Raw genomic sequence first — 57,671 nt, 5'->3', positions numbered from 1 at the left:
AAACACGGTTGGCCCCGCCGCCTGGTGCCAAAGCTCCGGCACCCCGCCGATTCCCAGATGCGTGCGATACCACTCTGACAACGCGGCCGGATCGCGCGCCCGGAAGAAAAAGCCACCTATCCCTGTAACCGCCATTGCGGTCCCTCCATCGCCACTGATGTCCGCAGCTTCGATCATCATAGAGAATGGAAAGGGGCCGGTACAGGTCCGTGATCTCAACTGCTCCTCGGCCCTTCCATCGGAGCATCCGCCATCATGTCCGTCGAAACGATCGTTCCCGTCGTTCGGCCGATGCGGAAATTGCCTGACGGCAGACCATCTGCGTATTTTTCGAACATCCCGAAGATCAGCGCGAACCGCGCCTGCGCGGAGCCGGCATCGCTCCAATCGCCATTCGCAAACAACTGCCCAACCCCCCGGTACAGCGCCACCCGCCCCGGCGGGATCCAGTCGAACGCCAGTTCGCTGCCCATCCGCAGCCGGTACCAGTCGGCCAGAAACGCCATCGCGGAGATGCCCGCGAGCCCTGCACTATCAAGCCCGGCGTCCGTAAGCCGCTGCTGCAATCCCGGATCGTTGCGGGCGGCGGCGATTGCAGCCATCGCGTCCGCAGCGGCCACCGGTTCTTCGATCAGCGCCAGCCCCGCCAGATCGGCAAGATCAAGAGCGCGGATCATCGCCGCGATATCTTTCGGCCATTCCCGCTTGAGGTAACGCCGTCCGACCAGATGGCCGAGATGCTCGAACAGAAAACCGCCGTAGTCATCAACCTCGAGCATGCCGCCTGCTTCCAGGCGCGACGGCACGGCTTCCAGCCGATACGCCTGCCGCAAATCGTCGTCGATCGGCATCACCTCGATCCCGACCGTCTCGATATCGATCCGCTCATCACCGATCGTCAGCACCTTGTAGGCGCCGGGAAAGGCAACCAGCGACGGCATGGCGACATTGGTCACAAAACGGTCGCCGCTGCGGTACTGCGCCGTGTCGTTGACATGCAGGTGCCCGCTGAAATGGATATCGATGCCCGCAGAGATCAGCGCCTCGGCAACATCGGCCTGCGGAATGCGCTCCGCCATGCCTGTCCGGCCAAGCAGCGCCACCTCGTCCTCGACCGTGGCATCGAGCGGATCGAGAACGGGATAGTGCGAAAACGCCAGCAGGCATTTGCCTTCTAGCCGCGCGCGCCGGGAAACATCCGCCATCCAGTCGAGAACGAACCGCTTGTGAACCAGCATCGCGTTCCAACCGGCACTGGTGCTGTCGGCAAGATCGCCCTCTACGCCGGGTGTCACCCCATCGTTGGGAACGAAAACATTGGCGTCGATCATCAGCAGCCAGACGCCGGGAAAGGGTTCAACCAGATAGGACGCGTCCATCAGCCGGCGCGTGGTTTTTCCATCCGGCGAATGAACCTCATAGAGCCGCGCTGCCGGATCGCCATCGGTGCCAAACGGCGTTTCCCAGTGGAGGTCGCCGGCGCGCGGATAAAATCCGAAATCCGCCATGGCATCCAGCCCGTCCGGATAACCCTGGCAATACATCCGATCACTGGCGATGACGGCATGGGCGCCACGGTCGCGCATATGCGGATCGCTGCTGAGGATGCTGTAGCCACCATGCTCGTTGAGGAAGCGCTTGGCGCGGTGGCGGCCGCCGGCCCCGAAAATATCGTGATTGCCGACGGTGGCATAAAACCGCATGCCGAACCGGGCCGCGTATTGGTCAAGCACCCGCTTCACACCCTTGACGGTTTCCACCTGTCCGTCATCGGAATAATCGCCAAGCAGCACCACATGACGGATGCCGCTTTCGGCGATATCATCGAGCGCGTGGTGGAATGCGAAATAGCTTTCGTTGAAGACGCGGGTGGATCGCGCGGTATCGGCCAGCAGCCTGAACGTCAGCCGGCGATCGCCCTGCAGGATGCCGGAAAAGCCATAATCGGCGTATAGATCGTGGAAATGCGCATCGGCGATAACGGCAATGCGCGGATGCTCTAGAGGCGGCATTTCTTTCAGTATTTTCCGTCTGCGCGTTCAAACCGGATTCGTTTCCTGTCGTCTCTGGCACATATGGAAAGAAAAAGCGAATTGATGTCTCGCTTAACCCAGGCAGTTTGGCTAACATGGCGGAAATGAGGCTTGGTTAATCAGCCCCGGTAAAAAGACGACCTTAAGAATTAAATGGGACAGTTGCAGACGGAAAGGCAAAATAGCTTTTCGTGACTGAGGCGAGAGAGTGAACGAAAACGTGTTTCGGGTGCGGTTATGGGGAGTGCGCGGCAGCCTCCCGGTCTCGGGTGCCGAATTCCAGAGCTATGGCGGCAACACCATCTGCATCGAGATGCAATGCGGTCCTCATAGGCTATTGTTTGACGCGGGCTCTGGATTGATGCCCGCCGGCCAGGCATTGAAATCCGAGGGTGTCTCCGATTTCAATCTGTTCTTCACCCACTGCCACTACGACCATATTGTCGGCCTGCCCTATCTGCCGGCCCTGTTTGATCCGCATGCATCGGTGACCCTGTGGTCCGGGCACTTGGCCGGACGCATGTCCACCCGCCAGATGATCGGCGAGTTCATGCGCCCGCCGTGGTTCCCTGTCGAACCGGATATCTGCCGCGCCTGCATCAACTGTCGTGACTTCCGCTCCGGCGACGTGCTGGTCCCCTATCCCGGCGTCACGATCAGGACCGGCAGCCTCAACCATCCGGGTGGCGCGATCGGTTACCGCGTCGAATGGGGTGGCCGGGCTGTAGCGCTCGTCACTGATACTGAACATAAGCCCGGCACGCTCGATCCCGCCGTGCTGGACCTGATCGATGGCGCCGATCTCTTCCTCTACGATTGCATGTATACCGACGATGAAATGCATCGCCATGTCGGCTATGGCCATTCCTCCTGGCAGCAGGCCATCCGGCTTGCCAAGACGGCAAAGGCCAAGCGGGTCGCCTTCATCCATCATTCGCCGCTGCGCACCGACAGCGAACTCGACGAAATCCAGAGGCTCGCCGAACAGGATTTCGCCGGCGCCATCACCGCCCGCGACGGTCAGGTGATCGATCTCTGAGACGACTTTACAAGATTGACGTTTGCTATTTTCGCAGGATATCCGCAACCGGGGTCCAGCGGCAGGCGGGATGATCCGCCGTCACCGTAAACAGCGCCGCCATGAAATCCCAGACGGCTTCGTCATGAACCAGATGATGGGTCAAAAGCCCCATCGCCCCGCCATGATCGAACATGAACCTCAAGCGCGCGGCGATCTCGACGGCCAGCGCCTGCGGATCACGGCCGCCCCGCGTTCCATGCCAGTCCATCACGTCCACATGCGCATTGACCAGCGGCAACGCAGCCGGTTTTTCGGGGCCATAGACCGAGAGCGCCCGATAGCCGAGCCCGTCGAGCTGCGGAATAAGGGAAGCGTCGATCCGGTTCCACGGCGGCACCAGCATCGGCACGAACCGTTCGCCGTGCAGTTCGGCAAGATGATCGAAGCCCCGCTTCAACTCATCGAGAACCTCAGCCGCCGGGCGATGCCGGCCAAGCTCCTGCTTCTTATCATCAGGGCCTGCATAATTCCGGTGCGACCAGCCATGCACGGCGACGGAACATAATGACTCCCGCCGCAGCCTTTCGACCAGCGCTGCGCCCGTACGCACCGGAACAACCGCCAAAGTCAGCGGCACGGAAAAAGCTGCTGATACATCCAGCAACCGGTCGAGGGCCGCGGTCGGCTCGATAGCGTCATCATCCCGCAGCCAGAATTGCGCGACCTTGCCCGTCTGCTGCCAGCGGTCCAACTCCACGATAATCGTTGCTTTGAATTCATCCCTCATGTCGTGCCTACCGTATGTATTCGTTGAGAATCGCACTTAACCGCACTGCCGCCGGGTCGAGCGAGCGCTCCTCACCCACAAAGGACCTTGCCGCACGGGCAAGCGTCATCCGGTCGGCACCATCCGTCAAGAGCCGTTCGATCGCCTGTGCGTAGGCATCGACATCTCCCGGCGGCGTCAAAAGGCCGGTCTGTCCATGCATCACCACCTCCGGCACCCCGGCGATCTCTTGCGCGACGACGGGCAGACCGGCGGCCTGCGCCTCGAGATAGGCAAGCCCATAGGCCTCGCCGCAGCCCGGCCAGACATAGAGCGCAGAGCGCGACAGAAGCCCGGCGATCTCGGTTCCCGGCTGTTCGCCATGCCAGATGATCCGGTCCTCCTCGAACCCGGCAAACAAGGCACGAACATCGTCAGCACGCGGGCCATCACCGACCACCGACAATTGCCACGGCAGATGTATCAGCCGCGACAGGGCAGCGGCCAGCATGACATAGCTGTCCATCTTGTCGCCGGACCGCATCATCGCCACGGTGATCAGTCGCCCGGGTTCAGGCCGCGGCTCTCTTTCGAGAAACAAGGCCGGTTCGATGAAAGGTGGCAGCAAGGCCAGGTGCGCCTCGGGCGCCGCCGCCGCAAGCCCGTCAAAATCCCGGCGCGTCAGGCAAATATTCACCCAAGCCTGCTGCACGGCATCCAGCACATGCTGCTGCATGTCCGCCCAAAGCCCTTTGTTGCGCCGTGCTGAATAGGACGCTTCCGCCGTGACATAGCCCAAGCCAAATTCGCTAGCGAGCGCCGGGCCAAGCAGATCGGGCGCCTTGTAATAGGGATGGTAGCAAAACCACAGATCCGGCACGCCGCGCTCTCGCCACAGCGCCGAAATCCGCGCCCGCTCCGCGTCCATCGCCGCAGCCCGTACCGCGATCGCATCCGCCGAGGCATCCGGCAGGAAAGCCCGCAACTCTGAAGCGATCTCCACCTGATGCCCCGCCCGCACAAGCGCCGCCATCAGCAGACGCGCCATCAGCCGGTCGCCGGAGGGAACGGGATGGTTGGGGGATTTGAGCGGGCTATAGAAAGCGATCTTCATCAGATGCGTTTCTAGAACATAGCACCGTCCTTGGGAACCAGCCCCGCAGCGTCGATTTTTCAACCGGGCCAGAGTTTTGCACGGCCCATCGCCCGAGCCCTCCCTTCCCACAAATGCCAAGCCGCCTATCACTGTGCATTGCACAATAAAAACGTTTTTATTTCCATTGAAAACGTTTTTATTGTTTGATACGAGTCCCTCACAAGGTCATCAAGCTGGGAGGCAGGCATGGCAGAAACTGAAGCATCAGTGCGCCGCACGCCACCGACCATCAAGACGCTGGCCGATCTCACCGGCTATTCCATCGCCACCATCTCCAAAGCCCTCAGGGACTCTCCGGTCGTCGCCCAGGCGACAAAAGACGCGATCTTCAAGGCGGCACAGGACATCGGCTACCAGGCCAATGCCCGCGGCATGGCGCTGAGAACCGGCAAGACCTATCAGGCGGCTGTGTTGATGCCGGTCACGGCGGTGCGCGATTACGAATGGGACGGCGTCGAATACACCCAGATTCTGAGCGGCATCAGCCAGGCTCTGGAAGGTTCCGACTACCGCATATCCGTGCATGTCATTCGCGACACCCAGGATGGCTGCGACGTGGCGCGCCGGATCATGGACCAGGGCCTTGCCGACGGCATCATCTTTTCGGGCATCCTGGCCGACGATCCGCGCATTGATCTGCTGGTCGAAAGCGGCTTTCCCTTCGTCTCGCTCGGCCGCTGCCGCAAGCCGCTGGTCTATGCGCACGTCGATATCGACAACGAATGGGCAGCCTTTGCCGCAACGGAGCGGCTGATTGCCGGCGGCCATCGCCGCATTGCGCTGGTCAACCCGCAACGCCCCCTCTCCTACGCCATGGACAGGATCGACGGTTTTACCCGCGCGTTCGGGGACGCCGGGCTTGAGACGCCCATCGATCTGATTGCCGAGGGTGACCTCTCCACCCGCTTTGGCCGCGAAAGTGCCCTTGAACTGTTGCAGCGGGCAGAACCGCCAACTGCCTTCATCTGCATCAACGAATCCACGACGCTCGGCGTCCTGTCGGGGCTTGGCAGCCTCGGGCGGCAGGTGGGAACCGATATCGATGTCATCGCCTATGACGATATCAATGTCAGTGCCTATTTCACCCCGCCGATCACCACTTTCTACCAACCCATCGAAGTCCTCGGGAGGACGCTCGGAGAATTCCTGTTGCAGCGCATGGCGGGAGGAGATCCGCAGGCGCTGAAGCAGGTTTTCAGGCCAACGCTGATCGAAAGGCAGCCCGACAATCTCGGCGCGCGCCCGGCCTGAAACCCATTCAAAAACGGAGGAGAACGAACGTGAAGACATTTTTGATTACCCTTGCCATGGCTGCGCTTGCAACCGGCGCATCGCACGCTGCCGATCTCGGCGGCAAGCTGTTGAAGGTCGGCTCCGACACCACCTCGCCGCCGATGGAAAGCGTCGATCCGGCCAGCGGCCAGATCGTCGGCTTCGATGTCGATGTGGTCAACGCCATCTGCGCCAAGATCAACTGCCAGGCTGAATTCGTCACCACCGGCTGGGACGGCATCTTCGCCGCCCTCGACCAGGGCAGCTTCGACCTCGTCGCTTCCGGCGTCTCGATCACCGACGAGCGCAAGAAGGCGATGGACTTCTCCAATCCTTATATCGTCAACAGCCAGGCCGTGCTGATGCGCGTTGCCGACCAGGGCATTTCGCTTGATGACTTCAAGTCGCAGGGCAAGAAGCTCTCGGCACAGGCCAATACGACGGATGCCCAGGTTGCCGAAGGCATCGTCGGCAAGGAAAACGTCAGCGCCTATGACAGCTTCTCGGCTTCTGTCATCGCGCTGAAGAACAAGGATGTCGATGGCGTCGTCATCAACGGCGCCAATGCGGCTGCCTATGAGCGCGAATTCGCCGGCGAGCTGGTCGTTGCCATCAAGGATCTGCAATCTGATCCGCTCGGCCTCGTCTTCCGCAAGGACGACGCCAACATCGCCGCCTTCAACGAAGGTCTGAAGGCGATCAAGGACGACGGCACGCTCGACCAGCTGATCGGCAAATACTGGGGCCTCAAGTAGGCCTGACGATGCCCCCGGAGCGCTCCAGCGCTCCGGGAACCGCTTTCCAAATGTTCCCACTCCTGCGGAGGAATGAATGTCATTCCTGAAACGCGTGCGGCCCAGCAATCTCATCATTCTGACCGCGCTGCCCTTCATCATCTATCTGTTCACGTCCTCGGCAGACTACCAGCGCTCGCTCCGCGCCATCCTCGGCGTCGAAAACGGCTCGTCCGCCTTCGTGCCCGGCTTTCTGGCACTGGCAATCGCCTTTTCCTCCGGCATCGCCCTGCTGGTCTTCTCGCGCGCCAAGGCAAACCGGCCACAACTGGCGCTGTCAGCCGCTGCCCTCAATCTGGCGGCCGCCATGACGATCGTCACCAGCGGTGCCGTCCACCCCTTCGCTGCATCGATCGTCGCCAATGGTGTGGATTCCTTCACCTCTACCCTCGTTGCCAAGGGCATCACGCCCCGGCAGCTGACGGAGGCTGCCGATCTCATGGTGCGCGGCGTCGAAGCCGTGCTCTATCCCGCCTATCTCGGACTGACACTCATCGGCCTTGGCATCTTTCTCGCCACGCTTCGGGCCGCTCCAGACAACCGCCTGCGCCGCGCCGGCCGCTGGATCCTTGGCCTGACCAACGGCGCGGGCGCCCTCTTCGTCTTCTTCTTTGCCCATATCGCCTTTGCCGCAGGTGTTGCCACCACCATCCGCGCGGCACTTGCGGCTTATGTCCTGGCTGCCATCATGGGGCTGATCTGGGTCGGGTTGCTGCAGCTGCATTATGCAAAGCGCACCGGCCTGTATTTCGCGACAGCGACGCTTCTCCTGGCCATCGCATCGGGCTGGTTCCTGCTGCAGCCGCGCGATAGCTACGTGCTGACCGGCACGCTCAGCGGCAAGGTGGCGATCATCAGCAACACACCGTCGTCTCTGATCGGCGCTGTCCGCTATGGCCAATATCCGGGCGGGCCGACGACAGAAACGCCGGTCAGAACCTTCCTTGGCCCGGCGGAGGCGATCGCCGCCCTTGAAAAGAAGGAGGATGTCAGCGCCGCCCTGATGCCTGCAGCATCGGTTCCGGCAGGCTGGCCAGTTCTTTGGCAGATCGAGACACTGAACGACCGTGACCGCTCGGCCGGCATCACCATGGCTGTGCTGGCGATCATCCTCGGGCTGCTCACCTTCGGCGGTTATCTGCACCGCCGGCATCCGCTGGCGATCGGCTCGGAGTTCATCGTCGATACCATTCGCGGCATCCCGATGCTGGTGATCGTGCTCTATGTCGGCCTGCCGCTCAGCGGCGCGCTGAAGGATGCGACGCAGGGCGTCATCGACCCGCCAAACCTGGTGCGCGGTATCTTCGCCATGGCGGTTGCCTATTCGGCCTATCTCGCCGAAATCTTCCGCTCCGGCATCAACGCCATTCCGGCAGGCCAGGTCGAAGCCGCCTACAGCATCGGCCTCACCCGCTGGCAGGCGGCCCGCCTTGTCGTCCTTCCGCAGGCCTTCCGGATCATCATCCCGCCGCTCGGCAACGAGCTGATCGCCATTCTCAAGGACACCTCGCTCCTGTCCATCCTGTCGATCCGCGATATCACCCAGCGCATGCGCGAGTTCCAGTCGGCAAGCTTCCTGCCGTTCGCTCCCTACAACTCCGCTGCCATCTTCTACATCGTCCTGACGCTTGCCGCGGCGAGCCTCGTCAACACTATCGAGAGAAAATATGACGTCAAACATCGATAACACCCGCAAAGTCCTCGAAGCCCGCGCCAGTGGCCTGGTCTTCCCGAAAGGCTTCGTCTTCGGTGCCGCCACCTCCGCCTACCAGATCGAGGGTGCACCGGCAGCCGACGGCAAGGGTGAGAGCATCTGGGACCGGTTCTGCAAGGTGCCCGGCGTCATCACCGACGCCACGAGCGGCGATATCGCCTGCGATCACTACCATCGCTGGGGCGAAGACATCGCTGTGCTGAAGGCCATGGGGCTCGGTGCCTACCGGTTTTCCTTTGCCTGGGCGCGGCTGATCCCTGACGGAACCGGCGCAGCCAACCAGAAGGGCATCGCCTTCTACGACCGCCTGATCGACGATCTGCTCACAGCTGGTATCGAGCCCTATGCAACGCTCTATCACTGGGACCTGCCCCAAGTGCTGCAGGAGCGCGGCGGCTGGTACAACCGCGAGACGGCGCAACATTTCGCCGAATATGCCGCTGTGGCCACCCGCGCTTTCGGCGACCGCGTCAAGAAATGGACGACGCTCAACGAGCCCTGGACATTCTGCTGGTCAGGCCATGCAAGCGGCGAAGACGCGCCGGGCCTCAATGACGGCACCAAGGGCGGCGTCACCGCCAGCCATCATGCCCTTCTGGCGCATGGCCTCGCCGTTCCGGTCATCCGCACCGAGGTGCCGGATGCCGCCGTCGGCATCGTCTTCGATCTCAACGTGACAGAGCCCGCAACCGCCGATCCACGCGACGTCGCAGCGGCTAAACGCTTCGATGGCGCCCAAAACCGCTGGTTCCTCGATGCCGTCTTCAAAGGCAGTTATCCGCAGGACATGCTCGACCTCTACGGCGACCTCTTGCCGCCGATCCACCCGCAAGACAACGCCATCATCGCGGCACCAGTCGATTATCTCGGCGTCAACATCTACCGCCGCTCGGTGATGGCCGAAGGTACGGAACTCGCCCCGCTGAATTTCCAGCGTATCCAGCCGGAAGGCACCTATTCCGAGGTGAATTACGAGATCTGGCCGCGCTGCATCTACGATATCCTGCACTATGTGCATGAAAACTATGCGCCGAAGGAGATCTACATTTCCGAAAACGGCGTTGCCACTGCCCCCGAAACCGTCTCGGCGGACGGCCATGTCTGGGACGACCTGCGCGCCATCTATTATGTCGATCATCTCGAACAGGTCGCCAAGGCCGCCGGCGAAGGTGTTCCGGTCAAGGGCTATTTTGCCTGGACGCTGACCGACAATTTCGAATGGGCCTATGGCTACACGACGCCATTCGGCATCACCCATATCGATTTTGAAACGCAGGTACGGACGATCAAGTATTCCGGCAAAATCTACGGCCAGATTGCGTCGCAGAGCCATTCCGAACCGGCAAGGAGCGCTGGCCTTGGCCGCTGAAGGCATTCAGTCAACGGTGCTGATCACCGGTGCATCGCGTGGCCTCGGCCGCGCGATGGCACAGCAATATGCAGCGGACGGCTGGCGCGTGATCGCCTGCGGCCGCGCCGGTACACCGGCGGCTGAAGACGGTACCGTGGTGGAAACGCTCGACGTTGCCCACCCGATCTCCATCCTGGATCTGGCGCGCCGCCTGAACGGCGTGGCGATCGACGTGCTGATCAACAATGCCGGTATCCGCGGCGATACCGGCGGGCTGCAGATGCTGGCCACGGACGATTTTCTCGATGTCATGCGCATCAACACACTCGGCCCATTGCTCGTGACGCGCGCGTTGCTGTCCAATCTTTTGTCCGGCAGCCAAAAAATCGTTGCCAATATCAGCAGCCGCGCCGGTTCGATCGCCGAGGGCACGCTGGATGACGACGATGGGGACTATGCCTATCGCTGCTCGAAGGCGGCCCTGAACATGGCGACCGCCAAGCTCGCCCAGGACCTGCGCGCCGATGGCATCGCCGTGCTGTCACTGCATCCGGGATGGGTGAAAACCGACATGGGCGGCGATGAGGCGGTGGTGCCCGTCGCAGAAAGCGCTGCCGGATTGCGTAGAATCATCGATAGTGCCACCTTGGCCGATAGCGGCAGCTTCCGCGCTTTCGATGGGCGAACCGTTTCCTGGTGAGGCTTGGCGCTGCCCGGTAGTCCCGCTCAGCCGAGTGCCAGTTCGGTCTGCGCGTCGAACAGATGCAAGGCATCGTCGTCAAAGCCGAAAGCCTGTTTCATACCGACCGTCAGCTTGGGGCGCGGTGGCAGGCAGGCGGTCACCCGCTGTCCGCTGACCCGGCCTGTTACCACCAGTTCCGGGCCGGTCAGTTCGACAACCTCGATCTCGACCTCAAGCACCGGAGTTTGGGTCGCGGTCCCCGTGAGCTGAAGCGCTTCCGGGCGCACACCGAGCTTGACCCGCCGTCCCGCTGGTGCTGCATTTTTGAGCCGCGCCGGCAAGGCGATGATGGCACCTGATCCGTCGAGTTGCACGCCTTCGCCTGTGACCACACCATCCAGCACGTTCATCGGCGGTGAGCCGACGAAACCTGCAACGTAGAGCGTCGCCGGATGGTCATAGACCTCCTCCGGCGTGCCAAGCTGTTCGATCCGGCCGTTGCGCATCACCGCGATCCGTGTCGCCAGCGTCATCGCCTCGATCTGGTCATGGGTGACGTAAACAATCGTGGTGCCGAGCATCTGGTGCAGCCGCTTCAGCTCGGTGCGGGTTTCCATGCGCAGCTTGGCGTCGAGGTTCGAAAGCGGTTCGTCGAACAGGAAGACCTGCGGCTTGCGCACCAGCGCCCGGCCGATTGCCACGCGCTGGCGCTGGCCGCCGGAAAGCTGGCCGGGCTTGCGATCCAGCAGATTTTCTATCTGCAGCAGCTTGGCCGTTTCCTGCACCGCCTTTTCCCGCTCAGCCACTGGGACCTTGCGCATCTCCAGCCCGAAACCGATATTGCGATGGACCGAGAGGTTCGGGTAGAGCGCATAGGACTGGAACACCATGGCGATGTCGCGGTCCTTCGGATGCACACCGAGGATCGAACGGCCGCCGATCCGGATATCGCCGCCCGATGCCTCGGCCAGACCGGCGATAATGTTGAGCAAGGTCGACTTGCCACAACCCGATGACCCGAGCAGCACCAGAAACTCGCCGCTTTCCAGCGAGATATCGATGCCCTTCAGGGTTTCCAGCGCGCCATAGGTCTTGCGGATATTCTCGATTTCGAGCGCGCTCATGATGCGGTCTCTCCGGTAGCAGTCGCCAAAGGGCCACCATAGTTGCGGGGAAGCGTGGAAATAGCGCGCGAGGCGACAGCAGTTCCGGCCTGCAAACAGTCCTGCAGCGGCTGGCCTTCGGCAAGCGCGACCAAGAAAGCCGCATTGAAGACATCGCCGGCCCCAATGGTATCGACAACCTCAACGCTCGGCGCCGCAGCGGACACCAGCGCGCCATCGGCGCCGATCGCCAAGGCACCGTCCGGGCCGCGCTTGACCACGACGATGGCATCCTTCGGCATATGACGCCTGAGTTCGCGGGCGGCCTCCGTGGGGTCGGCAAGGCCGGACAACGTCGTCGATTCCACCTCATTCAACAGCGCGCAGCCGCAGCGCGAAAGCCAGCCGCGCGTTGCCTGCCGGTTTGCCTCCGTCCAGCCATCGAGCGGCCAGCCGGTATCGAGTGCCAGCGTAATTTTATGCGTGTCGGCCCAGTCGAACAGAGAGGGGTAATCCGCGGTCAGATCGTCGGTGAGGAATGAGCCGCAGAGCAGCGCGTAGCCGCCGGATAGCCGGGCGCCGTCGAGGGCCGCCAAGACGCAATCGAGCGAAAATCGCGGCAGGTGTCCGCGCGTCGTGAAGAATGTCCGCTCGCCGTCGGGATGGGTGATGCCGACCGAAAGCGTCGTCCCCTCCGGCCGGATCAGCCACTTTTCCGCCTGACGGCCAAAGGCCTCGCGCAGCCAGCGGCCGAACTCGTCTGTGCCGGTGTTGGCAGCGATATCGAAATCGACCCCGAGCGCCTTCCAGGCCAGTGCTGCATTGCCAGCCGAGCCGCCGACCCGCAATTCGTCATGATCGACGATGATCTCGGTGCCCGCCTTTGGCCAGGGCTCCGCCGGCCCGAGGATCAGGTCGACATTGACGTTTCCGATCACGGCAAGCGGACGCATGTCATTCACTCCGGGTGATCTTGGTGGAACGCACCGGCGTTCCAGCGTTGTCGACGCGGGCTTCGGCAAAGGCAATCATAAAACGCTGGGCTACCGGCAGCATCGAAAAGATGGCTGCAAGCCCCGTTGCCGGCGCAAAGCTGAGCGTTGTCGTCCCCTCCACCGGCTGTTGACCGGACGCATCGAACACGATGACCGGAGCCCCGGTCTCCACCGCCGAGACGGCCATAGCCGTCACCAGATCGGCGGTCGCGTCTTCACCGCGAAACAGTACGACACCAACCTTCGGACCCAGCATTTCCATCGGGCCATGCCGAAGCTGCCCACCCTCCAGCGAAAAGCAGGGATAGCGCGAAAGCTCGGTCAACCCCAATGCCAGCGCTTCCGCCAGCCCCTGCAGACGGCGGCCGGAAGTCACCACGGTCGCGACGGTTTCAAACGCGGCAAGTGCTGCGGTAATATCATTGGTCGCAAGCGCCGAGAGCACGGCCAGCGCCGGTGCCGGATCCTCGCCAAGCGCCGAGAGCACCGCCAGATGCAGCGCGAAACTCACCGTCAGGCTGCGCGTCGCGGCAAAGGCGAGTTCGGTGCCGCCGCTTCCGACAAGGCAAGGCGTTGCCTTGGCCAGAAAAGATGTCCCCTCCAGCGTCAGGCCGAACGTATCCTCGGACCCGCCGGTTTCCGAAAACCAGCGCAAAACCTCGGCACTCTCGCCAGATTGCGAGGTAATCAAAACGGTGCGGCCTTCGATCGCAAGCGGCATGCCGAGCTGCTCGGACAACGTCACGGCGATCGCCTCTATCCCAAGCGCCCGATAAAGCGGCTCGACAGCGCGATTGACCGCATGCGACCCGCCCATGCCGAGCAAAAGCAAGCCACCGGTTTCCCGCAACGATGCGGCGATCGCCTTGGCTCTCTCGCCCGCGCTCTCAAAGGAAGCAATCGCATCGGCATTCTGCCTTGCCATTTCGCGGTCGATCGCTTGAAGCCCGGACGGACGATTATCGTTTGAGGTCATGGTCATCCCTTGACGCCACCGCTGGTGAGCCCGGAAATCAGGGCGCGTTGCATGACAAGACCAATCACCACGGGCGGCAGGGCGGCAAGCACGCCCGCGGTTGCGATCAGTCCGTAATCGGAAACGCGGCCACCGGCGAGATCGGCGATGGCAACGGTCAGTGTCTTGGCGCGCAGGTCAGAGGTGAACAGCAGCGCGTAGAAGAATTCGTCCCAGGCCAGCAGGAAGGCAAACAGCGCCGACGTTGCCATCACAGGGGCTGCGAGCGGCAAGGTGATGATCCGCAGGGTGGCAAACAGCCCTGCCCCATCCATCATCGCCGCCGCCTCGATCTCCTTCGGAATGGCATCGAAGCCGGATTTCATCAGCCAGGTGGTAAATGGCGCAAGGATGGTCAGATAGACCAGCGCCAGCCCGAAGACGCTATTGAGCAGGCCGAGATGCGCAAGCCCGAAATAGAGCGGCACCGCCAGCGCCACCGGCGGCAGCATGTAGGTGGCAATCACCATGTAGAGCGACCAGCCGACGGACGGCGTGCGCGACACGGCCCAGGCGGCCGGAATGGCAAGCACCAGGGCGGCGATAGTCGCCATGCCGGCAACGAGGATGCTGTTCACCAGCGATGCGACAAAGGCCGCACCAGCACTGTTTTCGACGCTGGAAAGCAAAATGCCATAGCGTGAGAAATCGACCGTCTGCGGCCACCAGACCAGCGGCTTGGCCGTCAGGTCGGCAGCCGGCGAGATGCTCATGATGAACAGCCAGGCAACCGGCGCAAGGATGATGACCGCGAGCAGAAGCGCGCAGGCATGGATGAAGAAGGAAAACAGAAAACTCTTGCGTTCCATTATGCCGTGCTCCCCGCCGTCCGCCGCACCAACACGGCATAGGCCGCCGCCAAAACGGCCACCAGAAGCGTGACGATCAGCGCCAGCGACGCCCCCGATCCGGCTCGCTGGAAGGAAAACGCTTCCTGATAAACGAGGACCGATAGCGTGCGGGTGCTATTGGCCGGGCCGCCGCGTGTCATCACCCAGATGATGTCAAACACCTTGAACGCCTCAATGGTTCGAAGCACCAGCGCCACGATCAGCGGACCGGCAAGATAGGGCAGGATGACGAAGCGGAAGCGGGCAAAGGGTCCGGCACCATCGACCAGCGATGCGGCGGTGATATCGCGCGGTACGGCCTGCAGTGCAGCCAGCGCAATCAGCGCCACCAGCGGAAAATTCTTCCAGCAGTCGGCGATGATCAGCGACGCCAGCGCCGTGCCCGGTTCACCGAGCCAGGAACGATAGGCATCAAGCATGCCGATCTGGGTCAGCGCTGCGTTCAGCGCGCCATATTCCGGATTATAGATCAGCCGCCAGAGCGTGGCGTTGACCACGGTCGGCAATGCCCAGGGCAGGATCATCAGCCCGCGCAGCACGGTGCGGCCGTAAAATTGCTGGTTGAGCAGAAGGGCCGCCAGAACGCCCAGAACCATTTCAGCAAAGACGGAGATGACGGCAAAGATCGTCGTCGTCGTCAGCGTGCGCTGGAAATTCGAACTCGTCAGCGTCTTCACGTAATTGTCGATGCCGACAAAATTACCGGCCGTGCCGACCAGCTTGGCATCGGTGAAGGAAAGCCCGACGGTATCGGCGAGCGGCCAGCCGATGACGGCGATCATGACGGCGAGCAGCGGTAGCATCAGCAGCCATGCACGTGTGGTCATCGATGTCCCGGACATGGGGCAACTCTTCCTGAAAATACTATGGGATGCAAGGGGGGATGCGAGGGTCCGGGCGGCAGGGAGGGTGCCGCCCGGAGATCGGTGGATACGAGACGGGGGAGCGGACCCCGGCGTCTTAGAGACCGCTATTCTCGGCGGCGGTCTTCAGGGCATCCTCCGGACTTGTCTGGCCAAGCAGAGCTTCCTGAATGGCCTGCTGCAGCGCGACGGACAGTTCCTGATATTTCGGCGTCGTCGGCCGCGGATACATGGCAGCCAGCGACAGCTTGGCAGCGGCGATCAGCTCTTCCTGATCCTTGCTGACGGCCGCATCCTCATAGGACGACGCCCAGATCGGCAGGCTGAGCTTGGCATACTGGTTCTGCACGGCCTGCGAGGTCATGAATGTGATGTATTTCCAGGCCTCGTCGGGATGTTTGCTGGTTGCGGTAATGCCGAGGCCCATCGAGCCGTTGACGGCCGAAACCTCGCTCTTGCCTGCAACACCCGGCGCCGGAACGACGCCGACCTTGCCGGCCACCTTGCTGTCCTTGCCGGTATTGGCGAGGTTGTACATATAGGTCCAGTTCAGCGCGAAAGCGGCTTCACCGTTTTCAAACACCTTGCGGACGTCCTCCTCCAGGAATTCCTTGGAGTTCGGGTTGGAGATGCCCGACGAATAGCTCGACACCATGTATTTCAGCGCATCGAGGCCGCCACCGGTCTGGAAGTTCGGCTTTCCATCCTTCAGGAAGTCACCGCCATAGGCACTGACCAGCGTGGTGTAGTCGCAAACCGCCGCTTCCGCCTGCGACCAGCTCCAGGCGATCGGGGTGGCCAGAAGGCCCTTGTCCTTGATGGCCTTGGCCTGCTCGGCAAGCTCATCCCAGGTCTTCGGCGGCGTCTTGATGCCGGCCTTTTCGAGGATTTCCTTGTTGTAGAACAGGTATTTCGTATCGAGGATCCACGGCATGCCGTAATAGGCGCCGTCATACTGCACCGTCGTCCATGCACCCGGCAGCACGTTCTTCTTCATGTCGTCGGTGACGCGCGAGGACACGTCGACCAGAACCTTGTTGCTGGCATATTCGGCTGGCCAGATCACGTCGAACAGCACGACATCGTAGCCGCCGCCGGACCCTTGCGCCAAAACGGTCTTGTCGTGCAGGCCTTCGTAAGGCACGAATTCCAGATTGACCTTGACGTCCGGATTGGCCTTGGCAAAGGCATCGGTCATGGCCCGGACATCGGCTTCGCTGTAGGCGGCCTGCGCCATGAACAGCGCATTGAGCGTCGTTTCGGCATAGGCGTTGGTTGCAAAAAAGGCGCCGACCAGGGCAGCCCCCATCAGCGCATTGCGTTTGGATTTCAGCATGTCTTTTCCCTCCAGTGATAACAACAGTCGTCTCGTCGGCCCGCTAAAACACGTGCCTTTCCGTGAAACCGCTTAAAAGCGGCGTCCGGCATGCCTTGTCGAAGTGTTGTGCGGCCACTAGGACTGATCCCGTGATGCCGTTTGTTCCCTAAAAGCTCTGCGGCTCTTTTTATTAAGTCAATTGCTTTGACTTAATTCTTGTTCAATATTCTAATGGTGTCAAGAGGATTTCGCGGGATGAACGAGATGCGACCGATCCGGGCCAAGAGCGGCACCAATCAGGAGGGCACCAGCGCCCATAACCGCCGCGTCATGATCGATGCGCTGCGGCTGAACGGGCAATTGTCGCGCGCCGATCTCGCCCGCGCAACGAAGCTCACCAAGCAGACCGTATCCAACATTATCGAGGATCTGGAGCGGGACGGACTGGTGGTATCGCTGACCGCCGTACGCAACGGCCGCGGCCAGCCCTCGACGCCCTACCGGCTGGTGCCGGACGGCGCCTTTGCCATCGGCCTGCAGATCGACCGGCATGTCACAAGGGCGATCGCGGTGGATCTCGTCGGCACCGTTCTGGTGCGCGCCCAGGCAAACCTGCCGCCGGGCGGCCCGGCCACTGGCGCGAAAGTCATTCTCGACCTGATCGAACAGGTCCGCACGGAACTTGCCGGCAGCGCCGAACAGGCCGAAAAGCGGCTCGTCGGCCTCGGCGTCGCTATGCCGGGTCCGTTCGGCCTTGCAACCGACAATGACGATCAGTGGATGATGGCCGCCTGGCAAAATTTTCCGCTGCTGGAAACGCTGGCCGCCGGTACCGGACTGGAAGTGGCGCTACAGAACGACGCTGCCGCCTGCGCCACCGCCGAACGCATGGTCGGCGCTGCCCACGGCATCGACCACGCCGTCTGCCTCTATGTCGGTTTCGGTATCGGCGCGGGCCTCATTCTGAACGGCGAACTCTATGCCGGCACCAACGGCAATGCCGGTGAAATCGGCATGGTACTTCTGCCCCCCACCCTGCGGCGCCCGGACCAGACGTCGCTCGAACACCGTGCGTCGCTTGCCTCACTCTACCAGCATCTCGGCGCCGACCCGTCCGATCCCGGACTGCCGGAGCGGCTGAACATGCTGGTCAATACCGGCGATCCGGCCATGGCATCATGGATCGATGCTGCTGCCGAGGAATTGCGCTGGGGCGTGCAGATCATCGAGACGATCTTCGATCCGCAGACCGTCATCCTGTGCTCCACCGGTCCGGAGGCGCTGACCCGCAAGCTTCTGCAGGCCATCCATCCCCTGCTTCCATCCAACGCCAACCGTCCGGGCCGATCGATACCGCGCCTGCAGCTGGGCATGACCGATCCCTGGTCGGTGGCGCTGGGTGCAGCCGCCGAACCGATCAGCCGCGCCTTCGACCCGCGTTTCTCAGCCATCCTGAAGACACGGGCGAATGCACTGGGCTGACGCTCAGGCCGCGCGAAAAGCCATGACGAAGCAGCCCAATGCACCGATCGACGACAGTGTCCGCACATGGTTCCACCAGACCCAATCAACGAGAGTGGTCGATGACCACAGGCGGGCGGCTTCTTCGCTGCCCGCCTGCAATGCTTCGAGCGCGTTGTTCATCGGCACGTTGACGATCATCGTCACCAGAATCACGCCACCGAGAAAGAGCAGCCCACCGGCGATCAGATAGAAACGCGCCGGCCCGCCATAGATGAAACCGCCGGCGGCGAGGACAAGCGCCAGAACCGCCGTTCCCATAAAGGCCAGCAGGAACCAGGGATTGAGGATCACCACATTGATCGCCTGCATGGCGGCAATGCCCTGCTCGGCCGGCAAACGCGCAAGCGCGGCCATAATGCAGACCGAGAAGATGAAGAACAGGCCCGCATTGAGCCCGGCCCCGATCGCGGCCGAAAAGATCAGCCAGGGGAAAAGTGCGGCAATCATTTCGGCCCCTCCCAGACACCGGTCGCCGCCGCGGCACGGACAAAATCGGTAAAGTCGCGCGGCTGGCGGCCGAGCGCCTGGGCAACGCCATTCGTCATGCTCTCGTTGCGGCCATCCAGAACGCTGGTGAAGAGGTAGCGTATCAGCCAGATGTAGTCAGCCGGAATCTGCGCCTCTTCCAGCAGGGCCACATAGTCGCCGATATCGACCGTGGTGAAGCGGATATCGCGTGCCGTCTGCCGGGCGATGTCCGCCACCGCCTCGCCGAATGTTATCAGGCGCGGGCCGGTCACCTCATAGGTCTTGCCCATATGTCCCGGCTCCGTCAAAGCGGCAACGGCAACATCGGCGATATCATCGGCATCGATGAACGGTTCCTTGACCTCGCCGACCGGCAGGATCAGTTCGCCTGCCTGAATGCCGTCGAGCAGGAAAGCCTCGCTGAAATTCTGGAAGAACCAGCTGGCGCTGATGATGGTGTAGCCAACGCCGCACTGCTTCAAAGCCTCTTCTGCCGCCTGCGCTTCATCTTCTCCGCGCCCTGACAGGAGGACCAAGTGCTTCACGCCCTTTTCGGCTGCCAACCGGCAGAGCGTGCCAATTGCTTCGACGGCACCTGGCACAGCAAGGTCCGGCTGATAGCTGACATAGGCGGCATCGACACCGTCAAGCGCGGCGGCCCAGCCCGATGAATCCGTCCAGTCGAACGCCGGAACGGTCGATCGCGACGCAAGCCGCACGTCTTTTCCCTTTGCCATCAGGCGTTCCGCCACCCGGCGCCCGGTCTTGCCACTGCCGCCCAGGATCAAAATCGTTTCGCTGCCCATCATCTCGCTCCCGTTGATACTCAAAACATGAGCTATCCTCACATTTGCTAAATGTGATAAACCCTCGTATTTTGATCGTCAAGCGAAATATCGAAAGGACATAGCTTGACCGTGGACCAGACAGCCCCCTCGCCGGTACCGGAAGAAGACGGGGCGATGCGCAAATCACCGACGCAGAAGCGCAGCCGTGAACGGGTCGAGCATATTCTGGCAAGCGCCTCCCGGTTGATTGCCGAGCGCGGCAGCGACACGATGCGGATGAGCGAAGTCGCCGAGTTGAGCGGCATTTCGATCGGCTCGCTCTACCAGTATTTTCCCGACAAGGCGGCGATCATCCGGACGCTGGCCGAGCGCTACAATGCCATCTCGCGCACCTGCATCACCGATGGCCTCACTGACGTGAAGACGATCGAAGACCTGCAGCAGGCCTTCTCGGCTCTGATCGACGAATATTACGGGATATTCCTGGCAGAGCCGGTGATCCGCGACATCTGGTCGGCGATGCAGGCGGACAAGGCCCTGCGGGAGATCGAGCTTGAGGCAAGCCGGCAGAATGCCATCCTTCTCACTGCCGCGCTGAAGCGCGCGTTGCCGGAAGAGGACTTGGGCAAGCTTCAGGCGTCGGCCTTGCTGGTGATGTATTTCTGCGAATGCGTCATGCGGCTGGCGATCTCGACCGGAGAAACGGAAGGGCGCGTCCTCATCGAGGCCTACAAGCGCATGGCCTATCGAAGCTTCGATGACGCTCCCGCTCCGCGCAGCCCTTGACTCCGGAATATCCACCACCATATAACTGAGCATGTACTCACTCATTGGAATGATCCCTTGGCCCGCCCCTTAAGCGAAGACAAGCGCAACGCCATCCTCGATGCTGCCACGCAAGCCGTGGCAGCACTCGGCATTGGTGCGTCGACCGCCAGGATCGCTAAAGGCGCCGGTGTCGCTGAAGGATCGCTGTTTACCTATTTCAGCAACAAGGACGATCTGCTGAACCAGCTGTACCTTCATCTGAAGTCTGAGTTCAGGGCCATGTTGATCACCGACTATCCCGCCAATGCCAGCGTCAAGGATCGCTGCCGGCACCTGTGGGATCGGTCCATCGACTGGGGCGCGATCAGCCCGGCAAAACGCAAGGCGATGCGCCAACTAAGCGTTTCCGACAAGATCACCGAGGCGACCCGCAAAGCCGGCGCTGAAGGCTTCCGCGACATGGAAGCGATGCTCCACGAGGGTTTTGCCACCGGCGTTCTGCGCCCTCAGCCGATCGCCTTTGTCGGCGGCATCATCGAATCCCTTGCCGAAATGGTCCTCGAATTCATCGCCCGCGACCCGGCCAATATAAAAATCCACAAGAGTGCCGGTTTCGACGCTTTTTGGGGGGCCATCTCGGCCCGATAACATCCTTATTTTTCACCTAAATAATGAGTGAGTAATCATTCATTATTTCATCAACGAAGGAAAATGACATGTCTAAAGTATGGTTGATCACCGGTAGCGCCAGCGGTCTTGGCCGCAACATCGCCGAAGCAGTCCTGAGCCGCGGCGACCGCCTCGTCGCCACCGCCCGGGACCCGCAACGCCTTTCCGCCCTGAAGGACCACTATGGCGATCAGGTCCTGACCGCACCACTTGATGTCACCGATGCTGCGGCGGCCGAAGCGGCGGTGCAACTCGCCGTCGATACATTCGGCAGGCTCGACGTGCTGGTCAACAATGCCGGCTACGGCAATGTCGCACCGTTCGAGCAGACCACGGCCGAAGCCTTCAAGGCGCAGATCGACACCAATTTCTACGGTGTCGTCAATCTCGCCCGCGCCGCCCTGCCGGTCATGCGCAAGCAGCGCTCCGGCCATATCATCAATATCTCCTCGGTCGGCGGCCGCATCGCAACGCCGGGCCTCAGCGCCTACCAATCGGCGAAATGGGCGGTCGGCGGCTTTACCGAAGTCCTGGCGATAGAAGCGGCAGCCTTTGGGGTCAAGGTCATCGCGCTTGAGCCGGGCGGCATGCGCACCAACTGGGGTCACGTGGCGCGCGGCAACGTTCCCACGATCATGCCGGACTATGAACCGAGCGTCGGGGCGATAACGGCCCTGCTCGCAGCCTATGTCGGCAAGGAATTCGGCGATCCCGAAAAAATCGCCCAGGTGATCATCGACCTCGCCGGCCGCACCGATCTTCCCGCCCACCTGCTGCTCGGCAGCGATGCCCTCTACATGTACAAGCAGACCGAAGCCGCGCGCAGCAAAGCCGCCGAGGATTGGGCAGCCGTCAGCGCCTCGACGGATTTCGAGGGCAGCGATTTCTCGGTTTTCGCTGAACACATCTAAGGCTGAACATTCGGGCAGGCGATGGTTCGGATGAAAGTCCGCGCCGCCAGATAAGCTGATAAAGCTATCTGGCAGATCATTGGGGTGTAGAGACGGCACCCCCGAAGTCAGTGGCTGAACGACGGAGCTTTTCAACGATCTCCCTCTTCTCCCCAGCGGGGAGAAGGTGGCGCGTAGCGCCGGATGAGGGGGGCCGAAGGCCACCTCTGTCTGGCTCCGGCTTCGCCGAAGCCCCCTCATCGCCTCGCATCCGCTCGGCACTTCTCCCCGCTGGGGAGAAGAGAAGCCTGCCCTAAGCCCCCGACAAAATACTCTCCGCCGCCTTCTCCGCAATCATGATCACCGGTGAGTTCGTATTGCCCGAAACGATGGTCGGCATGATCGAGGCATCGACCACCCGCAGTTTCGCCAAGCCATGCACCCGCAACTGCGGATCGACCACCGCCATCGTGTCGCTGCCCATCTTGCAGGTGCCGACCGGATGGAAAATCGTCGTGGCGATATCGCCGACGCGACGGATCAGCTCCTCGTCGCTCTGGTATTCCGTGCCCGGCAGCATTTCCTGCGGCCGGTATTTGGCGATGGCACCGGCCTCCATCAGACGGCGCGCGTGACGGATCGAGTTGGTCGCAACGATCCGGTCCCCGGCGGTCGACAGATAGTTTGGGCGGATCTCCGGGGCGACGGAAAGCTCCGGTCCGGCGACGTGCACCGTCCCCCGGCTTTCCGGCCGCAGGTTGCAGACGGACACGGTTACGGCAGGATATTTGTGCAGCGGCTCACCGAGCCGGTCGGTGCTTAGGGGCTGGACATGATATTCGAGATCGGCGGTGGCCACCGCCGGATCGCTCTTGGCAAAGATGCCCAGCTGGCTCGGCGCCATCGACAGGGGACCGGACCGCCGCAGCATATATTCGAGCCCCATGCCTGCCCGGGTGAACAGGTTATGATAGAGCTGGTTCAGCGTCTTGGCGCCCTCGATGCGAAACACCGTGCGGATCTGCAGATGGTCCTGCAGATTTTCGCCGACACCCGCAAGTTCATGGGTTGGTTCGATTCCGGCACGGGACAGCACATCCGGACGGCCGACCCCGGAAAGCTCCAGGATTTTCGGCGAGTTGATTGCTCCTGCCGACAGCACGACCTCGCGGCTAGCGTGGGCGACATGGGTCTGTCCGTTTAGCCGGAACCGCACGCCGGTCACCATCTTGCCGTCGAATTCCAGCCGCTCGGTTTCGGCCCCGGTCAGCACGCGCAGATTGGCCCGCTTCATCGCCGGGCGCAGGAAGGCCTTGGTGGTGTTCCAGCGCAGGCCGCCGCGCTGGTTGACCTCGAAATAGCCCGAGCCTTCATTGTCGCCATCGTTGAAATCGTCGGTTTTCGGAATACCGAGTTCTTCGGCGGCATCGCGAAAGGCATCGAGGATCGGCCAGGACAGCCGCTGCTTTTCCACCCGCCATTCGCCGCCTGCCCCGTGCATCCCCGACTTGCCGCGATAATTGTCCTCGGATTTCAGGAAATAGGGCAGCACGTCGTCCCAGCCCCAGCCGGAATTGCCTGCCTGCCGCCAGCCGTCATAATCCGCCGCCTGGCCGCGCATATAGATCATGCCATTGATCGACGAGCAGCCGCCGAGCACCTTTCCACGCGGATAGGGCAAGGACCGGCCGTTCAACCCGGCTTCTGCCGCCGTCTTCATCATCCAGTCGGTGCGCGGATTGCCCATGCAGTAGAGGTAACCGATCGGCACATGCACCCAGTGATACCGGTCGCTGCCGCCGGCCTCGAGCAACAGGACGCGGTTGTTCGGATCGACTGAAAGCCGGTTGGCGAGAACGCATCCCGCCGATCCAGCACCGACGACGATGAAGTCGTAGCTTCCCGCATCAATCGCTGCATCATTCACACGCATGGTCACGCCGCCACTCCAGCAACAACAGGCTGCACCGCCGTCAGACGCCGCCAGAGCGGTGCCATGGCTTCGGCTATATCGTTATAGAGAGCGTAGCGCCGGGTATAATGCGCCTCAAGCGAGACGTTCGGACGATAATGCCGCTCGGCCTGCACCATGGCCGCCGCACCGGCTTCAAAATCCGCAAAGATACCGACGCCGGTTCCGGCCGCAATCGCTGCCCCCAGCGCACCGGTTTCGCGCGAGCGGGCAACCGTGACGGGGACGCCGAGCACATCGGCAAAGATCTGCGGCCAGATCAGGCTGCGAGCCCCGCCGCCGGAAAGCACCGCTTCGTTAAACACAGCCCCGGCCTTGCGGATCGTCTCGATATGCGCCCGGTGGCCGAACGCGACACCTTCGAGCAGCGCGCGCACCAGATGCCCCTTGGTGTGCCAGCCGGCAATGCCGTAGAAGCCGGCGCGTGCATGGCCGTCCTGCTGGGCGCCGTAGAGATAGGGATGGTAGAGTGGGTCGTCCGCCGCGGTTTCGACAGCCCCGGCCAGTGCGCAGCAGGCATCAAACGGCGAAACACCTTCCGCATGCTCGCCTTCGAAGAACTCCTTGACCAGCCATTCGAGATTGGCTGCCGAGGTGGCGCTGTTTTCCATCGCCATATAGCGGCTGCGATCGAAGGTCGAGGACATGAACACCGGTCCGTCGAGGTCTGGACCGTCGATGATCACCTGGTTGATGCTCCAGGTACCGGCGATGATCGAGGCACTGCCGGTGCGCGTCACACCCGAGCCGAGCGCCGAGGCGACGACATCGAACAGTCCGCCGACTACAGGCGTGCCGGCAGCAAGACCGGTTTGCTTGGCGACCTCTGCCGTCACCGTGCCGGCGATATCGGCGCTTTCGATCAACGGCGGCAGCAGATCCAAACAATCGCCAAGGCCATAGGCCTCCATCAGCGCCTTGTCGTAATGGCGCGCAGCAAGGTCGAGCAGCCCGGCACCCGACATGTCGGAAACTTCGCTGACCCGCTCGCCGGTCAGGCGGTTTACGATGAAATCCTTGGAGAAGAACACCGTGCCGATCCGGCTGAACTGCTCCGGCCGGTGACGCTTCAGCCAGGCGAGCAAGGTCGGCGTCTGCGATGGCCATGGACGCTGGCGGGCAATCGGATAGGTCCGCTCACCGACGCCCGATCCTCGCCATTCATCGACCAGACCGGCCGCCCGCGTATCCAGCGACTGGATGCCAAGCAGCGGAGCGCCATCGCGATCGAGCGCATAGAGACCGTTGCCATGCCCGGCGCAACCGATCGCCGCAATTTCCTCCGGGCGAATCTTGGCCTTTTCGATGCAGGCGCGAATAACCTGCCGTGCATTTGTCCAAAGCTCGTCCAGACCACGCTCGACATGCCCTGGGCTCGGCATGCGGCTATGCCCCTCTTCAGCCGCAGCCGCGATTTCGTTGCCCGCCCGGTCGAAAATCACCGCCTTGATAACGGTGTTTCCGGCGTCGAGCCCCAAAAGATATTGTTTCATTCTGAACCCCTCCCAAGGCTCTGACAGTTTTGCGCGGTTCGTCCAGAAAGCCCAGCGCCGATCCCTCTTCTCCCCAGCGGGGAGAAGGTGGCCCGCAGGGCCGGATGAGGGGGCGACAGGCTCTGAATTAGCCGCCCCTCATCGCCTCGCATACGCTCGGCACTTCTCCCCGGTGGGGAGAAGTGAATTCACCACTTACCCCTGCTGATAAACAGCAAAAGCCTCTTCGCCGCTGGCGTTCTCGTGGATGATCGCCATCAGTCCGCGCACCACGGCACTCGGATTGGCGTGCTGATAGATATTGCGCCCATAGACCATGCCCATCGCGCCCTGCCGCATCAAGGCCGCAGATTTGTCGAACACCGCACGCAGATCTTCCTTGCCGCCGCCACGCACCAGAACCGGGCAGCGGGCTGCCTCGACGACGCGGTGGAAATCCTCGGCATTGTCGGTCGGGTCGGCCTTGACGATATCGGCGCCCATTTCGCGCGCAAGCCGCGTCAGCGTAACGATCTTGTCCGCATCGCCATCGACCATGTAGCCGCCCTTTTCGGTGACCGGCTGCATCACCAGCGGCTCGATCATCAGCGGCATGCCATATTTGTCGCAATCCGCTCGCACGCGAGAAATGTTCTGCACGCACTGGCGAAACAGGTCCGGCTCGTCCGGCAGCATGAACAGGTTGACGACGACGCAGGCCGCGTCCATCTCGAGCGCGCCGATCAGCGGCTCGGCCTCGTTCTGCAGCACCGCCCACATGTCGCGGTGGCGGATGCGGTTATAGGGATTGCCCATATCGATGCGCATGACCAGCGCCGGCTTGTCCTTGCCGGGAACGTTCTGCAACAGGTCCGCCTGGCCGTAATTCATCTGGATCGCATCCGGCGCGGCCGAAACAAGCGCCTTGACCACAGCCTGAATGTCCTCCAATCCGTTGAGGAAGGATGGCTCGTTGCAGACGCCGTGATCGATCGCCACGTCGAGGCAGCGGCCGTTGCCAAACAGCCGGTTCATCCGGACTTTGCTGTTGTGTCGCATTCTGTACTCCTTGGTTCGTTCCTTGCGGAAAGCATGTCTTCATCGACGCCGTAACGTTCGGTGAGAAGGGTGAGAAAACGGGTGCGCTCGCTGGCGCGCTGCGCTGATGTCCAGCGCTTTTCCTGCGCCAGAAGATCGAGAACGGCGTCCATCATGTCGAGCGAGAGTTCGCCCGAGACGGCCAGAGTCGTTCGCCGCAAGAGCAGGTCATCGAGATGTTCGACGGCTTCATCGCGGATCATAAACAGCAATTCGCGCACCGAGTAACTCGCATGGGGCAACGCCGTATCCGGGCCTGCGGCGATGAAGCCGGCAACCACCTCAGCACCGGTGCCATAGCGGGAAAACAGCTCAGCCATACGCACGCCGGAAAGGCCCTTGGCGGTCGCCACGCTGGCAAGCCAGACCGGCGCGTTGGCGGGAAATGCCCGCCCGCCGCCGATTGGCCGGTCGGTCGTCACAACACGGCGTTGCTGCCCCAGCCTTTCCAGCGCCATGTCGGCGGCCAATTCGCCGAACGACCGGAATGTCGTCCACTTGCCGCCGATCATGCACAGCACCGGCGGACCACCATCCCTGGGTTCCACGACCGTGCAAAAATGATCGCGCGGAATACGGCCGGTGAAGCTGTCGGTGCTGGCCGGCAATGGCCGCACGCCGGCAAACTGGAAGACGATTTCCTCGGGCTTGATCTTGATATCCGGCAGCACGAAAGCGAGCGATTGCAGGATGTAGTCCCTTTCATCCGCCTCGCAGCGCACCGTTTCCGGATCATCGACGCGAATATCGGTGGAGCCGACCAGAACCTTGCCGAGATAGGGAAAGAGGATACAGATCCGCCCGTCCTCGTTCTCGTAATAGATCATGTGATCGGCGAGCGCATCGCGCAACGCATCATTGTCGATGATCAGATGCGAGCCCTTGGTGCCGCCCATCAGTGGTGCCGGACGTGCCTCTCGTGAAAAAAGGCTTTGGTTGGCGATATCGATCCAGCCGCCGGTGGCGTTGATGATCAGCGCCGGTTCGATGGCCACAGACGCGCCGCCGATCCTGTCCTCCACACGATACTGGCCATTTTCCGTGCGCCACAGCTCCGCATAGTTCAGCGCCGCGGCTCCGAGCTTTGACGAAAGACCGTCCTGCAACAGTTCGATGCCAAGCCGTTCCGGATGGCTGACCCAGGCATCGAAATAGGTGGCTGAACTCTTGATGCCGGGATGAAGTGCCGGCCATTTTTCAAGCGTCGTGCGGCGGCCGCGAAACTGATGGCGCGGCATCATCGCCCGCTTGCGCGTCAGGAAATCATAGATGCTGAGGCCTGCCTTGATGGCGACCGCACCCCGGCGGCTTGGACGGCGGCTGAGGCCCAGGAACCGGACGATGCCATTTCCGAGACCGGAGAAGATATCGAAGACAGGCACCGTCGTCGGCAGCGGCGCGACGTAATGCGGCGCGTTGCGCAACAGCCGGTCGCGCTCGACCAGCGATTCCTGCACCAGCTTGAATTCACCATTTTCCAGGTAGCGCAGCCCGCCATGCACCATGCGCGACAGTGCCGAACTGGCACCCGAGCAATAGTCGTGCTTCTCCACCAGCAGCACGCTGAGCCCTTGCAGCGCCAGCTCCCGAAAGACGCTGATGCCGTTGATGCCGCCGCCGATGACACACACGTCCACCTTCGGGCTTTGGCGCAGCCCGTCCAATATCTCTTGACGTTCCATGATGGCGATCCGCTACCTGTCCATATCAGTCAGTTTCGCCGCTATGGCCGTATCGATGGCGGCAAGGTCGGCCGCCTCCAGCCGGATGGTCCCGGCCCGCGCATTGTCGATTGCCTGAGCCGGATTGCGCGCCCCGCAGAGCGCAAAGGTCACCCCCGGCTGTGCCAGCGTCCACGCAATCACGGTCTGGGCGATGCTGGCGCCATGCTTTTCCGCGACCGGCCGGATGGCATCGGCAAGCGCCGTTGCCTTCTCACGGTTGCCGACCGAAAAGCGCGGATTGTCCTTGCGCTGGTCGTCGCCGGAAAACACGCGGTCCGGGCCGATGGCGCCGGACAATAGCCCCAGCGCCAGCGACGAATAGCTGAGCGTCGCAATGCCATTGGCTTGGGTCAGCGGCAGGAGATCCACCTCGATCTCACGGTCGATCATGCTGAACCGCTCCTGGATCGCATCGAGACCACCAACCGCAATATAAGCGTTGAGATCGTCCTTGCTGACATTGCTCGCCCCGATCGCCCGGATCTTGCCGGATGTCCGCAAGTCCTCCAGCGCCCGCATCGTCTCCTCGACCGGTGTCGTCGGGTCCTGCCAATGGGTGATGTAGAGGTCGATGTAATCGGTGCCGAGCCGCGTCAGGCTTTCCTCGACCTCGTGCAGGATCGCATCGCGGCCGAGATAGCGGTGGACCGGCTTGCCGTCCTGATCGAAGAAATGGCGGCCTTTTTGCGTATGCCAGACAAGGCCGCATTTCGTGGCGATCACAGCCTTGTCGCGGCGGCCGGCCAGTGCCTTGCCGACGATTTCTTCCGAGCGGCCCAGCCCATAGGCCGGCGCCGTATCGATCAGCGTCACGCCGGCATCAAGCGAGGCCTGGATCGCGGCGATGGATTCGTTTTCATCCGTCCCGCCCCACATCCAGCCGCCGATCGCCCAGGTACCCAACCCGACCGCCGAGGCGGAAACGCCGGATTTGCCGATCTCACGTGTCAGCTGTTGTCCGCTCATGCCCATTTTCCTTCGCCATTCGCCAATGCCAGTACCCGCGCACCCGTCGCCTCGTCGGTCACCAGCGTATCCAGATGATTGCCCCTGAGAACGCTGAGGATCGGCCCGGCCTTGTTTGGCCCGCTCGCCACGCCGATCTTGGTCGGGATCGAGGCGAATTCGGGGAGCGTCAGCGAGACCAGCGACCGGTTGAGGCTGTAGTCGCAGACCTGTCCGTGATCATCGAGCAGATGTGCCAGCAATTCGCAGGAAGCACCTGAGCGCTCGATTGCCGCACGATCGGTACTCGATGACGGATGCAGATCGTAATAGCTCGAATCGTCCGACAGGATCGAACCGATACCGACCACGGCGATCTTTGCCTCGCGCGCCCGTTTGAAGACGTCGGCGACGGAACGCATGTTGATCAGCATGCCGCGCTCGGCCGCACTATCGGCAAACAGCGGCGCATGGATCTGATAGGAGCGCCCGCCGAGCCGATCAGCCATCATTGTCGAAACGTGGTTGACGTCGGTGTAATGTTTGCCCTGGACGCAACCGGTTGCCGGGATTACCTCGACATCGAAGCGGCGCTGCGCCTGCAGTCCGGCCACCACGGCGCTGACGCCCTTGCCGCCGGTAATGCAGATCGTATCGCCGTCCGTGATCTCTTCCAAAAGCAACCGGGCCGCCGCCTCGCCAACCGCCTGAAGTGCTGTCTGCGGATTTTCCGATACGGTCGGCACCACCACGGCGCGGCTGATGCCGCCCAATGCCAGAAGCTGTTCTTCCATATCCACCAGCGGCTCGACCGGCGACTTGATCTTGATCTCGACCAGGCCCAGCTGGCGCCCGCGCTTGATCAGCCGGTTGACGGTGGCGTGCGAGAGACCGAGCTGATCGGCGATCTGCGCCTGCGTCAGTCCTTCGAGGAAATGCAGGACCAGGGCTTGGTGCATCTGCCGGGCGATGACGATTTCCTCGCGCGGCGCATTGGCGGGTTTCAGTTTGGCTATCGGCATATCAGGCAGCCTTCCGCTTGTGCAGGAAATGGTCGATCGAGACGGCAGCGAGCAGAATGCAACCTTTGATCATGTCTTGCCAATAGACGGAGACGTCGAGCAGGATCAGCGAACTGGTGACGACCGAGAGCAGGGCAATCCCGAGGATCGCGCCGAGGATCGTACCCGAGCCGCCATTCAACGAGGCGCCGCCGATCACTGCGGCTGCGATGATGTTGAGTTCCATGCCGACACCGAAGGTCGGCGTCGCGGCGCCGAAGCGGGACATATAGATGACGCCGGCAACACCGGACAGCGTGGCGCAGAGCACCGTCACCCAGAACTTTACCTGGTTGGTCTTGATGCCGGAATAGAGCGCCGCCTTTTCGTTGCTGCCGGTATAGAACACCTTGCGAAAGGCCGTTGCCCGGCGCAGCAGGAAATCGAACAGCACGACGACGGCGACAAAGATCAGGATCACATAGGGGATACCATAGAACGTCCCCTGCCCGATCGCCTTGAACGACGGCGGCAGCGTGAACAGCGACAGCGGCGTGCCCTTGGTGATGATCAGGCAGATGCCGCGCACGATCACCATCGCCGCAAGCGAGGTGATGAAGTGGTTGAGCCCCACGACCGTGACGAAGAAGCCCATGACGCAACCGATCAGGCCACTGGCAATGATGCCGATCAGCGACGCGCTCCAAGGATCGAGCCCCATCAGGAATAGCGAGCCCGACAGCACCATCGAGAAGCAGACGACCGAGCCAACCGACAGGTCGATACCGCCAACGATCAACAGGATAGTCATGCCAACGACGACGATGCCTTCGACGGAGAACGACATCAGCATGGCCCGGAAGTTGCCGAGCGTCAGGAAGTGCGGCGAGGCGAAGCTCATGGCGATGCAGAGCGCCAGGATGATCGCGATCAGTCCCGCCTCGCGCATCGTCCCCAGCCGTTTCCAGCCGGGCGCGCGTGCCTGATGTGCCGTTGTCAACGCGTCCGCCATGACCTTGTCTCCTGCCCCTGCTTGTTCTTTATGCGGCATGCTCTGATGCCTTTGAATTGTTATGACCGCCGACGCCCGACGCAAGCCGCATGATCGCCTCTTCCGTCATCGTCTCGCCCTCGACCACGCCTGCAACCGTGCCCTCGCGGATCACCAGCACCCGGTCGCAGAGACCCAGAAGTTCCGGCAGTTCCGACGAAATGACGACGATGCCGATGCCGGAGCGTGCGAGATCGCGTAAGAGCCGGTGGATTTCCGATTTGGCGCCGACATCGATGCCGCGTGTCGGCTCGTCCATCAGGATAACCTTGGGATTGACCGCCAGCTGCTTGGCAATCGCCACCTTCTGCTGGTTGCCGCCCGACAACGACGAGACCGGCATATCGATGCCGCCCATCCGCACCCCGAGCCGCTTCGTCAAATCCCGCGCACGATCCGCTTCGGCCTTCGAATTCAACAGGCCCAGCGGCCCGGTCAGCGACTTCAGGTCGAGAACGGCAATGTTCTGGGCGATGGAAAGCTCCAGAAAGACGCCGGAACCCTTGCGGTCCTCCGAAAGATAGACGACGCCCGCCTGCACGGCCTGCGCATAGGACCGCGCCCGCAGCCGCTGCCCATGCAGTTGCACCTCGCCTTCCCTCGCCGGCCGCAATCCGCAAATGCCCTCGGCAATCTCGGTGCGGCCCGAGCCGATCAGCCCGCCGACGCCAAGAATTTCGCCTTGGCGCAATTCGAAACTGACGTTGTTGAAGCGATCGCCGTCACCAAGATTGCGGACGCTCAAAATGGTCGCGTCCGTCCTTTCCGTCGACGCCTGCTTTTCCGGATAGAGCTGGGTGATCTCGCGGCCGACCATGCGGCGCACGATATCATCCGGTGTCAGGTCCGCGACATTCTCCGTCGAGACATAGCGCCCGTCGCGAAACACGGTGACCCGGTCGCAGAGGCTGAAAATTTCGGCCATGCGATGGCTGATATAGATGATCGAGATGCCCTGCGCCTTCAGATCGCGGATGATCCCGAACAACACCTGGGTTTCCGATTCCGTTAGTGCGGCCGTCGGCTCGTCGAAGATCAGCACGCGGCAGTCGAGCGTCAGCGCCTTGGCGATCTCGACCAGTTGCTGGCTGGAAATTGGTAGCTCAGCCACCTTCTGGCGCACGTCGATCGGTGCCAGGTGGTTCATCACACCTTGAGCCTCCCGCTCCAGCCTGCCATAGTTCATGAAAGGCGATCGGCGGCGGTTGGTGGCGGCCATAAACATGTTTTCCGCCACCGTCGCATCGGGGCAGAGGGCAATTTCCTGGTGCACGAGGCCAAGTCCGAGCGATTGCGCCACGGCGGGCGACGTCACCTTCACCGGCGCACCATCGACGAGCACGTCGCCCTCGGTCGGCTGCAGTACACCGGCAATGATATTCATCAGCGTCGACTTGCCCGCGCCGTTTTCGCCGCAAAGCGCATGAACCTCGCCCTTCTTCAGGCTGAAGCTCACGTCCGTCAACGCCTTCACGGCACCGAAGTGCTTGCTGACATTGCGGATTTCCAAGACCGGCACCGACGCCATGATAGTCTCCTCCTAACGCTTGCGGTGGCTGTCCGGAGCATCATGCCCCGGACAGCCGGCACAAAGAGCTTACTCCTCGATGCCCTTCGTGCCCCGCCGCTTCAGGTACTTGTCCCAGTAGAAGTCGTCGGCATTGTCGGCGGTGACGATCGACAGACCGTTATCGACAAACGGAATGCTCATCGGGTTGAAGCCGACGCGCTTGGCGTCGTTCATCGGGTCGATCAGTTCCGGATGTTTGGCAAGCCACAGCAGCATGAAGCCCATGTAACCCTGCATGCCCTGGTTCGGGTTGATCGAGCCAAACACTTCGCCCGCCTTGATCATGTCGAGAATGTTGGCGTTGACGTCGGCGCACATCACCAGGATCTTGCCGCCGCTTTCCTTGTTGGCCTGCGACGCGCCGATGGCCGAGTTGGCCTCCGGCATGAACACGGCCCCGAGGTTCGGATTGGCCTGGATGAGGCTCGAAAGCGCCTGATAGGCTTTGGTCGGATCCTGGTTGGAGGCAGCTCGGCCGACCAGCTTCATGTCCGGATATTTTTCGGTCATGCGGGCGATGAAGGCGGCGATGCGCTTGTCATGGTTGTCCTGGCCCGGATTTTCCAAAACGGCATATTCGCCCTTGCCACCCATCTTCTCGGCGATCGCGTCGGCGGCGTAGGTGCCTTCGCGGGTATTGTCCGAGGTGATGAACGAGATGCGCTTGGAGAGCGGCGCATCGGCGGCGAAAGTAACGACAGCCGTGCCCTGGTCGATTGCCCGGTTGATCGGCTCGATGAACGGGTCGGAGTTCATCGGATGGACGAGGATACCGGCAGGGTTCTGCGCCAGCGCCTGGTCGAACGTGGCGATTTGCTTGTTGACGTCATATTCCGGCGTGCCGGTATAGGCGGTCTCGCAGCCGAGCTGCTGGCCCGCCTGCTTGAACATTTCATAGACCGGGAACCAGTATTCGACGCCCGAGACCATGACGTTCATGACGTATTTTTCGCCCGGCTTGCAGCGGAACGGATTGTCCGTTTCGGCGCTTGCAGCGCCGGCGAACAGCGTGGATGCAAGGACCGCCAATGCGGTCGTGCTTAGAAATTTGCGCAAGTTTCCTCCTTGAGGCCGAAGCCCCTCCCAAATACCCGGCAGCGCCTGAGCGGCGGCCCGATGATCCAATGAAGACCGGAGTTCCTCCTCGAAGTCCGGTATGGGCAGATAATCGCAACAGCAAAGCTATGTCAATATAATTCATACTATGAAATATATTTCACATCAAGGGCGCGATGCTACGGAACTGTAGCGCAAGCACGCCTTCGATGCTGGGCGCTTAGAACCTGATTACAATCGCAGGGCCTATTCAAAATATTGCACTGCGTTCAGGCTGTTGTCAGCCGCAAGCTGCAGTGTGACCTCGACAAATGAGGTCCCATATCGATGATCATCAGAGTTTTGAAGTGTAGCGCACTAGTCGCCTTTGCGGGTGTATTGGCATTCGGCGCATATTTTCTGGCCATTCAGGCAACCGGCAATTTTTACGCGGTCGTGCCGGGTGAACTCTATCGATCCAACCAGCCAACCTCAGCCCAGGTCGCCGACTATACCAAGCGCTACGGCATAAAAACCATCGTCAATCTGCGTGGCAGCAGCGAAGATGCTGCCTGGTACAAGGACGAAGTCGCGACGGCCGCGTCCCTTAGCGTCAATCATATCGATTTCAGAATGTCGGCCCGCCAGCAGTTGACGCTGGAGGAAACCCAGAAACTCGTCACCCTGCTGCGCGATGCGCCAAAGCCCATCCTGATCCACTGCAAGTCCGGCGCCGATCGTACCGGCCTCGCTTCCGCGATCTACCTGCACCAGATTGCCAATGCGAGCGAGGATACCGCGGAAGGACAGCTATCCGTTCGCTTCGGCCATCTTGGTATCCCCTACCTGTCATCCACCTATGCAATGGATGAAAACTGGGAAAACCTCGAGAAGACATTCGGCCAGCAAGGCTAACCGTCCCGGCCGGAAGCCGCAACAATCGGCTTGGGTTATGCCGCCGATTTCGCAACACCCCGGTTTTTGGCCGGGCGATTTCGTTGAACCCCTCGACATCCGGCGCATGGCCGTGACTCGTCTTGCACATCTTTTCGATCATCCGCGCCAGCCCCTCGATCCCGGATTGCCAGCCAAAGCGCGCCTTCCCATGTTTTACCAACGGCCCGCTTGATTCCATGCGCGGCTCGCCTGCCGCTTTTCCGCCGTGCCGACAGCAGCATGACAGCCGTCTGAATCTCGCCGTGACAAAACCGGTGTTATCCACTAGGTCTCGGGCCAAGAGGGGTGTCTATCGTTGGGAGGAACGTGTGGGCAGAGCGATACTGACTGCAATTCTGACCGTTTGGGCGCTGATCGCGAGCATTCCCATGGGCGCCGTTCAGGCGGAGGATCAGGAAGAGCTGTCCGTCGTCACCTCCTATCCGCCATCCTTCTTCGAGCCGTTCCGCAAAGCCTTTGAGGCAGACAACCCCGGCATCCGCACCACGATCATCCAGCGCAACACCGCAAGCGCCAGCCGCTTCATCCTCGAAAAGCGCGGCACCTCGGCCGACATCTTCTGGGCCTCTTCGCCGGATTCCTTCGAACTCTTGAAGCAGAAACACGAGCTGAGCAAGATCGCTGCACGGCCGACCGGCGCGCCGGAAAAAGTGTTCGGCTATCCGGTCAACGACCCCGAAGGCTATTATCTCGGCTTCGCGCTGTCCGGTTACGGCATCGTCTACAACGCCTCCTATCTGGCGCAGAACAAGCTGCCGGTTCCGAAAAACTGGCAGGATCTGCTGAACCCGGTCTATTCCGGGCATATCGGCATCACTTCGCCCTCCCGCTCCGGCACCACCCACCTGATCATCGAGGCCTTGCTGCAGACCTATGGCTGGGAAAAGGGCTGGGCCATGCTGTCGCAAATGGGCGGCAACCTCTCGACCGTGACAGCGCGCAGCTTCGGCGTGGCCGCAGGTGTCGCGCAGCGGCGCTTTGGCATTGGCATCACCATCGATTTTCTCGCCAAGGCGCCCGATTTTGCCGGTGGCGACAACATCGACAACATCTTCGTGCTGCCGCCGGATTCGGTTTATGTGCCGGCCAGCATCGCCATCCTGTCACGCGCCCGCAATAAGAAGGCGGCGGAACGTTTCGTCGATTTCCTCCTGTCGCCGAAGGGCCAGGCGCTGCTGCTCGATCCCGCCATCGGCCGCATTCCGCTTGCCGCGCATTTGCCAACCGCGGCGGGTGCAGACGGCGAAACCGAGGGCCTGTTCAAGTCCAAGGCCTTCGATCCGCGCCTGTCGGCCGAGCGCTACGGCCTGATCAACCTGATCTTCGACGACTATATCGTCCGGCGGCGCGCAACATTGGCGCGCCTGTGGAAAAGGCTGGCGCAGCTGGAAGCCCTCGACAACCAGCCCGACCGCGCAAGCACGCTGGCCCGCGCCCGCCGTCTTCTCGGAACACCGCCGTTGTCGGCGCGGGAAGCCGAAACACTGGATCGATCGCTGAAGGCAGCCTTGCCGCGCGGCATGGCACGCTCGCCGCGGCAGATGCAGATGGCCCGCGACCTGCGCAACACGATCGAACACAATCTGGCGATGGTCGAAAACCTGCTGCTCACCGCCTCACCGCCGCGTGACGATATCGGTCTCAACAGGTATCCGCGATGATGGACGCCCGTTTACCCGTCAACACGGCAGTCCGAGACTGGCGGCTTGGTATCGGCGCCCGTCTTGTCGCCGCCTTCGTCACCATCGTCGGCCTTGCCGTCGGCGCCTGCTTGGTCGGCTGGCTCTCCTATGAGCGGCTTTCGGGAGAGCTTTCCCGCATCGTCGAAGATCAGATGCCGAAGCTTGCTTTTGCTTCCCGGCTCTCCAAGGCCGGCGCCGATATCGGCTCGGTCACCGCCGTCCTGACCGGCGCGGAAACCCGCGCCGAATACGAGGATATCCGCCGAACCTATGCCGCCCGGCTGAAGGCGCTGGAAAGCCTGCTGGAAACCAACGCGGCACCGACCGCCTCCTCGGCCGACCTTCTGCCGCTCGCCAGCGCCATCCGCGACAACCTGCGGCAGATCGATCTTGCCGCGGGAAAACGCTTCACTCTGATGGAGGCGATGCGCTCCGATGTCGACGAGCTACGCTGGGTCCAGGCCGATCTCCTGGAAGAAGCCGATCCGCTCGTCGACGATATCCGCTTCAACATCGAAACCGAGACGCGCAAGGGCGCCGGTGCTGCAGCCCTTGAGGAGCAGCGCAAGAGCGAGGCGCTGCTGACGGCGCTGTCGCAGGCCAATCTCGCCACCGGCCTGATCGCCCGTCTCGTCAATGCCACGACGCTCGACGAGTTGCAGGAGGCCAATGCCTTTCTCGGCGATAGCGCGGATGAACTGGCAAGCCGGCTCGCCACGCTGGAGACCTGGCCTGACAGCATTACGGTGCGCCAGCTCGCCGGCCGCATCCTGCAGCAATCGAACCCGGCCACGGGCATTCCCAACCGCAAGCGCTCGGAAATGCAGGAGGCCGGCGAACTGGCCGCACTCGCCACCGAAAACAACCGCCTCGTCGGCGATCTCGGCCGCCTGATCGAATCGGAAGTCGTCGCCATCGAGAAAAGCGCCGATGCCGCAGCCGCCCGCGCTGCCGCTGCGATCGAAACCGGCAGAGCCCTCTTGGCGGCAATTGCCGTTCTGTCGGTCATCCTCGCCGTTGCCATCGGCTACCTCTATGTCCACCGCAACCTGCTAACCCGCATCCGGTTGCTCGCTGCTGCAGCCGTTGCCATGAGCGAAGGCAAGCCCGCAACGCAGATTCCCGCGGCCGGGCTGGATGAACTTGGCGATCTCGCCCATGCGTTGATGCTGTTTCGCCAGGCCCGCGACGAGCTGGTGCAATCCGCCAAGCTCGCGGCCCTTGGCCAGATGGCGGCCGGCATTGGTCACGAACTCAACCAGCCGCTCGCCGCGATCAAGGCCCATATCCACAGTGCCAAGACCTTGATCGAACGCGACAGGAGCGAGCAAGCGCTGGTCAATCTCGGCAAGATCCGGGACCTGACCGGCCGGATGGCCGATCAGATCAGCCATATCCGCCGTTTCGCCCGCCGCCCGCAATCCCACTCCCACACCGTCAATCTCGCAGAGGTGGTACACGAAGCGCTGAGCCTTCTCGAACATCGGTTCGAGGAAGAGGGTGTAAAACTGACGCTGACGATTGCGCAAGGCGATAAAATGGAGGTCCTGGCCGAACCGATCCGTCTTGAACAGGTCGCCGTGAACCTAATCAGCAATGCCCTCGATGCGGTCAAGGGCCTGGAAAACCGAACCGTCACCGTCGATGTCAGGCAGACCGGTGAAGGTGCATCACTGATCGTCGGCGATACCGGAAAAGGCATTGCCGCCAAGGACCTTCATGCCGTATTCGATCCGTTCTTCACCACCAAGCCTGCCGGCTCCGGTCTGGGTCTAGGCCTGTCGATCTCCTACAATATCGTCAAGGATTTCGGCGCCAGCATCTCGGTGCTGGACACGGGACCGGACGGCACCCGCTTTATCGTTTCCCTGAAGGGAGTGGAATGACCGCCGCCACAGATATCATCCTGATCGATGACGATCACAGTGTTCTGGATGCTTGCCGCGAGGTTCTCGAGCTGGAGGGTTTTCAGGTATCTCCCCATAGCTCGATGGCATCGGCGATGGCAGAACTGCGCGCCGATACCGGCGCCGTCATTGTCTCAGACGTACGTATGCCCGGCGGCGATGGCTTCGACCTTCTGGCCGCCGTCCGCGCCGTCGATGCAGAAATCCCGATCGTTTTGATGTCCGGCCATGGTGATGTGCCGATGGCGCTGCGCGCCATGCGCGACGGTGCCTGGGACTTTCTTGAAAAACCCGCCGACCCGCTGCACCTGATCGAGACCGTCCGCCGCGCCCGCGATCATCGACGTCTGCTCTTGGAAAACCGGCGGCTGCGGCTGATTGCCGATACCGACGGCTGGGAAACGCGGCTGATCGGCCATTCCGCCCCGATGGTTGCCTTCCGGGAAAAGCTGAAGAGGATCGCCGGCGCATCTACCGACGTGCTGGTCATCGGCCTGACCGGCACCGGCAAGGAAGTCACCGCCCGCGCACTGCACGATTTCAGCGGCCGCAAGGGCCGTTTCGTTGCCGTCAATTGCGGCGCCATCCCCGAAACCATGCTTGAATCCGAGCTGTTCGGCCATGAAGCCGGGTCCTTCACCGGCGCGCGCGAACGGCGGATCGGCAAGATCGAGCATGCCAATGGCGGCACGCTCTTCCTCGACGAAATCGAATCCATGCCGCTGATCGCACAGGTGCGGCTTCTGCGCGTGCTGCAGGAACGGGTGATCGAACGGCTGGGTTCCAATGACGAGTTACCGGTCGATATCCGCGTCGTCGCCGCAACCAAGGCTGACCTGCACGGACTTGCCGCGCAGGACAAGTTCCGCGAGGATCTCGCCTACCGTCTCGACATCGCCCGCGTCGAAATCCCGCCGCTCTCTGCCCGCAAGGGCGATATCAGCCTGCTGTTCCATCACTTCCTCGATCTTGCCGCCAAACGGCAGGGCCGCACGCCGCCGAAGATCGATGTCGCGATCCTGTCCGAACTCGACCGCCGCCCGTGGCCCGGCAATGTCCGGGAACTGCGCAATGTCGCGGAGCGCTTCGTGCTGGGGCTTGAAGAAAGCACAGCACCGGAGGTTACTGCCCGCCCGCTGGCGCTGGAAGAACAGATGGACAGCTTGGAGCGCTCGATCATTCTCGACTGTCTGGCCAGCCAGGACGGCCGGGTCTCAGCAACGGCGGACGTCCTCGGCATATCCCGCAAGACGCTTTATCTGAAAATGCGAAAACACGGCATCGCCGCCAAGGGCGACGAGGAATAATGTTACCGGCGTTACCCATCGGTTGACCCCGATGTTACCCGCATGACCCGTGTCACCTGGCCAAAACCCTTGTTTTCCGGGCTTTTGGCAACTGGCACACCGCTTGCTCCAATCAAGACAGCCGCCGAACAATGGGCGGCTCTATTGGGAGGAGATACCTATGTTGAAGACCATTGCCGCGGCAATGCTGATGTCGGCTGCGTTTATCGTCACCGCATATGCAGAAGGCGGAAAAGTGACCATCGTCACCTCGTTCTCCAAGGACGTGACCGATCCGTTCAAGGCAGGCTTTGAAGCCGGCAATCCGGGCTTCACGCTCGACGTGCAGAACAAGAGCACCAGCTCCGGCGTCAAATATGTCGATGAAACCAAGTCGAACAACCAGGTCGACCTGTTCTGGGCTTCGGCACCGGACGCATTCGACAACCTCAAAGGCCGCAACCTGCTAACCAAGTTCAAGCCCTCCGTTACCGGCCTGCCGGAAAAGGTCGGCTCCTATCCGGTCAACGATCCCGATGGCTTCTATTTCGGCTTTGCAGCCTCCGGCTACGGCATCATGTCGAACGACCGTTATCTGGAAGCCAACAGCCTGCCGAAGCCGGTCGAATGGAGTGATCTCGTCAAGGCGGAATATCACGATCACATCGCCATCGCCGCACCGTCGCGCTCCGGCACCACGCACCTGACCATCGAAACCATCCTGCAAGGCGAAGGCTGGGACAAGGGCTGGGGCACCCTGAAGGGCATCGGCGGCAACCTCCAGCAGGTCACCGAACGTTCTTTCGGCGTTCCGGATGCCGTCAATTCCGGCCAGACTGGCATCGGCATCGTCATCGATTTCTTCGCCTTCTCGGCCCAGGCCAGCGGCTTTCCGGTCAGCTTCTCCTATCCGTCGGTAACGACGGTCGTTCCGGCCAATATCGGCATCATCGCCAACGCTCCGAACCAGCCGGGTGCAGAAGCCTTCGTCAACTACCTCCTGTCTGAAAAGGGCCAGGCCGTTCTGCTCGAACCGGCAATCCGCCGCCTGCCGATCAACCCGGCCCTCTACGAAAAGGCGCCTGAAGGCTTCCCGAACCCCTTCAAGGATCCGCGCTTCCAGTCGATGATCACCTTCGATTCCGATACGTCGAAGAAGCGCACTGACGTGGTCGATACGCTGTTCGACCAGCTGATCTCCTTCCAGCTCGACAATCTGAAGGGTGCCACCAAGGCGATCCACGACGCTGAAAAGGCGCTGGCCAGCAATGACCAGCCGGAAGCCCGCGCTCTGCTGACCGAAGCACATGCCCTGATCGCCGCCATGCCGGTCACGGCGGACGAAGCAGCCAGCCAGCAGATCCGCGACGCCTTCACCGGCGGTGAGCAGAAGACCGCCCGCCAGGCCGAACTTGAGCAGCAGTGGGCCGCCTTCGCGTCCGAGAAATACGCTGCCGCCAAGACCAAGGCCGAGGCAGCCCTGGCTCTCGTCGACTGATAGCGGCGACATGAACCGGCCGCTTGTCTGGTGGCAAGCGGCCACTTTTCACAGCTCATGTATTCGATGACCCTGGCGCGTTCGCGCGCCGGGCTTGCCGATCTCACTTCGGAGTCTGCCCCATGGCTTTCGTTGCCTCCATGCCCACAAGGCGGTTCGCCGCCAGGCCCGGACAGGTCATCGCGGTATCCGTGATCGCCCTGTTCCTGCTGGTCTTCCTGATCATTCCCGCCGGCACGGTGATCTACACCGCCTTTACCGAGAAGGGCACCGGTGCGTTGACCATCGTCAACTTCATCGACTTCTTCAACACCGACCTGTTCCGCCGCTCGTTCTTCAACTCCGTCTACGTCTCGGGAATGTCCGTCGTCTGGGCAACCGTGATCGCGCTGCCGCTCGCCGTGCTCACCACCCGTTTCGATTTCCGCGGCTCGCTGATCATCCAGACGCTGGGCTTCGTGCCGCTGATCATGCCGCCCTTCGTCGGCGCAGTCGCGATGCAGCTGCTGTTTGGCCGCAACGGCACCGTCAACCTGATCCTCAACGACTGGTTCGGCATCCGCCTGCCCTTCATGGAAGGCCTGAACGGTGTCATCTTCGTGCAGTCGCTGCACTATTTCCCGTTCATCCTGATCAACCTGTCCACCAGCCTGCGCAACATCGACCGGTCGATGGAAGAGGCTGCCCAGAACCTCGGCTCCTCCGGCATCCGCCTGTTCCGCCGCATCGTCTTTCCGCTCGCCATGCCGGGCTATCTCGCCGGCGCCTCACTGGTCTTCGTCAAGGTCTTCGACGATCTTGCGACGCCACTGCTTCTCAACGTCAAGGACATGCTGGCGCCACAGGCCTATCTGCGCGTGACCTCGGTCGGCCTCACCGATCCGATGGGCTATGTCATCTCGGTGATCCTCATCGTCGTGTCGATCTTCGCCATGTGGCTCTCGGCCGTCGCCATGCGCGGCAAGGACTATTCGACAACACAGCGCGGCGGTGGCGGCCTTGCCAAGCGCAAGCTCAGCCGCGGTGAAAGCGTCATCGCCTATGGCGTCGTCGCCCTGATCCTGCTCCTGGTTCTGTCGCCGCATATCGGCCTTCTGCTTCTGTCGTTCGCAACGGTCTGGTCGTTCAGCCCGATGCCCGACGATTTCACCGTGGCGCATTACGCCCGCGTCTTCGGCGAAAGCTCGATCTACATCAAGAACACCCTGATCTACGCCAGCCTTGCCGGCCTGATCGACGTCGTCATCGGCGGTGCCATCGCCTATATCGTGCTGCGCACCAAGATCATCGGCCGCCGCTGGCTGGACTGGGCTGCGACCGCTGCGCTCGCCATCCCCGGCGTCGTGCTCGGTATCGGCTATCTACGCACCTTCTACGGCATCACCCTGCCCGACGGCACGCCACTTGCCACCCTCTGGGTCATGGTGGTTCTGGCACTCGCCATCCGCCGCCTGCCCTATGCGCTCCGCGCCTGTTACGCAGCACTCCAGCAGGTCTCGGAATCCCTGGAAGAAGCCGCTGAAAATCTCGGCGCGACGAAACAGCGGACCATCCGCCGCATCGTCCTGCCGCTGATGACGGGCGGCCTTCTCGCTGGCTTCGTCACCAGCTTCTCGACCGCTGCCGTCGAGCTGTCGGCAACGTTGATGCTGATCCAGAGCAATTCCGACGCACCGATCGCCTACGGGCTCTACGTCTTCATGCAGTCGCCCGCCGGCCGCGGACCGGGTGCCGCCCTTGGTGTCATCGCCGTGGTTCTCGTCGCGGTCTGCACCCTGCTTTCGCACTACGTCATCGAGCGTCGCCAGAAGGCGATCGGAATGGGGAAATAATCATGGGAGAGAAAACAGTGAATGTCAGCCTCAAGAAGCCGGCACTTTCCACCGCAGCCAAGGCCATCAGCATCAGCGACGTCAACCTCTATTACGGCGCGCTACACGTCCTGAAAGACATCAACCTGGAAATCAAGCCGGGCGAATTCTTCGCCTTTCTCGGGCCGTCGGGCTGTGGCAAAACCACGCTTTTGCGGCTGATCGCCGGCTTCAACACCGCCCGCAACGGCAAGGTGGTCATTGGCGGACAGGATGTACTCGACATGCCGCCATGGAAGCGCGAAGTCGGCATGGTGTTCCAGTCCTATGCGCTCTGGCCGCATATGACGGTTGCCCGCAACGTCGCCTTCGGTCTTGAAGAGCGCCGCCTGCCACGCGCCGAAATCGACGCCCGCGTTCAGGCGGCGTTAGAACTAGTCGGCCTCGAAAAGCTCGCCGACCGCCGTCCGTCGCAATTGTCCGGCGGCCAGCAGCAGCGCGTGGCGCTGGCGCGCACCATCGCCATCGAGCCGAAGATCCTGTTACTCGACGAGCCGCTGTCCAACCTCGATGCCAAGATGCGTGTGGAGGTGCGCCGCGAACTGCGTGAATTGCAGCAGCGCCTGCAACTAACGACGATCTTCGTCACCCACGACCAGGAAGAGGCGAACACCGTCTGCGACCGCATCGCCGTCTTCAACGAGGGCCGCATCCAGCAGGTCGGCACACCGATGGATCTCTATGAAAAGCCGGCCAATCTGTTCGTCGCCAATTTTCTCGGAACGGCCAACATCCTCGATGGCCGCGTCATCGGCACCGGCGCCGGCCGCACCTTCGAGGTCACCGGTGCGGGCTCCATCCCGATCCCGCCCGGCACCGACGTTCCCGCCGGCGCAAAGCTGGTTTTCCGGCCGCAATACGCCACCATCGGCCATGTCCAGCCGGACTGGGTGTCGCTTTCGGGCACGGTCATGCACTGCGAGTTCCTCGGCGCCACCGTACGCTATGGCATCGGCGTCGGCACGGCGACCGTCATGATCGACGTGCCCTTCCATTCGGGTGCAGGCCTTTTGCCGATCGGGTCGCCAACTGTGCTTGGCCTGCAGCCGTCATCGGCCCTCTGGCTCGCCGAATAGAAAACTCTTTCCCGGAGCAGGCCTCCTGCTCCGGGGATTGTGCAATCAACTGAAAGCCAAATGAATGAAGTCTTCTCACCCCTCGCTCCTGGCTATCCGGCATGGAGAAACGCAATGGAATGTCGCCGGAAGATTGCAAGGGCGGCAGGATACGCCACTGACCGCCAACGGCCTGCGTCAGGTTCTGGCCGTCGGTCTTCGGCTCGCTGAAAAAGTGCATGCGCTCGGCGACGTGCGGTTCTGGGTCAGCCCGCAGCCACGGGCGCGGCAGACGGCCTCAATCCTGTCGGATACCTGGGGTGTGCGGTTTGACCGCTTCATCCCCGAACCCGCCCTCGTCGAGCGCGCCTATGGCGAATGGGAAGGCCTGTCCCTTCCCGAAATCCAGCAGAACCTGCCCGAACAACACGCCGCCAATGCCGGCGATCCCTGGGCCTACGCCATGCCGGGCGGCGAAAGCAGGCGCGACCTCGCGGACCGCCTCGCCGCATGGCTTGAAAGCTTGGAAAAGGATGCCACCCACGTCGTCGTCGCCCACAGCGGTACCTTGCGGGCGCTGCGGGGCTATTATACCGGCGCCTCGCTCGAAACCATGCTGGCCTACCGCGAACCGCAAACGGCCGCCTTCTGGCTTGAAGACGGCAAGGAAACACAGCTCGACGTCCTTCCGTCAATGTTGCGCGCGGTCGGTTGCGAGAGCGAGGGCCGGACGGTCTGGATCTGAGCGGCCTGCTTCGGAAGACACTTTATGTCGCGTGCAGCCCCTAGATTGACCGCCGTTGCCCCGTCGATGCCCGCTCGACCAGATGACACGCGAGTTCGACACGGCGCGGCGGCATCGGCAGGCCGGACAGGCTGTCGCGCAAAAGATCGAGCGCGACGGAGCCGATCTCGCGCATCGGAATGTGCATCGTCGTCAACGGCGGATTGAGGAAGGACGCCTGCGGCAGGTCGTCCATGCCCATGACAGACACATCGCCCGGCACAGAATAGCCCCGCTGCTGGACGCCCATCATTGCGCCGACGGCCAGGCTGTCGCCGGCGGCCAAAACTGCAGTAAAATCCAGCCCACGCGCTTCAATCCGTGACGCAATCGCTTGCGCTGCCAGTTCCGGCAGCCAGTCATCGACGGGAACAACCAAATCCGCATCTGCAGCAAGCCCGTGATGCAGCAACGCATCCTTCCAGCCCTCGTAGCGCCGCTCGATGGTGCGTCGGCCCGGCCGCATCAGGAACAGGACGCGCTCGTGGCCAAGCCCGATCAGATGATCGGCCGCAAGCCGCGCGCTGGACCGGTTGCAGGGGGTGACGCTGGAAAGCCGCATGAACGGGTCGTCACTGTTGAGAAGCACCACCGGCTTGTCGAAGCCGCGCGTTGCCGCCAGCATGCCCTCGTCATCTACGGTCAGGAACAGCAGGCCCGCCACCTGTGGATCATCCTGCGCCTCCTTGAGAACCGCCAGTTCCTCGTTCCGGTCGGCAATCGGCCGGGTGACGATCTCGAGCCCCAGCGCCTGCGCACGTTCCTTCAGCCCTTCAAGCACATAGAGCGTGAACTGGTTGCGAACATAGTCGATCATCGCAGCACTTGATGCGGCCAGAATGACCTTCTGGCCTGCAATCGCCGTGGGAACCACGTAATTGGCGAGCTTCGCCGCTTCGAGTACCTGCCGGCGGATTTCCGGCCGCACACCTTTTTCGCCTGCAATGGCCCGCGAGGCAGTGCTTAGCGACACGCCGCAGGCCTCGGCAATATCCTCCAGACGCACGCGCTTGCTCTTCTTTCCGCGTTTGCCCGCGATGGGTTTGACAGTCATATCGACCTCCGTTGCACCAACATGAGAAAAATTTTCAGATTGCGCAACAAAATTCGGCGTGCATTTATTTCCTCAACGAGCCGTCCCCAAGAGCGGCACATGTGGAGGAGCATTCATGGGTCCAGATGGCCGCGATATCAGCAACGGTCTTGATCGCCTTGTCGCCGGAACGACCGGCCTCAAGCATGACGGCCGTTTCCATGAGCCCAATCTCGATGGAACCGCTGGCGATTATATCAGCTTCGACAGCTGGGAATGGCCGCAGGGTGTCGGCCTCTACGGCCTGATCAAGCTCTGGCTGTTCACCGGCCGCGATGATCTGCGCCAGCTGGTCGAAGCTTGGTATCAGCAACGTATCGAGGCCGGCCTGCCGCAGCTCAACGTCAACACCACCGCGCCGATGCTCGGCCTGTCGGTGCTCTGGGCCAAGACCCGCGATCCCCGCTGGCAGCCGGTCCTTGATGAATGGGCAAACCGCGTGATGGCTGAGCTTGGCCGCACGCCGGAAGGCGGCTTCGAGCATCATGTCTCCGACAAGGTCAATCACGATGAACTCTGGGACGACACGCTCTACATGGTCGCCCTGTTCCTGGCTTCCTATGGCCAGGCGAGCGGCCGCCGCGAACTGGTCGATGAAGCCTCACGCCAGTTCCTCGTCCACACCCGCTATCTCGCCGACACCCATACCGGCCTCTGGTTCCATGGCTGGACTTTTGACGGACGGCACAATTTCGCCCGGGCGCGTTGGGCGCGCGGCAATGCCTGGATCACGGCGGGCCTGCTCGATCTGTTCGACCTCGCCGATCTCGCCAAGCCGGTGAAAGATTTTTTGCAAGGCGTGCTGGTGGCGCAGGTCGATGCGCTTCTGTTGCTTCAGGCTCCCTCCGGCGCATGGCGCACGTTGCTCGACGATGCCACCTCATATGAGGAAATTTCCGCCACCGCCGGGATCGGTTACGGCCTGTTGAAAGGCTACCGCCTCGGCCTCGGCACTCCGGTTTGGCGTGAAGCCGGCCTCAAGGCCTTGCAGGTGGTGATGGACAACATCGATGAGACCGGCACCGTCGGAAACGTCTCCTATGGCACCCGCATGGGCCATGATCTCCAGTTCTACAAAGACATTCCCATTCAACCGACCGGCTATGGCCAGGCACTGGCCATTCTGTGCCTTTCCGAAGGCCTGCAGCACGTCGGACAAGAAGGACAAGCAGCATGACGATGAAGATTTTGTACGGCGCGGCCCCGCAAGACGTCAAAGGCTATGACACGGAAAAACTCCGCAGCGCCTTCCTGATGACCGACCTGTTCGTTCCGGACGCCGCCAGTTTCACCTATACCCATGTCGACCGCCTGCTTCTCGGCGGCGCCATGCCGGTGTCCAAAAGCGTGACGTTCGGTTCCGGCGACGAGATCGGCACGCCCTATCTCCTGTCCGCACGCGAAATGGGCATCGCCAATCTGGGCGGCACCGGAACAGTCACCGTCGATGGGCACACGTTCACGCTGGAAAACCGCGACGTACTCTATCTCGGCCGAGGCGCCCGCGAGATTTCGATGGAAAGCCTGTCGGGAAAGACCCCGCCCCGCTTCTACATGAACTCCGTTCCAGCCGGCGCCGATATCCCCCACAAGCTGATCAAGAAGGCGGAATCGAAGGCGGTCGATCTCGGCGACGGCCGCCGCTCCAACAAGCGCCGCCTCGCCATGTACATTCATCCGGAAGTGACCCCATCTTGCCTGCTGTTGATGGGCATCACCGATCTCGCCGAAGGCAGCGTCTGGAACACCATGCCGCCGCATCTGCACGAGCGCCGCATGGAAGCCTATTGCTATTTCGACATGGCGGCGGAAGATCGCATCATTCATCTGATGGGCCGCCCGGAAGAAACGCGCCATCTGATCGTCGCCAATGGCGACGCCGTCCTGTCACCTGCCTGGTCTATCCACATGGGCGCTGGCACCGGCCCCTATGCCTTCGTCTGGGGCATGACCGGGGAAAACCAGGAATATAACGACGTGGCCCCGGTGGCCCTGGCAGAGCTGAAATGACCCCGATGAGATCCCTGATGAACCGCAAACTCAATGCTGGCGATGCCATCCGCTACTGGCAGCTCGGAACGATTGCCGAAGAGCGTTTCGACGTGCCCGACGCCCCGATGAAGGGTGAGATGGATCCGTTCTTCTTCCTGACCAAGCACAAGAACTTCATTCCGCACGAATATCCCTGCCGTACGATCTTTGCCGAAACCTATCGCGGTAAGCGCCCCGATGTGCGCGGCTCGTTCGAGGCCACCCGCTGGTGGTTACCGTTCGGTTCGCCGCGGCTCGATCTTTCCGGTTTCTGGTTCCGCCCAACCCGGCTTGCCACCTTTGCCCGCACGTTCATTGCGACTGAGAAAGCCGGGACCGCCAAGGTCCGGCTCGGCACCTGCGGCGGCGCGGTCCTCTGGCTGAACGGCGAGGAATCTGGCTGGATGGCGCCCTATAGCCGCAATCTGGAGGCAAAGGCGGAATTCGATCTGGCGCTGCAGGAGGGCTTGAACGAGGTCACCATCTTCTTCGATGATCTTGCCGAACGCGACGCCCGCTACTTCTTCCAACTCGACTACCTCAATGGCCCGGTGGCCAGCGTTGCCGTGCCCGTGCCGATCGACGGCAAAGTGGCAGAGACGATCGAGACCGCCCTCGACAGCATGCATTTCGAGCGCACGGCCTATTTCGAAGGCGACATCACGCTGCGGCTTGCCGAGCCCCTACCGGTGGATGTCGCTGTCAATGTCACGGTCGAAGGCGACTTTATGTCGACCGAACGTTTCGACTATGACTTCCTCCTCAAGGCTGGCGACGCGCGTCTGGTCATCGGCCCATCGGAAGCCGCACCCGCCGATTTCCGCCATTTCCGCATCACGCTCAAGGCCGGCGAATTCGTCGCATCGCGTTCGCTCGGCATCGAGATCTGCCATACCGGCCGCCAAGGCACGGCACCGGCGACGCTTACTGAGCGCATCACCGAAACGCTCACCGAAGTCTCGGAATTCTCCGAACGCGATACCGTGCGGGCTTTTGCGCGACTCGCCAGCGGCCGGTCCGGCGCCGATACCGATGCGATGATCGAGGAGATCCTGCCATCGATCGAGGATTGCCACGACTGCGCCGATTTTTCGCTCGTGCCGCTGATCTGGTCGCGAACCGTCTGGGGCAAGGACATCGGCGACGCGACCCGCGCCCGCATCGACCGGGCCATCCTCGGTTTCCGCTACTGGATGGACGAGCCCGGCAACGATGTTCAGTGGTATTTCTCCGAAAATCACGCCCTGCTTTTCCATACTTCCGCTTATCTCGCAGGACACCTGCTGGCCGGTGAAACCTTCGCCCGCTCCGGCCGCAAGGGTGCCGAGCAGAGCGCCATTGGTGCCACCCGCGTGCGCGCCTGGCTCGATCATTTCGAAGCTTGGGAAATGGCGGAATTCAACTCAGCGCCATATTTCCCGATTGATCTCAAGGGCCTGACGGCACTCGCCGCCCTCTCGCCTGACGCAGATATCGCCGAGCGGGCAAAGAAAGGCATCGTGCGCCTCTGCGAAGTCATCGCCCGCTCCGCGCACCACGGCATGGTCACGGCAGCGCAGGGGCGTTCCTATGAACACACGCTCTGCGCCGGCCGCTCGCTGGAGCTTTCGGGCGTTGCCCGCCTGCTCTGGGGTGCCGGCTGGTATGGCCGCCGCGTCCATGCCTTGCCACAGCTTGCCGTGTGCCTGCGCGATCATGGCTTGGTCATTCCCGAGACACTTGCAGCCGTTGCCAGCCATCAGGCGGACGAACATCAGGAATGGCGGTTTGCCCAGGGCCAGGACCGGTTTGCGGCGCTCTATCACTACAAGGGCCGCGACTTCGCCATGGGCTCTGCCGCCCATTACCGCTGGAACGAATGGGGCTATCAGGAAACCATCCTGCATCTGCGCCTCGGCAAGCGGCCCGAAGCAGCCGTCTGGATCAACCATCCAGGCGAAACCATTCAGTTCGGGTACGGCCGGCCGTCCTTCTGGGGCGGGTGCGGCACCCTCCCTCGCGCCCACCAGTACCGGGGGCTGGCCGTACTCGACTTTGTGACCTTCGAAGAACAGCCGGATTTCACCCATGCCTGGTTCCCGGTCGCCGAATTCGACGAAAGCACCGTACGCGGACGCCTTGCCATCGCCCGTAGCGGCGGCGGCGCGGTGATCCTGCTCGGCAGCACCGACCTGCAGCCGGTGACGACAGGCCCATCGGCCAATGCAGAGCTGCGCCAATACGGCCAGAATACCCGCTGGATCGTCCGGGTCTGCGAAGCCTCGGATATTAAAGCGGTGGAAAGCCGGTTCGCCTCGCTGTCCATTGCAGAGACGGCGGACGGAGCGCTGGTGGTCGAAGACCCCGATTACGGCACAGTCACATTCCGCAAGGACGGATCGGTCGAGGCCGAAGGCCGGACGATCGTTCCGAGAGATTTCACGGTCGCAGGCGAGGTCGCCATGCTGGCCGCACACTAAAGGCGAAGCGCCGGCGAGGAGAAGCCGGCGCCCGTTCAAATGCGGGCAAGGAGAAGGCCCGCACCCACAGGAGGAGGAAGACATGACCAGGACCAGAACGATGCTCGCGGCATTCGCCGTCGGGCTTTTGACCTCCACGGCGGCACTTGCCGGGGATGTACGCATCATGTGGTATTCCGATGGCGTCGAGGGCGAGGTCCTGAAGGACCTCATCGATCGCTTCATGAAGGACAATCCGGATATCAAGGTCACCATCGACAACGTGTCCTACAGCGTCGTGCGCGAACAATTGCCGGTACAGCTTGAGGCCGGCGACGGCCCGGATATCGCCCGTGTCACCAACCTGAAGGCGCTGAGCAAGCACTGGCTCGACCTGCGTCCGCTGGTGGCCGATGCCGCCTATTGGGACAAGAATTTCGGCGATCAGGCCGACTGGATGCGCCCCGACGGCACTGACCAGATTTCCGGCTTCATGACGCAGATCACGCTGACCGGCGGTTTTGCCAACAAGACGCTGTTCGATCAGGCGGGCGTTGCCCTGCCCGGCAAGGATGCCACCTGGGATGATTGGGCCAAGGCCTCCAAGCAGGTCGCCGAAAGCCAGCAGATACCGTTTCCGATGGCGCTCGACAGATCGGGGCATCGCATAACAGCGCCCGACATTGCCTTCGGTGCCAATTATATCGGTGCAGACGGCAAGCCGGCACCGCTCGATGACGGCTCCAAGGCCTTCATCTCAAAATTCATCGGCTGGATCGAAGACGGCACCATGAGCAAGGACGTCTGGGTATCGGCGGCAGGCTCGACCTACCGCGCGGGCGCCGACGACTTCATCAACGGCCAGGTCGCCTTCTACTATTCCGGCTCCTGGCAGGTACCGAACTTCTCGACCAAGATCGGGACGAACTTCGATTGGGTCGCGACCGGTAGCCCCTGTGGCCCGGCGAATTGCAGCGGCATGCCCGGTGGTGCCGGTCTGGTGGCGATCAAGTACACCAAGAACCCGAAGGACGTCGCCAAGGTCATGGATTACCTGGCCAGCGAGCCGGTCGTGAAGGAGTTCTCCGAACGCACCCTGTTCCTGCCAGCGCACAAGGGCGTGATCGAAAAGGGACTGGACTTCAAGACCGAAGATGCGCAGGCCAAAGCGGCGCTGGGCATCTTCGTGACGGCAACGACATCCCTCGCCGACCTTGCGCGCAAGCTGCCCGGCTGGCCCTGGTCCGATACGATCTACGGCGCTCTCGTCACCCGCGTCAGCCAGGCGGCTGCCGGTGAAATGACGCTTGACGAGGCCTATAGCCGCATCGACGCGGATATTGCCGCCAAGGTCAAGGACTCGGCTCTCTAACGTGAGAACACGCGGGCGGCGGCGGGCAATCCCGCTCAGCCGCCCGCTTCACATCTTCGATGGAAGACGAGCCGTAGCGCCATGCAACGCGCAAGAGGAAAGTGATCGATAATGGCAGAGATATCCAGCCAGAGCCGAACGGGCCAGAGCCTGGGCGAGACCGCCATGATGCCGGTGCGGCTTGCCATGGGCATCATCGATGCCCCCCTGCGCTGGGTCCAAAAGAAGTTTGGTCTCGGCGGCATGGCGGCATTCTTCCTGCTGCCGAACATGCTGATCTTCGGCGTCTTCGTACTCCTGCCGTTCTTCATCAACTTCGCCTATTCGATGACTGGTGGCACCGCGCTGTTCCTGTCGGACCGCACCTTCGTCGGTGCCGATCAGTATTCAAGGCTGTTCGACTGCTCGAACTACCTGAACCCGAACACCTGCGCCGAGGACACGTTCTGGACAGCCGTCGGCAATACCGGCTGGTTCGTCGTCCTGCAGGTCTCGCTGATGATCGCGGTTTCGTTGATCTCCGCGCTGATCCTCAACCGCAACCTGATGGCCCGCAGTTTCTGGCGCGCGGTGTTCTTCTTTCCGGTGCTGCTATCACCCGTGGTCGTCGGCCTGATCTGGAAATGGATCCTGCAACGCCAGGGCCTGTTGAATTTCGGCCTCTTTGGCTTCGGCTTCGATCCGCATGTCTGGCTGAACGACCGCAACTGGGCCTTCGCCGCCACCGTCGGCGTCTCGATCTGGGCACATATGGGCTTCTATACGCTGATAATTCTTGCCGGCCTGCAAGCGATTCCAAAAGATCTCTATGAGGCAGCCGAGATGGACGGCACCCGGGCCATGCGCGTGTTTAGCCGCATCACCCTGCCGCTCCTGATGCCGAACCTGCTCGTCGTCATCGTGCTGGTGCTGATCCGCGCCGTGCAGATATTCGATGAAGTCTATGTGCTGACGGGCGGCGGGCCTGGCACCAGCACGCTGTTTGTCACGCAGTACATTTACGAGACCGGCTTTGCCGCACAGCTGCGCAACCCCGGCCTTGCCGCCGCTGCCTCGATCCTGATGGGCCTTGTGCTCGTTGTCCTCACACTCGTGCAACTCGGCCTCAGCCGTTCACGTGACAAGAAGGGAGCCCGCAAATGAGCCGGGCCATCGAATTCCTGTTTCGCCGCAAGGGCGGCAAGGGCTGGCACTGGACGGATATCGTCACCTGGGTCTGGCTGATCGTCGGCCTGTTCGTGATGTTCGGCCCGGCCGTGTGGCTGACAGCATCGTCGTTCAAGTCGCCCGCCGCCCTTGCCGAATTCCCGCCGACCATCCTGCCCTATGTCACCCAGAAGGTGACGGTCGAGGGCTATGACAAGCCGCTCGATCTCTACACTGTGACGCTTGAGGGCGGCAGCACCGCGACGCTTGCCGAAGTTCGCCGCATCGGCACCGTCAGCCAGATGGTCGATCCTGCCAAGCCGTCCGAGATCGTCAAAGTCAACATCGCCAAGCGTACGCCGGTCAGGCAGATGTCGTTTGCGACGGAAAACTATACCGAGCCCTTCACCCATTTCGATTTCGTCCGCTATCTTTGGAACTCCGTCTTCGTCACGGTGACGGCAACGCTGATCACGCTGGTGGTCAATTCCATGGCGGCGTTTGCGCTGAGCAAATACGAGTTTCGCGGCCGCACTTTCGCGATGCTCCTCATCCTCGCGACACTGATGGTGCCGCTGTCGGTCATCATGGTGCCGCTCTATTCCATCGTCTCGGCGCTCGGCCTGTTCAACAATCTCTGGGGCGTAATCCTGCCAACGGTGGCAACGCCGACCGGCGTGTTCATCTTGCGGCAATACATGCTGACCATCCCCGACGAACTGCTGGACGCCGCGCGTATGGACAAGGCGTCGGAATGGCAGATCTACTGGCGCATTATCCTGCCTTTGACAGCACCGGCGCTCGCCGTGCTCGCCATCTTCTCCGTCGTCTGGCGCTGGAACGACTTCCTCTGGCCGCTGATCGTCCTGTCGCGCAAGGAGCTCTATACCCTGCAGGTGGGCCTCAGCATCTATTCCGGCGAGCTCAACGTGCAATGGCATTTCATCCTGGCGATGACGGTCGTGACCATGATCCCCGTAGTTCTGGTCTTCCTCTTCCTGCAGCGCTTCATCACCACCGGCATCGCCGGAACCGGCCTGAAATAAGGGTTCATCATGGGACATATCAAACTCACCAATGTCGCAAAGTCTTTCGGGGCAGTCGACGTGCTCCATGACATCAATCTGGAGATTGCCGACGGCGAATTCGTCGTATTCGTCGGCCCGTCCGGCTGCGGCAAGTCCACGCTGCTGCGCATGATTGCAGGCCTTGAAAAACCGACCGGTGGCGAACTCGCCATCGACGGCAAGGTGGTCAATGCCATCCCCGCCGCCGATCGGGGGCTCGCCATGGTCTTCCAGTCCTATGCGCTCTATCCGCATATGAGCGTGCGCCAGAACCTCGCCTTCGGCTTGGAAAACACCAAGATGCCCAAGGCCGAGATTGCCACGCGCATCACGGAAGCGGCCCGCATGCTGGAAATCGAGCATTATCTCGACCGGCGTCCCGGACAGCTCTCCGGCGGCCAGCGCCAGCGCGTCGCCATCGGCCGGGCGATCGTGCGCCGTCCGGTCGCTTTCCTGCTCGACGAGCCGCTGTCCAACCTCGATGCCGAATTGCGCGGCTCGACCCGCGCCGAGCTGGCGGCCCTGCATGCCCGATTGTCCGCAACGATGATCTACGTCACCCACGACCAGGTCGAGGCGATGACGCTTGCCGACCGGATCGTCGTGCTGCGTGCCGGCCGCATCGAGCAGATCGGTACGCCGATGGAACTCTACAATTCCCCGGCGAACCGCTTCGTTGCCGGCTTCATCGGCTCACCGCACATGAATTTCCTCGAAGGCTCGGTGGAACCGTCATCCTCCGGCAAGGCCGTCGCTATCTTCGCCGGCGGCAACAGGTTGGAACTGCCGGTGGCCGCCAGCAGCCTTGCCAACGGCTCCGCCATCACCCTCGGCGTCCGGCCCCAGCATGTTTCGATCGGTACCGGCGGCGAAGGTATTGCGGCCAAGATCAAGCTGGTCGAAGCACTCGGCTCGGAAACCATCCTCCACACCGATGTCGCAGGCCAAAAAATCCTGGTCGTCGCGCAGGGACAACATAAATTGACGCCGGGTGCGGATATCCGCCTGTCGCTGTCATCGGCTCCGCTGCATCTGTTCAACGAGAAGGGGTTGCGCCTTGAACACGCTGTTTGATCTCTCCGGCAAGGTGGCGCTGGTCACCGGCGCACGAACGGGCCTTGGCCAGGGCATGGCGCTGGCGCTCGCCCGCGCTGGCGCCGACATCGCAGCGCTTGGCTCCAGTCCGATGCCGGAAACGGCCGAAGCGATCGGCCAGGCCGGCCGCCGATTTCATGCGCTCGAAGTCGATCTTTCGCAGAAATTCAATGCAAAAGAGATCATTGGCTCGGTTGTCTCCGAACTCGGCAGCATCGACATCCTCGTCAACAACGCCGGCATCATCCGCCGCGCCGATCTGCTCGATCATTCGGAAGAGGATTGGGACGCTGTCCTCGACGTCAACCTGAAGTCGTCCTTCCTCCTGTCGCAGGCCGTTGCCCGGCATATGGTCGAAACCAAGCGGCCCGGACGCATCATCAATGTCGCATCAATGCTTTCCTACCAGGGCGGCATTCGCGTGCCTGCCTATACCGCCTCGAAACACGGTATCGCCGGCCTGACGAAAGCCATGGCCAACGAGCTTGCACCGCACGGCATCACCGTCAACGCCATCGCCCCCGGCTATATGGAAACGGATAATACCGAGGCATTGCGCAACGACACCAACCGCAACGCCCAGATTTCCGCCCGCATTCCGATGGGCCGCTGGGGCACGCCGGACGACCTCGCCACCTCGGTGCTGTTCCTTGCATCTCCAGCCTCCAGCTACGTCACCGGCATCACCGTCCCGGTCGATGGCGGCTGGTTGGTGCGCTAACCCGGGATCGCGAATGGCCATCTCCATCGAACGGCTGAGATCCCTGCTTCGCGTGACAGAACCATCGCTGGAACTGGTGACATCATCTGTCGAAGATCATGACGATTACACCGTCGAACATCTACGGTTCCGCCTAACCGGTGGAACGGAAATCCGCGGCTTCCTGACAAGGCCACCAAGCAACACGACACCCGGGCCGGCGATCCTCTACGCTCATGCCCATGGCGCCCGCTACGATATCGGCGCCAGCGAACTGATCGATGGCCGCGCCGCTCTCCTCGATGCGCCCGGCCCGGTCCTCGCCCGGGAAGGCTATGTCACTCTCTGCATCGACATGCCAACCTTCGGCGAACGCGCTGATATCACCGAAAGCGCCGCAACCAAGGCGGCCCTCTGGCACGGCCAGACACTGTTCGGCCAGATGCTTGGCGAACAGGCAGCCGCCCTGACCTGGCTTGCCGCACGCGCGGACGTCGATCCCACCCGGATCGGCATGACCGGCATTTCGATGGGCGCCACGCTCACCTATTTCCTGGCGGCGATCGATCCCCGCATCACAGCCGCCGCGCATCTCTGCTGCTACGCCGATTTCGCCACGTTGATCGAGACCGGCGCACACGATCTGCACGGCCACTATCTCACCATCCCCGGCCTCCTTACAGAAACCTCGACCGGCAAAATCGCCGGCCTGGTCGCCCCGCGTCCCCAGCTCATCTGCGTCGGCCTCGACGATCCCTTGACCCCGCCACCCGCGATCCGCCGCGCCTTCCGCGAAACCGCTGCCGCCTATGAAGCGGCAGGGGCACGTCACCAGCTGGCTCTTCTGGAAGAGGACGGCATCGGACATAGAGAAACCGAAAGGATGCGCCGGGAGGTTCTCGGCTTTTTCCGCGGCCACCTTTAGCCGCACTCCCGTCCTGCGGATCGGTATCGTCAAAGCCCGATCTGAAATCGGGATAGCCCCATACCCAAAAGCAAGAGCGATGCTATAGTCGGCCTGGGGTCCGGCCAAGGACCAACGGGATGGGGCGCCATGAAGAGCACCAGACAGGAAACCGCACATCTGCGAGACGCGTTGGCATCATTGCCGGAACCGGTCGATCTGCACGATCTGATGCCGCCTGCCGATCGCTGGCGCGAGCAAGATGATTTTCTTGAGGAAGCCCTGGAGGAGACTTTTCCTGCCAGCGACCCTATATCCCCTTCACGCGTCCGCTGATGCCTGCTTCATCCCACCTGAAACAAGGAAGCCATGCCATGACCGAGAAAACTCCGCGCGCCCGCCGCATGGCCCCGCTGAAAACACCATCCGGCCTGCCCGACAACGCTGTCCGGGATATTTCCGGGGCGATGACGGCCCTGCTTGCCGATTCGTTTGCTCTCTATCTCAAGACGAAGAATTTTCACTGGCATATGTCCGGCCCGCATTTCCGGGATTACCACCTGCTCTTTGACGATCACGGCGACCAAATCCTGGCAATGACCGATCCTATGGCCGAACGCGTCCGCAAGATTGGTGGAACGACGCTACGCTCCATCGGCCATATCGCCAAACTCCAGCGCATCTCCGACAACGATGCCGACTATGTGGATCCGCAGGACATGCTGGCCGAATTGCGCGACGATAACGCCGATCTTCTGTAAGCGTCCGGCGAGCGGATTTTTCGTATCGCGACCTTTGAGTTAGCGGTCTAGCGCTTTGTCTCGTCGGCCATCACGCGCTCGATCATTTCAGGATCGCATTGCTCGTCAATGAGAA

At 62.0% G+C, this 57,671-nt stretch carries 49 protein-coding genes and 1 pseudogene; 29 read left to right on the top strand and 21 right to left on the bottom strand.

The genetic code is table 11. From position 1 onward, the window contains the following. Positions 1 to 215: 215 nt before the first annotated feature. Positions 216 to 2,012 carry a metallophosphoesterase family protein gene (locus ACP7E0_RS17740; RefSeq protein ID WP_426126430.1) on the bottom strand — a complete coding sequence of 599 codons (1,797 nt, stop codon included), beginning with the start codon at positions 2,010 to 2,012 and terminating at the stop codon, positions 216 to 218. A 229-nt stretch (positions 2,013 to 2,241) separates the two neighbouring features. Between ACP7E0_RS17740 and ACP7E0_RS17735 the strand changes: the two genes are divergently transcribed. Next, positions 2,242 to 3,072: an MBL fold metallo-hydrolase gene (locus ACP7E0_RS17735; protein WP_426126428.1), complete on the top strand. Its 831-nt coding sequence runs from the start codon at positions 2,242 to 2,244 to the stop codon at positions 3,070 to 3,072. A gap of 25 nt (positions 3,073 to 3,097) precedes the next feature. Here ACP7E0_RS17735 and ACP7E0_RS17730 read toward each other — a convergent pair whose 3' ends face one another. Next, positions 3,098 to 3,841, bottom strand: a complete 744-nt coding sequence (locus ACP7E0_RS17730; protein WP_426126426.1) for a polysaccharide deacetylase family protein — start codon at positions 3,839 to 3,841, stop codon at positions 3,098 to 3,100. Positions 3,842 to 3,848: 7 nt separating this feature from the next. Continuing rightward, positions 3,849 to 4,934: a glycosyltransferase family 4 protein gene (locus ACP7E0_RS17725; RefSeq protein WP_426126424.1), complete on the bottom strand. Its 1,086-nt coding sequence runs from the start codon at positions 4,932 to 4,934 to the stop codon at positions 3,849 to 3,851. Between the two features lie 228 nt (positions 4,935 to 5,162). On the opposite strand from ACP7E0_RS17725, the gene ACP7E0_RS17720 reads away from it, so the two are divergent. The 5 genes from ACP7E0_RS17720 to ACP7E0_RS17700 all read left to right on the top strand — a co-directional run bounded on the left by ACP7E0_RS17720 (position 5,163) and on the right by ACP7E0_RS17700 (position 10,807). Continuing rightward, positions 5,163 to 6,227 (top strand): LacI family transcriptional regulator, encoded by a 1,065-nt coding sequence (locus tag ACP7E0_RS17720; protein WP_426126422.1) that lies wholly within the window; start codon positions 5,163 to 5,165, stop codon positions 6,225 to 6,227. 56 nt (positions 6,228 to 6,283) lie between these two features. After that, entirely contained in the window at positions 6,284 to 7,003 is a 720-nt protein-coding gene (locus ACP7E0_RS17715; protein WP_426126680.1) for a transporter substrate-binding domain-containing protein, read from the top strand. Positions 7,004 to 7,079: 76 nt separating this feature from the next. Beyond that, complete coding sequence (locus tag ACP7E0_RS17710) at positions 7,080 to 8,729, top strand: amino acid ABC transporter permease (RefSeq protein WP_426126420.1); 1,650 nt, start codon at positions 7,080 to 7,082, stop codon at positions 8,727 to 8,729. Next, positions 8,710 to 10,125 carry a GH1 family beta-glucosidase gene (locus tag ACP7E0_RS17705; protein ID WP_426126418.1) on the top strand — a complete coding sequence of 472 codons (1,416 nt, stop codon included), beginning with the start codon at positions 8,710 to 8,712 and terminating at the stop codon, positions 10,123 to 10,125. The genes ACP7E0_RS17710 and ACP7E0_RS17705 overlap by 20 nt, the downstream gene beginning before the upstream one ends. A 16-nt stretch (positions 10,126 to 10,141) precedes the next feature. Next, positions 10,142 to 10,807: an SDR family oxidoreductase gene (locus ACP7E0_RS17700; RefSeq protein WP_426126678.1), complete on the top strand. Its 666-nt coding sequence runs from the start codon at positions 10,142 to 10,144 to the stop codon at positions 10,805 to 10,807. 26 nt (positions 10,808 to 10,833) lie between these two features. Here ACP7E0_RS17700 and ACP7E0_RS17695 read toward each other — a convergent pair whose 3' ends face one another. The 6 genes from ACP7E0_RS17695 to ACP7E0_RS17670 form a co-directional block, all read right to left on the bottom strand. After that, positions 10,834 to 11,913: an ABC transporter ATP-binding protein gene (locus tag ACP7E0_RS17695; RefSeq protein ID WP_426126416.1), complete on the bottom strand. Its 1,080-nt coding sequence runs from the start codon at positions 11,911 to 11,913 to the stop codon at positions 10,834 to 10,836. Then, positions 11,910 to 12,845 carry a PfkB family carbohydrate kinase gene (locus tag ACP7E0_RS17690; protein ID WP_426126414.1) on the bottom strand — a complete coding sequence of 312 codons (936 nt, stop codon included), beginning with the start codon at positions 12,843 to 12,845 and terminating at the stop codon, positions 11,910 to 11,912. Before ACP7E0_RS17690 ends, ACP7E0_RS17695 begins: the two co-directional genes overlap by 4 nt. Before the next feature lies 1 nt (position 12,846). After that, positions 12,847 to 13,869, bottom strand: a complete 1,023-nt coding sequence (locus ACP7E0_RS17685; protein ID WP_426126413.1) for an SIS domain-containing protein — start codon at positions 13,867 to 13,869, stop codon at positions 12,847 to 12,849. Next, positions 13,866 to 14,711 (bottom strand): carbohydrate ABC transporter permease, encoded by an 846-nt coding sequence (locus ACP7E0_RS17680; RefSeq protein WP_113316151.1) that lies wholly within the window; start codon positions 14,709 to 14,711, stop codon positions 13,866 to 13,868. Before ACP7E0_RS17680 ends, ACP7E0_RS17685 begins: the two co-directional genes overlap by 4 nt. Beyond that, positions 14,711 to 15,595: a carbohydrate ABC transporter permease gene (locus ACP7E0_RS17675; protein ID WP_426126411.1), complete on the bottom strand. Its 885-nt coding sequence runs from the start codon at positions 15,593 to 15,595 to the stop codon at positions 14,711 to 14,713. Before ACP7E0_RS17675 ends, ACP7E0_RS17680 begins: the two co-directional genes overlap by 1 nt. Before the next feature lie 118 nt (positions 15,596 to 15,713). Then, entirely contained in the window at positions 15,714 to 16,952 is a 1,239-nt protein-coding gene (locus ACP7E0_RS17670; protein WP_426126409.1) for an extracellular solute-binding protein, read from the bottom strand. Between the two features lie 237 nt (positions 16,953 to 17,189). Between ACP7E0_RS17670 and ACP7E0_RS17665 the strand changes: the two genes are divergently transcribed. Continuing rightward, complete coding sequence (locus ACP7E0_RS17665) at positions 17,190 to 18,416, top strand: ROK family transcriptional regulator (RefSeq protein ID WP_426126408.1); 1,227 nt, start codon at positions 17,190 to 17,192, stop codon at positions 18,414 to 18,416. A 3-nt stretch (positions 18,417 to 18,419) separates the two neighbouring features. Here ACP7E0_RS17665 and ACP7E0_RS17660 read toward each other — a convergent pair whose 3' ends face one another. Both ACP7E0_RS17660 and ACP7E0_RS17655 read right to left on the bottom strand, forming a co-directional pair. Beyond that, positions 18,420 to 18,902: a DUF1772 domain-containing protein gene (locus tag ACP7E0_RS17660; protein WP_426126676.1), complete on the bottom strand. Its 483-nt coding sequence runs from the start codon at positions 18,900 to 18,902 to the stop codon at positions 18,420 to 18,422. Then, the gene (locus tag ACP7E0_RS17655) at positions 18,902 to 19,756 is read right to left on the bottom strand and encodes an NAD(P)H-binding protein (protein ID WP_426126407.1); all 855 of its coding nucleotides are present in this window, start codon (positions 19,754 to 19,756) and stop codon (positions 18,902 to 18,904) included. The genes ACP7E0_RS17660 and ACP7E0_RS17655 overlap by 1 nt, the downstream gene beginning before the upstream one ends. Before the next feature lie 132 nt (positions 19,757 to 19,888). Here ACP7E0_RS17655 and ACP7E0_RS17650 point away from each other — a divergent pair, with 132 nt between their 5' ends. From ACP7E0_RS17650 to ACP7E0_RS17640, 3 genes are all read left to right on the top strand, one after another. Then, positions 19,889 to 20,500: a TetR family transcriptional regulator gene (locus tag ACP7E0_RS17650; protein WP_426126674.1), complete on the top strand. Its 612-nt coding sequence runs from the start codon at positions 19,889 to 19,891 to the stop codon at positions 20,498 to 20,500. Between the two features lie 57 nt (positions 20,501 to 20,557). After that, entirely contained in the window at positions 20,558 to 21,130 is a 573-nt protein-coding gene (locus tag ACP7E0_RS17645) for a TetR/AcrR family transcriptional regulator (RefSeq protein ID WP_426126406.1), read from the top strand. 68 nt (positions 21,131 to 21,198) lie between these two features. After that, positions 21,199 to 22,062 carry an SDR family NAD(P)-dependent oxidoreductase gene (locus tag ACP7E0_RS17640; protein ID WP_426126404.1) on the top strand — a complete coding sequence of 288 codons (864 nt, stop codon included), beginning with the start codon at positions 21,199 to 21,201 and terminating at the stop codon, positions 22,060 to 22,062. Between the two features lie 292 nt (positions 22,063 to 22,354). Here ACP7E0_RS17640 and ACP7E0_RS17635 read toward each other — a convergent pair whose 3' ends face one another. The 9 genes from ACP7E0_RS17635 to ACP7E0_RS17595 form a co-directional block, all read right to left on the bottom strand. Further along, complete coding sequence (locus ACP7E0_RS17635) at positions 22,355 to 23,974, bottom strand: GMC family oxidoreductase (RefSeq protein WP_426126672.1); 1,620 nt, start codon at positions 23,972 to 23,974, stop codon at positions 22,355 to 22,357. 2 nt (positions 23,975 to 23,976) lie between these two features. Continuing rightward, positions 23,977 to 25,506: an FGGY-family carbohydrate kinase gene (locus ACP7E0_RS17630; RefSeq protein ID WP_426126402.1), complete on the bottom strand. Its 1,530-nt coding sequence runs from the start codon at positions 25,504 to 25,506 to the stop codon at positions 23,977 to 23,979. A gap of 195 nt (positions 25,507 to 25,701) precedes the next feature. Further along, on the bottom strand, positions 25,702 to 26,544 hold the full coding sequence (locus ACP7E0_RS17625) for a class I fructose-bisphosphate aldolase (RefSeq protein ID WP_426126400.1): 843 nt from the start codon (positions 26,542 to 26,544) through the stop codon (positions 25,702 to 25,704). Continuing rightward, positions 26,517 to 28,265: an FAD-dependent oxidoreductase gene (locus ACP7E0_RS17620; protein ID WP_426126398.1), complete on the bottom strand. Its 1,749-nt coding sequence runs from the start codon at positions 28,263 to 28,265 to the stop codon at positions 26,517 to 26,519. The genes ACP7E0_RS17625 and ACP7E0_RS17620 overlap by 28 nt, the downstream gene beginning before the upstream one ends. A gap of 12 nt (positions 28,266 to 28,277) precedes the next feature. After that, positions 28,278 to 29,273, bottom strand: a complete 996-nt coding sequence (locus ACP7E0_RS17615) for an aldo/keto reductase (protein ID WP_426126396.1) — start codon at positions 29,271 to 29,273, stop codon at positions 28,278 to 28,280. After that, positions 29,270 to 30,274: a sugar-binding transcriptional regulator gene (locus tag ACP7E0_RS17610; protein WP_426126394.1), complete on the bottom strand. Its 1,005-nt coding sequence runs from the start codon at positions 30,272 to 30,274 to the stop codon at positions 29,270 to 29,272. Before ACP7E0_RS17610 ends, ACP7E0_RS17615 begins: the two co-directional genes overlap by 4 nt. Position 30,275: 1 nt before the next feature. Continuing rightward, complete coding sequence (locus ACP7E0_RS17605) at positions 30,276 to 31,265, bottom strand: ABC transporter permease (RefSeq protein ID WP_426126393.1); 990 nt, start codon at positions 31,263 to 31,265, stop codon at positions 30,276 to 30,278. Positions 31,266 to 31,293: 28 nt separating this feature from the next. Then, positions 31,294 to 32,832 (bottom strand): sugar ABC transporter ATP-binding protein, encoded by a 1,539-nt coding sequence (locus ACP7E0_RS17600; protein WP_426126391.1) that lies wholly within the window; start codon positions 32,830 to 32,832, stop codon positions 31,294 to 31,296. A 69-nt stretch (positions 32,833 to 32,901) separates the two neighbouring features. Further along, a complete protein-coding gene (locus ACP7E0_RS17595; protein ID WP_426126390.1) occupies positions 32,902 to 33,930 on the bottom strand; it encodes a substrate-binding domain-containing protein in 1,029 nt (342 codons plus the stop codon). A gap of 327 nt (positions 33,931 to 34,257) precedes the next feature. Between ACP7E0_RS17595 and ACP7E0_RS17590 the strand changes: the two genes are divergently transcribed. The 8 genes from ACP7E0_RS17590 (at position 34,258) to ACP7E0_RS17555 (ending at position 44,910) form a co-directional block, all read left to right on the top strand. Beyond that, entirely contained in the window at positions 34,258 to 34,824 is a 567-nt protein-coding gene (locus ACP7E0_RS17590) for a dual specificity protein phosphatase family protein (RefSeq protein WP_426126388.1), read from the top strand. A gap of 350 nt (positions 34,825 to 35,174) precedes the next feature. Further along, complete coding sequence (locus tag ACP7E0_RS17585; RefSeq protein WP_426126386.1) at positions 35,175 to 36,527, top strand: ABC transporter substrate-binding protein; 1,353 nt, start codon at positions 35,175 to 35,177, stop codon at positions 36,525 to 36,527. Then, on the top strand, positions 36,524 to 38,434 hold the full coding sequence (locus ACP7E0_RS17580) for an ATP-binding protein (protein WP_426126385.1): 1,911 nt from the start codon (positions 36,524 to 36,526) through the stop codon (positions 38,432 to 38,434). The genes ACP7E0_RS17585 and ACP7E0_RS17580 overlap by 4 nt, the downstream gene beginning before the upstream one ends. Next, on the top strand, positions 38,431 to 39,762 hold the full coding sequence (locus tag ACP7E0_RS17575; RefSeq protein WP_426126383.1) for a sigma-54-dependent transcriptional regulator: 1,332 nt from the start codon (positions 38,431 to 38,433) through the stop codon (positions 39,760 to 39,762). Before ACP7E0_RS17580 ends, ACP7E0_RS17575 begins: the two co-directional genes overlap by 4 nt. 160 nt (positions 39,763 to 39,922) lie before the next feature. Next, a complete protein-coding gene (locus tag ACP7E0_RS17570) occupies positions 39,923 to 41,239 on the top strand; it encodes an ABC transporter substrate-binding protein (protein WP_426126381.1) in 1,317 nt (438 codons plus the stop codon). Positions 41,240 to 41,379: 140 nt separating this feature from the next. Continuing rightward, positions 41,380 to 43,071, top strand: a complete 1,692-nt coding sequence (locus ACP7E0_RS17565) for an ABC transporter permease (protein WP_426126670.1) — start codon at positions 41,380 to 41,382, stop codon at positions 43,069 to 43,071. A gap of 2 nt (positions 43,072 to 43,073) precedes the next feature. Beyond that, positions 43,074 to 44,186 carry an ABC transporter ATP-binding protein gene (locus ACP7E0_RS17560; RefSeq protein WP_426126379.1) on the top strand — a complete coding sequence of 371 codons (1,113 nt, stop codon included), beginning with the start codon at positions 43,074 to 43,076 and terminating at the stop codon, positions 44,184 to 44,186. A gap of 64 nt (positions 44,187 to 44,250) precedes the next feature. Then, a complete protein-coding gene (locus tag ACP7E0_RS17555) occupies positions 44,251 to 44,910 on the top strand; it encodes a histidine phosphatase family protein (RefSeq protein WP_426126377.1) in 660 nt (219 codons plus the stop codon). 40 nt (positions 44,911 to 44,950) lie between these two features. On the opposite strand, the gene ACP7E0_RS17550 is transcribed toward ACP7E0_RS17555, so the two are convergent. Then, positions 44,951 to 46,003 (bottom strand): LacI family DNA-binding transcriptional regulator, encoded by a 1,053-nt coding sequence (locus tag ACP7E0_RS17550; protein WP_426126375.1) that lies wholly within the window; start codon positions 46,001 to 46,003, stop codon positions 44,951 to 44,953. Between the two features lie 115 nt (positions 46,004 to 46,118). Here ACP7E0_RS17550 and ACP7E0_RS17545 point away from each other — a divergent pair, with 115 nt between their 5' ends. The 11 genes and pseudogenes from ACP7E0_RS17545 to ACP7E0_RS17495 form a co-directional block, all read left to right on the top strand. Then, on the top strand, positions 46,119 to 47,219 hold the full coding sequence (locus ACP7E0_RS17545) for a glycoside hydrolase family 88/105 protein (RefSeq protein WP_426126374.1): 1,101 nt from the start codon (positions 46,119 to 46,121) through the stop codon (positions 47,217 to 47,219). Continuing rightward, positions 47,216 to 48,052, top strand: a complete 837-nt coding sequence (gene kduI / locus ACP7E0_RS17540; protein WP_426126372.1) for a 5-dehydro-4-deoxy-D-glucuronate isomerase — start codon at positions 47,216 to 47,218, stop codon at positions 48,050 to 48,052. The genes ACP7E0_RS17545 and kduI overlap by 4 nt, the downstream gene beginning before the upstream one ends. Next, a complete protein-coding gene (locus ACP7E0_RS17535) occupies positions 48,049 to 50,532 on the top strand; it encodes a hypothetical protein (protein ID WP_426126370.1) in 2,484 nt (827 codons plus the stop codon). Before kduI ends, ACP7E0_RS17535 begins: the two co-directional genes overlap by 4 nt. 82 nt (positions 50,533 to 50,614) lie before the next feature. Continuing rightward, complete coding sequence (locus ACP7E0_RS17530; protein WP_426126368.1) at positions 50,615 to 51,883, top strand: ABC transporter substrate-binding protein; 1,269 nt, start codon at positions 50,615 to 50,617, stop codon at positions 51,881 to 51,883. Positions 51,884 to 51,994: 111 nt separating this feature from the next. Then, positions 51,995 to 53,026 carry a carbohydrate ABC transporter permease gene (locus tag ACP7E0_RS17525; RefSeq protein WP_426126366.1) on the top strand — a complete coding sequence of 344 codons (1,032 nt, stop codon included), beginning with the start codon at positions 51,995 to 51,997 and terminating at the stop codon, positions 53,024 to 53,026. Next, the gene (locus tag ACP7E0_RS17520) at positions 53,023 to 54,075 is read left to right on the top strand and encodes a carbohydrate ABC transporter permease (RefSeq protein WP_426126365.1); all 1,053 of its coding nucleotides are present in this window, start codon (positions 53,023 to 53,025) and stop codon (positions 54,073 to 54,075) included. The genes ACP7E0_RS17525 and ACP7E0_RS17520 overlap by 4 nt, the downstream gene beginning before the upstream one ends. 9 nt (positions 54,076 to 54,084) lie before the next feature. Further along, positions 54,085 to 55,170 (top strand): ABC transporter ATP-binding protein, encoded by a 1,086-nt coding sequence (locus ACP7E0_RS17515; RefSeq protein ID WP_426126363.1) that lies wholly within the window; start codon positions 54,085 to 54,087, stop codon positions 55,168 to 55,170. After that, entirely contained in the window at positions 55,154 to 55,912 is a 759-nt protein-coding gene (gene kduD / locus ACP7E0_RS17510; RefSeq protein ID WP_426126361.1) for a 2-dehydro-3-deoxy-D-gluconate 5-dehydrogenase KduD, read from the top strand. The genes ACP7E0_RS17515 and kduD overlap by 17 nt, the downstream gene beginning before the upstream one ends. Positions 55,913 to 55,925: 13 nt before the next feature. Further along, positions 55,926 to 56,816 (top strand): alpha/beta hydrolase family protein, encoded by an 891-nt coding sequence (locus ACP7E0_RS17505; protein WP_426126359.1) that lies wholly within the window; start codon positions 55,926 to 55,928, stop codon positions 56,814 to 56,816. 129 nt (positions 56,817 to 56,945) lie between these two features. After that, the gene (locus tag ACP7E0_RS17500; RefSeq protein ID WP_426126357.1) at positions 56,946 to 57,131 is read left to right on the top strand and encodes a hypothetical protein; all 186 of its coding nucleotides are present in this window, start codon (positions 56,946 to 56,948) and stop codon (positions 57,129 to 57,131) included. Between the two features lie 38 nt (positions 57,132 to 57,169). Then, positions 57,170 to 57,553: pseudogene (locus ACP7E0_RS17495) on the top strand (Dps family protein); the annotation flags it as partial. Positions 57,554 to 57,671 lie beyond the last annotated feature (118 nt).

Source organism: Pararhizobium sp. PWRC1-1, from assembly GCF_049897905.1.
GTDB lineage: Bacteria > Pseudomonadota > Alphaproteobacteria > Rhizobiales > Rhizobiaceae > Pararhizobium.
Note: the sequence above shows the minus strand (reverse complement) of the source record. Positions and strands in the feature narration are given on the sequence as shown.

Coding starts and splice junctions, on each gene's coding strand:
- ACP7E0_RS17665 (WP_426126408.1), top strand. CDS start 17,190: ATGAACGAGATGCGACCGATCCGGGCCAAGAGCGGCACCAATCAGGAG.
- ACP7E0_RS17605 (WP_426126393.1), bottom strand. CDS start 31,265: ATGGCGGACGCGTTGACAACGGCACATCAGGCACGCGCGCCCGGCTGG.
- ACP7E0_RS17670 (WP_426126409.1), bottom strand. CDS start 16,952: ATGCTGAAATCCAAACGCAATGCGCTGATGGGGGCTGCCCTGGTCGGC.
- ACP7E0_RS17530 (WP_426126368.1), top strand. CDS start 50,615: ATGACCAGGACCAGAACGATGCTCGCGGCATTCGCCGTCGGGCTTTTG.
- ACP7E0_RS17720 (WP_426126422.1), top strand. CDS start 5,163: ATGGCAGAAACTGAAGCATCAGTGCGCCGCACGCCACCGACCATCAAG.
- ACP7E0_RS17610 (WP_426126394.1), bottom strand. CDS start 30,274: ATGCCGATAGCCAAACTGAAACCCGCCAATGCGCCGCGCGAGGAAATC.
- ACP7E0_RS17710 (WP_426126420.1), top strand. CDS start 7,080: ATGTCATTCCTGAAACGCGTGCGGCCCAGCAATCTCATCATTCTGACC.
- ACP7E0_RS17630 (WP_426126402.1), bottom strand. CDS start 25,506: ATGAAACAATATCTTTTGGGGCTCGACGCCGGAAACACCGTTATCAAG.
- ACP7E0_RS17695 (WP_426126416.1), bottom strand. CDS start 11,913: ATGAGCGCGCTCGAAATCGAGAATATCCGCAAGACCTATGGCGCGCTG.
- ACP7E0_RS17685 (WP_426126413.1), bottom strand. CDS start 13,869: ATGACCATGACCTCAAACGATAATCGTCCGTCCGGGCTTCAAGCGATC.
- ACP7E0_RS17650 (WP_426126674.1), top strand. CDS start 19,889: ATGCGCAAATCACCGACGCAGAAGCGCAGCCGTGAACGGGTCGAGCAT.
- ACP7E0_RS17620 (WP_426126398.1), bottom strand. CDS start 28,265: ATGGAACGTCAAGAGATATTGGACGGGCTGCGCCAAAGCCCGAAGGTG.
- ACP7E0_RS17580 (WP_426126385.1), top strand. CDS start 36,524: ATGATGGACGCCCGTTTACCCGTCAACACGGCAGTCCGAGACTGGCGG.
- ACP7E0_RS17535 (WP_426126370.1), top strand. CDS start 48,049: ATGACCCCGATGAGATCCCTGATGAACCGCAAACTCAATGCTGGCGAT.
- ACP7E0_RS17740 (WP_426126430.1), bottom strand. CDS start 2,012: ATGCCGCCTCTAGAGCATCCGCGCATTGCCGTTATCGCCGATGCGCAT.
- ACP7E0_RS17590 (WP_426126388.1), top strand. CDS start 34,258: ATGATCATCAGAGTTTTGAAGTGTAGCGCACTAGTCGCCTTTGCGGGT.
- ACP7E0_RS17505 (WP_426126359.1), top strand. CDS start 55,926: ATGGCCATCTCCATCGAACGGCTGAGATCCCTGCTTCGCGTGACAGAA.
- ACP7E0_RS17635 (WP_426126672.1), bottom strand. CDS start 23,974: ATGCGTGTGAATGATGCAGCGATTGATGCGGGAAGCTACGACTTCATC.
- ACP7E0_RS17500 (WP_426126357.1), top strand. CDS start 56,946: ATGAAGAGCACCAGACAGGAAACCGCACATCTGCGAGACGCGTTGGCA.
- ACP7E0_RS17675 (WP_426126411.1), bottom strand. CDS start 15,595: ATGTCCGGGACATCGATGACCACACGTGCATGGCTGCTGATGCTACCG.
- ACP7E0_RS17600 (WP_426126391.1), bottom strand. CDS start 32,832: ATGGCGTCGGTGCCGGTCTTGGAAATCCGCAATGTCAGCAAGCACTTC.
- ACP7E0_RS17725 (WP_426126424.1), bottom strand. CDS start 4,934: ATGAAGATCGCTTTCTATAGCCCGCTCAAATCCCCCAACCATCCCGTT.
- kduI (WP_426126372.1), top strand. CDS start 47,216: ATGACGATGAAGATTTTGTACGGCGCGGCCCCGCAAGACGTCAAAGGC.
- ACP7E0_RS17730 (WP_426126426.1), bottom strand. CDS start 3,841: ATGAGGGATGAATTCAAAGCAACGATTATCGTGGAGTTGGACCGCTGG.
- ACP7E0_RS17615 (WP_426126396.1), bottom strand. CDS start 29,273: ATGAGCGGACAACAGCTGACACGTGAGATCGGCAAATCCGGCGTTTCC.
- ACP7E0_RS17640 (WP_426126404.1), top strand. CDS start 21,199: ATGTCTAAAGTATGGTTGATCACCGGTAGCGCCAGCGGTCTTGGCCGC.
- ACP7E0_RS17525 (WP_426126366.1), top strand. CDS start 51,995: ATGGCAGAGATATCCAGCCAGAGCCGAACGGGCCAGAGCCTGGGCGAG.
- ACP7E0_RS17575 (WP_426126383.1), top strand. CDS start 38,431: ATGACCGCCGCCACAGATATCATCCTGATCGATGACGATCACAGTGTT.
- ACP7E0_RS17515 (WP_426126363.1), top strand. CDS start 54,085: ATGGGACATATCAAACTCACCAATGTCGCAAAGTCTTTCGGGGCAGTC.
- ACP7E0_RS17705 (WP_426126418.1), top strand. CDS start 8,710: ATGACGTCAAACATCGATAACACCCGCAAAGTCCTCGAAGCCCGCGCC.
- ACP7E0_RS17545 (WP_426126374.1), top strand. CDS start 46,119: ATGGGTCCAGATGGCCGCGATATCAGCAACGGTCTTGATCGCCTTGTC.
- ACP7E0_RS17555 (WP_426126377.1), top strand. CDS start 44,251: ATGAAGTCTTCTCACCCCTCGCTCCTGGCTATCCGGCATGGAGAAACG.
- ACP7E0_RS17690 (WP_426126414.1), bottom strand. CDS start 12,845: ATGCGTCCGCTTGCCGTGATCGGAAACGTCAATGTCGACCTGATCCTC.
- ACP7E0_RS17625 (WP_426126400.1), bottom strand. CDS start 26,544: ATGCGACACAACAGCAAAGTCCGGATGAACCGGCTGTTTGGCAACGGC.
- ACP7E0_RS17550 (WP_426126375.1), bottom strand. CDS start 46,003: ATGACTGTCAAACCCATCGCGGGCAAACGCGGAAAGAAGAGCAAGCGC.
- ACP7E0_RS17565 (WP_426126670.1), top strand. CDS start 41,380: ATGCCCACAAGGCGGTTCGCCGCCAGGCCCGGACAGGTCATCGCGGTA.
- ACP7E0_RS17715 (WP_426126680.1), top strand. CDS start 6,284: ATGGCTGCGCTTGCAACCGGCGCATCGCACGCTGCCGATCTCGGCGGC.
- ACP7E0_RS17680 (WP_113316151.1), bottom strand. CDS start 14,711: ATGGAACGCAAGAGTTTTCTGTTTTCCTTCTTCATCCATGCCTGCGCG.
- ACP7E0_RS17520 (WP_426126365.1), top strand. CDS start 53,023: ATGAGCCGGGCCATCGAATTCCTGTTTCGCCGCAAGGGCGGCAAGGGC.
- ACP7E0_RS17560 (WP_426126379.1), top strand. CDS start 43,074: ATGGGAGAGAAAACAGTGAATGTCAGCCTCAAGAAGCCGGCACTTTCC.
- ACP7E0_RS17570 (WP_426126381.1), top strand. CDS start 39,923: ATGTTGAAGACCATTGCCGCGGCAATGCTGATGTCGGCTGCGTTTATC.